Source organism: Kribbella sandramycini (genome assembly GCF_013131805.1).
GTDB lineage: Bacteria > Actinomycetota > Actinomycetes > Propionibacteriales > Kribbellaceae > Kribbella > Kribbella sandramycini.
On the sequence record NZ_JABJRC010000008.1, the window covers coordinates 220,978 to 275,887 of the forward strand.

At 68.3% G+C, this 54,910-nt stretch carries 63 protein-coding genes and 3 tRNA genes (2 of these 66 running past the window's edge); 24 read left to right on the top strand and 42 right to left on the bottom strand.

Going from position 1 to position 54,910, the window contains the following annotated elements; genetic code table 11:
• Both HPO96_RS29095 and HPO96_RS29100 read right to left on the bottom strand, forming a co-directional pair.
• Positions 1 to 1,049: the start of a discoidin domain-containing protein gene (locus HPO96_RS29095; protein WP_202886550.1), read on the bottom strand. Its footprint begins 2,470 nt before the window's first position; the window shows 1,049 of its 3,519 coding nt (coding positions 1-1,049); it begins with the start codon at positions 1,047 to 1,049; the stop codon falls past the left edge of the window.
• A gap of 89 nt (positions 1,050 to 1,138) precedes the next feature.
• A complete protein-coding gene (locus HPO96_RS29100) occupies positions 1,139 to 2,110 on the bottom strand; it encodes a LuxR C-terminal-related transcriptional regulator (protein ID WP_171677562.1) in 972 nt (323 codons plus the stop codon).
• Positions 2,111 to 2,316: 206 nt separating this feature from the next.
• Between HPO96_RS29100 and HPO96_RS29105 the strand changes: the two genes are divergently transcribed.
• Positions 2,317 to 2,883, top strand: a complete 567-nt coding sequence (locus HPO96_RS29105; protein WP_171677563.1) for a hypothetical protein — start codon at positions 2,317 to 2,319, stop codon at positions 2,881 to 2,883.
• Positions 2,880 to 3,785 carry a hypothetical protein gene (locus HPO96_RS29110; protein ID WP_171677564.1) on the top strand — a complete coding sequence of 302 codons (906 nt, stop codon included), beginning with the start codon at positions 2,880 to 2,882 and terminating at the stop codon, positions 3,783 to 3,785. Before HPO96_RS29105 ends, HPO96_RS29110 begins: the two co-directional genes overlap by 4 nt.
• Before the next feature lie 323 nt (positions 3,786 to 4,108).
• Here the strand turns inward: HPO96_RS29110 and HPO96_RS29115 are convergent, their stop codons facing one another.
• The 4 genes from HPO96_RS29115 to HPO96_RS29130 all read right to left on the bottom strand — a co-directional run bounded on the left by HPO96_RS29115 (position 4,109) and on the right by HPO96_RS29130 (position 8,779).
• Positions 4,109 to 5,545 (bottom strand): GuaB1 family IMP dehydrogenase-related protein, encoded by a 1,437-nt coding sequence (locus tag HPO96_RS29115; RefSeq protein WP_171677565.1) that lies wholly within the window; start codon positions 5,543 to 5,545, stop codon positions 4,109 to 4,111.
• Between the two features lie 117 nt (positions 5,546 to 5,662).
• Positions 5,663 to 7,909, bottom strand: a complete 2,247-nt coding sequence (katG, locus tag HPO96_RS29120) for a catalase/peroxidase HPI (RefSeq protein ID WP_171677566.1) — start codon at positions 7,907 to 7,909, stop codon at positions 5,663 to 5,665.
• 36 nt (positions 7,910 to 7,945) lie between these two features.
• Positions 7,946 to 8,362, bottom strand: a complete 417-nt coding sequence (locus tag HPO96_RS29125) for a transcriptional repressor (protein ID WP_171677567.1) — start codon at positions 8,360 to 8,362, stop codon at positions 7,946 to 7,948.
• A 27-nt stretch (positions 8,363 to 8,389) separates the two neighbouring features.
• Positions 8,390 to 8,779: a winged helix-turn-helix transcriptional regulator gene (locus HPO96_RS29130; protein ID WP_202886551.1), complete on the bottom strand. Its 390-nt coding sequence runs from the start codon at positions 8,777 to 8,779 to the stop codon at positions 8,390 to 8,392.
• A gap of 61 nt (positions 8,780 to 8,840) precedes the next feature.
• On the opposite strand from HPO96_RS29130, the gene HPO96_RS29135 reads away from it, so the two are divergent.
• Positions 8,841 to 9,227 (top strand): nuclear transport factor 2 family protein, encoded by a 387-nt coding sequence (locus HPO96_RS29135; RefSeq protein ID WP_171677568.1) that lies wholly within the window; start codon positions 8,841 to 8,843, stop codon positions 9,225 to 9,227.
• Between the two features lie 39 nt (positions 9,228 to 9,266).
• Here HPO96_RS29135 and HPO96_RS29140 read toward each other — a convergent pair whose 3' ends face one another.
• The 9 genes from HPO96_RS29140 to HPO96_RS29180 all read right to left on the bottom strand — a co-directional run bounded on the left by HPO96_RS29140 (position 9,267) and on the right by HPO96_RS29180 (position 15,633).
• On the bottom strand, positions 9,267 to 9,674 hold the full coding sequence (locus tag HPO96_RS29140) for a fascin domain-containing protein (RefSeq protein WP_171677569.1): 408 nt from the start codon (positions 9,672 to 9,674) through the stop codon (positions 9,267 to 9,269).
• Positions 9,675 to 9,918: 244 nt separating this feature from the next.
• Positions 9,919 to 9,991: transfer RNA gene (locus HPO96_RS29145), tRNA-Ala, on the bottom strand.
• Positions 9,992 to 10,067: 76 nt separating this feature from the next.
• Positions 10,068 to 10,865, bottom strand: a complete 798-nt coding sequence (gene sepX, locus HPO96_RS29150; protein ID WP_171677570.1) for a divisome protein SepX/GlpR — start codon at positions 10,863 to 10,865, stop codon at positions 10,068 to 10,070.
• 97 nt (positions 10,866 to 10,962) lie between these two features.
• Positions 10,963 to 11,580, bottom strand: coding sequence for a GNAT family N-acetyltransferase (locus tag HPO96_RS29155; protein ID WP_171677571.1), 618 nt, complete (start codon positions 11,578 to 11,580; stop codon positions 10,963 to 10,965).
• On the bottom strand, positions 11,580 to 12,068 hold the full coding sequence (locus HPO96_RS29160) for a molybdenum cofactor synthesis domain-containing protein (protein ID WP_171677756.1): 489 nt from the start codon (positions 12,066 to 12,068) through the stop codon (positions 11,580 to 11,582). Before HPO96_RS29160 ends, HPO96_RS29155 begins: the two co-directional genes overlap by 1 nt.
• On the bottom strand, positions 12,065 to 12,544 hold the full coding sequence (gene moaC / locus HPO96_RS29165; protein ID WP_171677572.1) for a cyclic pyranopterin monophosphate synthase MoaC: 480 nt from the start codon (positions 12,542 to 12,544) through the stop codon (positions 12,065 to 12,067). The genes HPO96_RS29160 and moaC overlap by 4 nt, the downstream gene beginning before the upstream one ends.
• Positions 12,541 to 13,761, bottom strand: coding sequence for a molybdotransferase-like divisome protein Glp (gene glp, locus HPO96_RS29170; protein ID WP_171677573.1), 1,221 nt, complete (start codon positions 13,759 to 13,761; stop codon positions 12,541 to 12,543). Before glp ends, moaC begins: the two co-directional genes overlap by 4 nt.
• Before the next feature lie 10 nt (positions 13,762 to 13,771).
• Positions 13,772 to 14,245 (bottom strand): GNAT family N-acetyltransferase, encoded by a 474-nt coding sequence (locus HPO96_RS29175; protein WP_171677574.1) that lies wholly within the window; start codon positions 14,243 to 14,245, stop codon positions 13,772 to 13,774.
• Entirely contained in the window at positions 14,245 to 15,633 is a 1,389-nt protein-coding gene (locus tag HPO96_RS29180) for a UTP--glucose-1-phosphate uridylyltransferase (protein ID WP_171677575.1), read from the bottom strand. The genes HPO96_RS29175 and HPO96_RS29180 overlap by 1 nt, the downstream gene beginning before the upstream one ends.
• A gap of 146 nt (positions 15,634 to 15,779) precedes the next feature.
• On the opposite strand from HPO96_RS29180, the gene HPO96_RS29185 reads away from it, so the two are divergent.
• Positions 15,780 to 16,328 carry a 5-formyltetrahydrofolate cyclo-ligase gene (locus tag HPO96_RS29185; protein ID WP_171677576.1) on the top strand — a complete coding sequence of 183 codons (549 nt, stop codon included), beginning with the start codon at positions 15,780 to 15,782 and terminating at the stop codon, positions 16,326 to 16,328.
• 12 nt (positions 16,329 to 16,340) lie between these two features.
• Here HPO96_RS29185 and HPO96_RS29190 read toward each other — a convergent pair whose 3' ends face one another.
• The gene (locus HPO96_RS29190) at positions 16,341 to 18,902 is read right to left on the bottom strand and encodes a penicillin acylase family protein (RefSeq protein ID WP_171677577.1); all 2,562 of its coding nucleotides are present in this window, start codon (positions 18,900 to 18,902) and stop codon (positions 16,341 to 16,343) included.
• Between the two features lie 193 nt (positions 18,903 to 19,095).
• On the opposite strand from HPO96_RS29190, the gene HPO96_RS29195 reads away from it, so the two are divergent.
• From HPO96_RS29195 to mscL, 3 genes are all read left to right on the top strand, one after another.
• Positions 19,096 to 19,449: an FmdB family zinc ribbon protein gene (locus HPO96_RS29195; RefSeq protein WP_171677578.1), complete on the top strand. Its 354-nt coding sequence runs from the start codon at positions 19,096 to 19,098 to the stop codon at positions 19,447 to 19,449.
• A gap of 55 nt (positions 19,450 to 19,504) precedes the next feature.
• Positions 19,505 to 20,110: a CpaB family protein gene (locus HPO96_RS29200; protein WP_171677579.1), complete on the top strand. Its 606-nt coding sequence runs from the start codon at positions 19,505 to 19,507 to the stop codon at positions 20,108 to 20,110.
• A 143-nt stretch (positions 20,111 to 20,253) separates the two neighbouring features.
• Positions 20,254 to 20,619: a large conductance mechanosensitive channel protein MscL gene (gene mscL, locus HPO96_RS29205; protein ID WP_238355630.1), complete on the top strand. Its 366-nt coding sequence runs from the start codon at positions 20,254 to 20,256 to the stop codon at positions 20,617 to 20,619.
• Between the two features lie 75 nt (positions 20,620 to 20,694).
• Here mscL and HPO96_RS29210 read toward each other — a convergent pair whose 3' ends face one another.
• Entirely contained in the window at positions 20,695 to 20,835 is a 141-nt protein-coding gene (locus tag HPO96_RS29210; protein WP_171677581.1) for a hypothetical protein, read from the bottom strand.
• Positions 20,836 to 20,852: 17 nt separating this feature from the next.
• Positions 20,853 to 21,536: a hypothetical protein gene (locus HPO96_RS29215; protein WP_171677582.1), complete on the bottom strand. Its 684-nt coding sequence runs from the start codon at positions 21,534 to 21,536 to the stop codon at positions 20,853 to 20,855.
• Between the two features lie 176 nt (positions 21,537 to 21,712).
• Between HPO96_RS29215 and HPO96_RS29220 the strand changes: the two genes are divergently transcribed.
• From HPO96_RS29220 to HPO96_RS39750, 5 genes are all read left to right on the top strand, one after another.
• Entirely contained in the window at positions 21,713 to 22,306 is a 594-nt protein-coding gene (locus HPO96_RS29220; RefSeq protein ID WP_337796858.1) for a hypothetical protein, read from the top strand.
• Between the two features lie 193 nt (positions 22,307 to 22,499).
• Complete coding sequence (locus tag HPO96_RS29225; RefSeq protein ID WP_171677583.1) at positions 22,500 to 22,994, top strand: SigE family RNA polymerase sigma factor; 495 nt, start codon at positions 22,500 to 22,502, stop codon at positions 22,992 to 22,994.
• On the top strand, positions 22,991 to 23,608 hold the full coding sequence (locus HPO96_RS29230) for an META domain-containing protein (protein WP_171677584.1): 618 nt from the start codon (positions 22,991 to 22,993) through the stop codon (positions 23,606 to 23,608). The genes HPO96_RS29225 and HPO96_RS29230 overlap by 4 nt, the downstream gene beginning before the upstream one ends.
• A 92-nt stretch (positions 23,609 to 23,700) precedes the next feature.
• Positions 23,701 to 25,014, top strand: coding sequence for a S1 family peptidase (locus HPO96_RS29235; RefSeq protein WP_337796859.1), 1,314 nt, complete (start codon positions 23,701 to 23,703; stop codon positions 25,012 to 25,014).
• 194 nt (positions 25,015 to 25,208) lie between these two features.
• Positions 25,209 to 26,660 carry a tyrosine-type recombinase/integrase gene (locus HPO96_RS39750; RefSeq protein ID WP_171677585.1) on the top strand — a complete coding sequence of 484 codons (1,452 nt, stop codon included), beginning with the start codon at positions 25,209 to 25,211 and terminating at the stop codon, positions 26,658 to 26,660.
• Positions 26,661 to 26,670: 10 nt separating this feature from the next.
• Here the strand turns inward: HPO96_RS39750 and HPO96_RS29245 are convergent.
• Positions 26,671 to 26,743, bottom strand: a tRNA-Arg gene (locus tag HPO96_RS29245).
• 678 nt (positions 26,744 to 27,421) lie between these two features.
• Here HPO96_RS29245 and HPO96_RS29250 point away from each other — a divergent pair.
• From HPO96_RS29250 to HPO96_RS29270, 5 genes are all read left to right on the top strand, one after another.
• Positions 27,422 to 27,952, top strand: a complete 531-nt coding sequence (locus tag HPO96_RS29250) for a hypothetical protein (protein ID WP_171677586.1) — start codon at positions 27,422 to 27,424, stop codon at positions 27,950 to 27,952.
• A 90-nt stretch (positions 27,953 to 28,042) separates the two neighbouring features.
• The gene (locus tag HPO96_RS29255) at positions 28,043 to 28,441 is read left to right on the top strand and encodes a DUF6941 family protein (RefSeq protein ID WP_171677587.1); all 399 of its coding nucleotides are present in this window, start codon (positions 28,043 to 28,045) and stop codon (positions 28,439 to 28,441) included.
• 26 nt (positions 28,442 to 28,467) lie between these two features.
• Positions 28,468 to 28,680 (top strand): hypothetical protein, encoded by a 213-nt coding sequence (locus HPO96_RS39930; RefSeq protein ID WP_420371476.1) that lies wholly within the window; start codon positions 28,468 to 28,470, stop codon positions 28,678 to 28,680.
• A 1-nt stretch (position 28,681) separates the two neighbouring features.
• Complete coding sequence (locus HPO96_RS29265; RefSeq protein ID WP_171677589.1) at positions 28,682 to 29,017, top strand: DUF2283 domain-containing protein; 336 nt, start codon at positions 28,682 to 28,684, stop codon at positions 29,015 to 29,017.
• A 354-nt stretch (positions 29,018 to 29,371) separates the two neighbouring features.
• Positions 29,372 to 29,779: a hypothetical protein gene (locus HPO96_RS29270; protein WP_171677590.1), complete on the top strand. Its 408-nt coding sequence runs from the start codon at positions 29,372 to 29,374 to the stop codon at positions 29,777 to 29,779.
• Between the two features lie 55 nt (positions 29,780 to 29,834).
• On the opposite strand, the gene HPO96_RS29275 is transcribed toward HPO96_RS29270, so the two are convergent.
• The 18 genes from HPO96_RS29275 to HPO96_RS29360 all read right to left on the bottom strand — a co-directional run bounded on the left by HPO96_RS29275 (position 29,835) and on the right by HPO96_RS29360 (position 46,801).
• Positions 29,835 to 30,710, bottom strand: a complete 876-nt coding sequence (locus HPO96_RS29275) for a bifunctional DNA primase/polymerase (protein ID WP_171677591.1) — start codon at positions 30,708 to 30,710, stop codon at positions 29,835 to 29,837.
• Positions 30,707 to 31,411: a SpoIIE family protein phosphatase gene (locus HPO96_RS29280; RefSeq protein ID WP_202886553.1), complete on the bottom strand. Its 705-nt coding sequence runs from the start codon at positions 31,409 to 31,411 to the stop codon at positions 30,707 to 30,709. The genes HPO96_RS29275 and HPO96_RS29280 overlap by 4 nt, the downstream gene beginning before the upstream one ends.
• Positions 31,408 to 31,617, bottom strand: a complete 210-nt coding sequence (locus HPO96_RS29285; protein ID WP_171677348.1) for a hypothetical protein — start codon at positions 31,615 to 31,617, stop codon at positions 31,408 to 31,410. Before HPO96_RS29285 ends, HPO96_RS29280 begins: the two co-directional genes overlap by 4 nt.
• On the bottom strand, positions 31,614 to 31,904 hold the full coding sequence (locus HPO96_RS29290; RefSeq protein WP_171677592.1) for a hypothetical protein: 291 nt from the start codon (positions 31,902 to 31,904) through the stop codon (positions 31,614 to 31,616). The genes HPO96_RS29285 and HPO96_RS29290 overlap by 4 nt, the downstream gene beginning before the upstream one ends.
• A gap of 312 nt (positions 31,905 to 32,216) precedes the next feature.
• On the bottom strand, positions 32,217 to 32,678 hold the full coding sequence (locus tag HPO96_RS29295; protein ID WP_171677593.1) for a hypothetical protein: 462 nt from the start codon (positions 32,676 to 32,678) through the stop codon (positions 32,217 to 32,219).
• 63 nt (positions 32,679 to 32,741) lie between these two features.
• Entirely contained in the window at positions 32,742 to 34,202 is a 1,461-nt protein-coding gene (locus tag HPO96_RS29300) for a DNA cytosine methyltransferase (protein WP_171677594.1), read from the bottom strand.
• Positions 34,199 to 34,369, bottom strand: coding sequence for a hypothetical protein (locus tag HPO96_RS29305; RefSeq protein WP_171677595.1), 171 nt, complete (start codon positions 34,367 to 34,369; stop codon positions 34,199 to 34,201). The genes HPO96_RS29300 and HPO96_RS29305 overlap by 4 nt, the downstream gene beginning before the upstream one ends.
• Positions 34,370 to 34,670: 301 nt before the next feature.
• A complete protein-coding gene (locus HPO96_RS29310; protein ID WP_171677596.1) occupies positions 34,671 to 34,874 on the bottom strand; it encodes a hypothetical protein in 204 nt (67 codons plus the stop codon).
• A gap of 171 nt (positions 34,875 to 35,045) precedes the next feature.
• A complete protein-coding gene (gene mobF, locus HPO96_RS29315; RefSeq protein WP_202886554.1) occupies positions 35,046 to 39,695 on the bottom strand; it encodes a MobF family relaxase in 4,650 nt (1,549 codons plus the stop codon).
• Positions 39,696 to 39,915: 220 nt separating this feature from the next.
• Positions 39,916 to 41,520 carry a DUF2637 domain-containing protein gene (locus HPO96_RS29320; RefSeq protein WP_171677598.1) on the bottom strand — a complete coding sequence of 535 codons (1,605 nt, stop codon included), beginning with the start codon at positions 41,518 to 41,520 and terminating at the stop codon, positions 39,916 to 39,918.
• Complete coding sequence (locus HPO96_RS29325) at positions 41,520 to 42,224, bottom strand: hypothetical protein (protein WP_171677599.1); 705 nt, start codon at positions 42,222 to 42,224, stop codon at positions 41,520 to 41,522. The genes HPO96_RS29320 and HPO96_RS29325 overlap by 1 nt, the downstream gene beginning before the upstream one ends.
• Positions 42,224 to 42,487: a hypothetical protein gene (locus HPO96_RS29330; protein ID WP_171677600.1), complete on the bottom strand. Its 264-nt coding sequence runs from the start codon at positions 42,485 to 42,487 to the stop codon at positions 42,224 to 42,226. The genes HPO96_RS29325 and HPO96_RS29330 overlap by 1 nt, the downstream gene beginning before the upstream one ends.
• A complete protein-coding gene (locus HPO96_RS29335; protein ID WP_202886555.1) occupies positions 42,484 to 42,888 on the bottom strand; it encodes a hypothetical protein in 405 nt (134 codons plus the stop codon). The genes HPO96_RS29330 and HPO96_RS29335 overlap by 4 nt, the downstream gene beginning before the upstream one ends.
• The gene (locus HPO96_RS29340) at positions 42,885 to 45,281 is read right to left on the bottom strand and encodes a type IV secretory system conjugative DNA transfer family protein (protein WP_171677601.1); all 2,397 of its coding nucleotides are present in this window, start codon (positions 45,279 to 45,281) and stop codon (positions 42,885 to 42,887) included. The genes HPO96_RS29335 and HPO96_RS29340 overlap by 4 nt, the downstream gene beginning before the upstream one ends.
• Entirely contained in the window at positions 45,278 to 45,598 is a 321-nt protein-coding gene (locus HPO96_RS29345) for a hypothetical protein (protein ID WP_171677602.1), read from the bottom strand. Before HPO96_RS29345 ends, HPO96_RS29340 begins: the two co-directional genes overlap by 4 nt.
• Positions 45,598 to 46,110: a Pycsar system effector family protein gene (locus HPO96_RS29350; protein ID WP_171677603.1), complete on the bottom strand. Its 513-nt coding sequence runs from the start codon at positions 46,108 to 46,110 to the stop codon at positions 45,598 to 45,600. Before HPO96_RS29350 ends, HPO96_RS29345 begins: the two co-directional genes overlap by 1 nt.
• On the bottom strand, positions 46,107 to 46,448 hold the full coding sequence (locus tag HPO96_RS29355) for a hypothetical protein (RefSeq protein WP_171677604.1): 342 nt from the start codon (positions 46,446 to 46,448) through the stop codon (positions 46,107 to 46,109). Before HPO96_RS29355 ends, HPO96_RS29350 begins: the two co-directional genes overlap by 4 nt.
• 122 nt (positions 46,449 to 46,570) lie before the next feature.
• The gene (locus tag HPO96_RS29360) at positions 46,571 to 46,801 is read right to left on the bottom strand and encodes a helix-turn-helix domain-containing protein (protein WP_202886556.1); all 231 of its coding nucleotides are present in this window, start codon (positions 46,799 to 46,801) and stop codon (positions 46,571 to 46,573) included.
• A gap of 115 nt (positions 46,802 to 46,916) precedes the next feature.
• Here HPO96_RS29360 and HPO96_RS29365 point away from each other — a divergent pair, with 115 nt between their 5' ends.
• From HPO96_RS29365 to HPO96_RS29375, 3 genes are all read left to right on the top strand, one after another.
• Positions 46,917 to 47,261, top strand: a complete 345-nt coding sequence (locus HPO96_RS29365; protein WP_171677605.1) for a GntR family transcriptional regulator — start codon at positions 46,917 to 46,919, stop codon at positions 47,259 to 47,261.
• Positions 47,262 to 47,380: 119 nt separating this feature from the next.
• Entirely contained in the window at positions 47,381 to 48,601 is a 1,221-nt protein-coding gene (locus tag HPO96_RS29370) for a helix-turn-helix domain-containing protein (protein ID WP_171677606.1), read from the top strand.
• On the top strand, positions 48,598 to 49,158 hold the full coding sequence (locus HPO96_RS29375) for a flavoprotein (protein WP_171677607.1): 561 nt from the start codon (positions 48,598 to 48,600) through the stop codon (positions 49,156 to 49,158). The genes HPO96_RS29370 and HPO96_RS29375 overlap by 4 nt, the downstream gene beginning before the upstream one ends.
• A 49-nt stretch (positions 49,159 to 49,207) precedes the next feature.
• Here the strand turns inward: HPO96_RS29375 and HPO96_RS29380 are convergent, their stop codons facing one another.
• Positions 49,208 to 49,915 carry a hypothetical protein gene (locus HPO96_RS29380; protein ID WP_171677608.1) on the bottom strand — a complete coding sequence of 236 codons (708 nt, stop codon included), beginning with the start codon at positions 49,913 to 49,915 and terminating at the stop codon, positions 49,208 to 49,210.
• 340 nt (positions 49,916 to 50,255) lie between these two features.
• On the opposite strand from HPO96_RS29380, the gene HPO96_RS29385 reads away from it, so the two are divergent.
• The gene (locus HPO96_RS29385) at positions 50,256 to 51,209 is read left to right on the top strand and encodes a hypothetical protein (RefSeq protein WP_171677609.1); all 954 of its coding nucleotides are present in this window, start codon (positions 50,256 to 50,258) and stop codon (positions 51,207 to 51,209) included.
• A gap of 142 nt (positions 51,210 to 51,351) precedes the next feature.
• On the opposite strand, the gene HPO96_RS29390 is transcribed toward HPO96_RS29385, so the two are convergent.
• A complete protein-coding gene (locus HPO96_RS29390) occupies positions 51,352 to 52,107 on the bottom strand; it encodes a hypothetical protein (protein ID WP_171677610.1) in 756 nt (251 codons plus the stop codon).
• A 338-nt stretch (positions 52,108 to 52,445) separates the two neighbouring features.
• Here HPO96_RS29390 and HPO96_RS29395 point away from each other — a divergent pair.
• Positions 52,446 to 52,515, top strand: a tRNA-OTHER gene (locus HPO96_RS29395).
• A 53-nt stretch (positions 52,516 to 52,568) separates the two neighbouring features.
• On the opposite strand, the gene HPO96_RS29400 is transcribed toward HPO96_RS29395, so the two are convergent.
• Positions 52,569 to 52,868: a hypothetical protein gene (locus tag HPO96_RS29400; protein ID WP_171677611.1), complete on the bottom strand. Its 300-nt coding sequence runs from the start codon at positions 52,866 to 52,868 to the stop codon at positions 52,569 to 52,571.
• 177 nt (positions 52,869 to 53,045) lie between these two features.
• The gene (locus tag HPO96_RS29405; RefSeq protein ID WP_171677612.1) at positions 53,046 to 53,372 is read right to left on the bottom strand and encodes a hypothetical protein; all 327 of its coding nucleotides are present in this window, start codon (positions 53,370 to 53,372) and stop codon (positions 53,046 to 53,048) included.
• 100 nt (positions 53,373 to 53,472) lie between these two features.
• On the opposite strand from HPO96_RS29405, the gene smpB reads away from it, so the two are divergent.
• A complete protein-coding gene (smpB, locus tag HPO96_RS29410; protein WP_171677613.1) occupies positions 53,473 to 53,952 on the top strand; it encodes an SsrA-binding protein SmpB in 480 nt (159 codons plus the stop codon).
• Here smpB and HPO96_RS29415 read toward each other — a convergent pair.
• Positions 53,933 to 54,379, bottom strand: a complete 447-nt coding sequence (locus HPO96_RS29415; RefSeq protein WP_171677614.1) for a hypothetical protein — start codon at positions 54,377 to 54,379, stop codon at positions 53,933 to 53,935. The two genes, smpB and HPO96_RS29415, sit on opposite strands and share 20 nt — an antisense overlap.
• A gap of 109 nt (positions 54,380 to 54,488) precedes the next feature.
• On the opposite strand from HPO96_RS29415, the gene HPO96_RS29420 reads away from it, so the two are divergent.
• Positions 54,489 to 54,910: the start of a serine hydrolase domain-containing protein gene (locus HPO96_RS29420; protein ID WP_171677615.1), read on the top strand. The gene runs 625 nt beyond the window's last position; 422 of the gene's 1,047 nt are visible here — the first part of the coding sequence; its start codon is at positions 54,489 to 54,491; the stop codon falls past the right edge of the window.

Consider the following 54,910-nt stretch of genomic DNA (forward strand, 5'->3'; position numbering starts at 1 on the left):
AGCGCCGACCGGGCGAACGGGTGCTTGACCGTGCCGATCGAGACGCCGTTCAGCCAGACGTCGGCCTGGTGGTTGATCCCGTCGAACTCCAGCCAGACGCGCGATCCGGAGCCGGTCGGGCGGTCGAACTTCCGGTGGTACCACCACACGTGCCGGCTGAGCGCCTCCGGGATCTCGAGGTTGTTCATCCCCTCGACCGGATCCGGGAACTGGCCCTGTTCCACCAGCGCGCCGAGCACGGTGCCCGGCACGACCGCGGGCAGCCAGGTCGAGGTGTCCTTACCGGGCTGGGCGAGCGCGGCGCCGTCCGACGTGCCGACGAAGTCGTCCATCGTCAGCGTCCAGCCGGACTCGATCGGGAACGTGCCGTCCGCCGCCTTGGTCAGCGCCGGCGGCTTGTCGCTGTGCTTGCCGAAGTCGGTCCAGCCGGTGACGGCCGGGCGGCTGCCTGCGGTTCCATAGACCTGGAATCCGTTCAGGCCAAGGGCATTGGTGTTGGCCTGGCGGCTCGCGGTGAGTCGCACGTACTGCGCGGTGACCGGGCTGTCGAGCGTGACGTCGACAGTGCCACCAGCGCTGTCGGTCGCCTGGTGCACGGTCCGCCAGGACGAGCCGTCGGTCGAGATGTCGACGCGGAAGTCCAGCGGTGAGCTGGAGAGCAGCTCCTGACCGGTCGTGTTGCCGTACGGGTTCCACGGGGTGAAGTCGAACGGCGGATCCTGCGCGGTCGCCTCGAAGGTGAGCCGCACGGACTCGACGCGGCACTTCCCCTGCAGATCGACCACGATCCACTGGGGATCCTTACCGGCGGCGCGCCAGCCCGAGCCGCGGACGCCGGGCACGGCCAGCCCGTCGACGGCGAACTCCGGCGGCGTCGCGGCGTACGCCGTCGAGGACGCGCTGACCGGACGGTACTTCGCGAGATCGGTGGCAGCAGTCTTGGCCGCCGGAGCCTGAGCCGCTCCGGCGGTTGCGGTGGGCAAGGTGACGCCGGCCAGCAAACCACCACTTGCGGCCAGGAACGTACGGCGGGACAGCGGATCGGACACGACAGAGCCTCCCAGGGCGGCGGGAAAATTCATGAAATACGACAGCCACCCGGAAGTTACTTCAACTAATCAAGTATGTCGAGAGCCGATCAGCGGGCCAGGTATTTCCGAACGTCATCGGCAACCTGCGCCCGGTGCGCCATCTCGTATTTGCGCAAAATCGCACTGAGATGTGTTTTTACGGTATTGAGGCTGATCCCCAGTTCGGCCGCGAGCTGGTCGTTGTCGAGCCCGTCGGCGAGCAGGACGGCGATCCCCTGCTGGGCCTTGGTCAGCCCGCCGAACCGGCGCTCGGGCCCCTCGTCGGTCTCCATCAGCATCTCGATCAGCTCGGACTGAATGTGCTCGGTGGTCTCCACGATCCGGCTCAGATGACCGTGCACCTCGGTCTCGCCCATCGCCTCGACCGCGATCTCCCGGATCGCCGCGATCCGGTGCACCAGGTACTCCATGACATGGTCCGACGTCAGCAGATTCGGCCCGATGTCACCGGCCGGCAACCGCCGCAGGGCCTCCCGATCCTCCCCCTCACGAGTCAGCACCCGCTCGACGACCCCGCCCAGCCACTCGAACGCCCGGACCGCGTTGTCGTCGTAACTGCGCGGCTCGTAACTCTGCATCGACAACATCCCGAACAACTGATCCGGACCGTCCTTCGCCGGCCGGAAGATCGGCACCGTCACCACATCCTCCGACCGCCGCCCAACCGCCCCGATCGGCACGCCGGCATGCAACGCCGAGCCGTTGTCGTACGCGTACCGATACGTCTGCCGATGTTTCAGCAACCACGCCGTCTGCCCATTCGGCCCGTAGCTGTGCGTATCCGGAGCGACATAACGCCCATCGTCGTACCCGTACGGATACCGCACCCGATTCGCCCCGTGCAGAAAGCCCACGAAGAACGTGTCGACCCGCGCAACTTTGGCCACCACGACCCGCACATAGTCGTACAGCCCGTAGTGATCGGCGCGGAACAGCGCCTCGATCTTGTGATAAGCCTCGCGCAGGACGATCGCAGTCTCGGCGTCCACCCTGAGCGGAGCCGCACCCGCCTCCGGCACGACACACCCCTGCTCTATCGATCAACTCCCAATCCTGCCCAACCCCCGCCCCAATGCCAAGCAGTCAGCCAACCCGACGCCTTACCGCGAACCGACCGACTCGGCGCCGGCCGTTGCACGTTCCTGCAACTCGCAGCGACCGGCGCGAGACCATCCGTCACCTAGAATCACCCGTTCGAACCACCTTTTTCTCGGGGAGGCAGTACGTGATCAGGCTCGGCACGACCGTGACAACAGGGCTCCTGCTGCTCACCCTCACCGCCTGCGGCAGCAACTCCGAGCCCACCACGGCACCCACCCGAACACCCTTGTTTCCGACAACCACCCCCACGCCGACGCCCACCGCGGACCCCACCGCGAAGGCCAAGACCCAGATCCTGGCGAACTACTCGACCTTCATCGTCACGCTCGACACGGGCTTCCGCGACGGCGGTCCCGACGTCTCCTACGCCAGATTCATGACCGGCGACGCCCTGGAATCCCTCAAGCACTCCACGACGTTCAACAAAGGTTTCCACCGAGCCAAGGTGACCGGCTACTTACGCTTGCTCGAGTCGCGCGTCTCCGCACCCGATCTGAAGGCGAAGGTGCCTACCGCCACCATCACCGCGTGCGTGATCGACAACATGTCCGCGGTCAGCGCCCGCAACGGCAAGCAGCTGATCAAGCCGGCGGGCAAGATCACCCGGCTCGACAAGGTTCAGCTGGTGAAAGGCAAATGGCTCATCTTCTCCACCGACACCAGGGTGGCCTCGTTCGGCTGCAGCAAATGAGGATTCTCACCGCCCTCGCGATCACGGCCGCGTTGCTGACAGCGAGTGCGCCGGCCGAGGCCCGGCCGACCTGCGCCCCGACCGGTGGCCTCTCGGGTAACGGCAAGAGCGTCACGGGTGAGCTCGGCTGCAGCGGTAGCGAAAGGACCGGCGGGAAGAAGGACAAGACGAAGTGGACCAAGGGCGGTCAGCCGCCGCTCTGCGTCTGGGTTCCGCAGCCCGGCTACGTCCCCCCGCACACCGAACCCACCACTGAGAAGGGCATGTGGTACGCCCGCTTCTGCAAGTTCGGCGACTTCCAGACCCTCGAGCAGTTCGAGGCCGAGATGGCGTCCTGGGGCGACTTCGACAGCATCCGCCGCAACGAGATGATGCGCCGCGCCGGCATCGACTACCGCTTCTTCGTGACCCCGCCGCCGACCCGCCCCACCGCCCGCCAGGTGATGGAGTACATCGCCGCCGAGACGGTCTACCCCCAGACCTACCTCGCCGTGAACCCCAAGGCCGGCGACAACGTCATCGACGTTCCTACCTGGATCTGGCTCACCGACGCCAAGGGCGCCTACCAGCCCGCCGGCTACGACGCCCAGGAAAAGAACCTTGTCCGCTTCGGCTACAGCCTCCGCTGGCGCATCGTCCCCAAGCTCGCCGTCGACACCGGCGCCGGCGACATCTCTCCCGCTTGTACCGGCATCGGCGTCCCCTGGTCCGCCACCGCCGACCCCGCCGACGCGTGCACCGTCACCTACGGCAAATCCGGCACCTACACGCTCGCCGCCACCATGAGCTGGACCGTCGAATGGTGGCTGGACGGCGAGGCCCAGGACTCTCTCGCAGGCCCCGACAACACGGCCTCCACGACCGTCACCGTCAAGGAGATCCAGACCGTCGTCGGCCGCTGACCAGCCGGCTGAGTCGCAATGCTTCGGCAGGGGCGGCCGTTGCAGCTCCGTGCAATCGGTGTCACGCACAGGTAGTCGCGGGTGGGGTTCGGAGTCTCCGAGTCGCCCTCCCAAGCCTCGGCTGTACTCCCGTCCGCCACCCGCGACCACGTCCGGAACGCCGGTTGCCCGCGACTCTCGACCCCACCTGAGATCGAAAGGCCCCCCGCGGTTGTCCGGGGTTCCCTCCCCCCTGCTGATTACAGCGTGCCACCGGATTCCGGGGGTTGCCTATCGCTCGCCGGGTTAGCTGGTTGTGCTCTCAACCTCACCCCGGGAGTGAGTCACCAGCTGGTGTCGAGGGGTTTGCCTTCGGCGTAGCCGGCGGCGGTTTGGAGGCCGACGACGGCTTTCTCGTGGAACTCGGCGAGGTTGGCGGCGCCGACGTACGTGCAGGAGCTGCGGATACCGGAGACGATCGCGTCGAGGACGTCCTCGACGCTGGGGGTCTTGGGGTCGAGGTACATCCGGGCCGACGAGATGCCCTCCTCGAAGATGCTCTTGCGGGCTCGCTGGAACGGGGTGTCGTCGACCGTGCGCAGCCGGACGGCGCGCGCCGACGCCATGCCGAAGCTCTCCTTGTAGATGCGGCCGTCGCTGTCGCGGTGCGCGTCTCCGGGTGACTCGTACGTGCCGGCGAACCACGAGCCGATCATCACGCTCGATGCCCCGGCCGCCAGGGCCAGCGCGACGTCCCGGGGGTAGCGGACGCCGCCGTCCGCCCAGACGTGCTTACCCAGCTCGCGAGCCCGGGCCGCGCACTCCAGCACCGCCGAGAACTGCGGCCGCCCGACCGCGGTCTGCATCCGCGTCGTACACATCGCGCCCGGCCCGACGCCGACCTTCACGATATCCGCGCCGGCCGCGACGAGATCGCTGACACCCTCCGCGGTGACGACGTTCCCCGCGACGACCGGAACCTCGGGACCGAGGCTCTTCACGATCTTCAGGACGTCGAGCATCCGCTCCTGATGACCGTGGGCGGTGTCGATCACCAGTACGTCGATGCCTGTGTCCAGCAAGGCTTTCGCGCGCTGCTCGACGTCCCCGTTGATCCCGATCGCCGCCGCCACCCGCAGTCGCTGCTGCGCATCCAGCGCCGGCTCGTACAGGGTTGCCCGGAGCGCCCGCTGCCGGGTCAGGATCCCGACGATCGTCCCCGCCGCATCCACCACCGGCGCCAACCGGTGCCGCCCGTCGTGCAACTGAACGAACGCCGCCTCCGGATCGATCCCGGCCGGCACCGTCAGCAACTCCCGCGACATCACCGCATCCAGCTGCGTGAACCGATCCGCCCCCGCACAGTCCGCCTCGGTCACCACCCCGACCGGCCGGCCTCCGTCAACCACCACCACCGCCCCGTGCCCCCGCTTCGGCAACAGGTTCAGCGCCTCCCCCACCGTCCCCGACGGCGGCAACACCAAAGCCGTGTCATGTACCGGATCCCGCTCCTTGACCCAGGCAACAACCTCCCCCACCACCCCGACCGGAATGTCCTGCGGAATCACCGCCAGCCCGCCACACCGAGCCATCGTCTCCGCCATCCGCCGCCCCGACACCGCCGTCATATTCGCGGCCACCACCGGAATCGAGGCCCCACTCCCGTCCCCCGTCGAAAGATCCACATCCAGCCGCGAAGCCACCCGCGACCGCCCCGGCACCAAAAACACATCACTGAACGTCAAATCCCCCGCAGGCACCCGCTCCAAGTGAAACCGCACAACCCCTCCTCCGCCGCCGACCCCACCACCCTCCCATCCACCCCCACCCCCGACAAGCAACTCCGTGAACGCACGAACCGGCCCTCACCGTGTGGGCGAGGGCCGGTTCGTGGTGGGTCAGCGGTGGAGGTCGAAGCGGTCGAGCTCCATGACCTTGTGCCAGGCGGCGACGAAGTCGGTGACGAACTTGGACTTGGCGTCGTCGGAGGCGTAGACCTCGGCGACGGCGCGGAGTTCGGAGTTCGAGCCGAAGACGAGGTCGGCGCGGGTGCCGGTCCACTTGACGGCGCCGTCGACGCGGCCCTCGAAGAGCTCCTGGCTGCTGTCGGTGGACTTCCACTCGATGCTCAGGTCGAGCAGGTTCGCGAAGAAGTCGTTGGTCAGCGTGCCGGGGTTGTCGGTGAGGACGCCGTACGCCGAGCCGTCGTAGTTCGCGCCGAGGACGCGCAGGCCGCCGACGAGGACGGTCAGCTCGGGGGCGCTCAGCGTGAGCAGGTTGGCCTTGTCGAGCAGCAGGTACTCGGCCGGGTAGCGGTTGCCCTTGCCGTTGTAGTTGCGGAACCCGTCGGCGGTCGGCTCGAGCGCGGCGAACGAGTCGACATCCGTCTGCTCCAGCGTCGCGTCGGTGCGGCCCGGGGTGAACGGGACGTCGATGTCGTGACCCGCGTTCTTCGCGGCGACCTCGACGCCGACGCCGCCGGCGAGCACGATCAGGTCGGCCAGGGAGATCTTCGTGCCGCTGGCGTTGAAGTTCTCCTGGATGCTCTCGAGCGTGCGCAGCACCTGGGCGAGCTGGTCGGGGTTGTTGACCTCCCAGCCGGCCTGCGGCTGCAGGCGGATGCGGGCGCCGTTCGCGCCACCGCGCTTGTCGCTCCCGCGGAAGCTGGACGCCGACGCCCACGCGGTCGAGACCAGCTGCGACACCGACAGCCCGGAGGCCGCGATCTGCGCCTTCAGCGCGGTCACGTCGTCCGCGGAGACGAGGTCGCCCTCGACGGCCGGGACCGGGTCCTGCCAGATCAGCACCTCGGACGGGACCTCGGAGCCGAGGTAGCGCACGATCGGGCCCATGTCGCGGTGGGTCAGCTTGAACCAGGCCCGCGCGAACGCGTCGGCGAACTGGTCCGGGTTGTCCTTGAACCGGCGCGAGATCGGCTCGTAGATCGGGTCGAAGCGCAGCGCCAGGTCGGTGGTCAGCATCGTCGGCTTCTTCTTCGGACCGTCGTACGCGTCCGGGATGATCGCCTCGGCGTCCTTCGCGACCCACTGGTTCGCGCCGGACGGCGACTTCGTCAGCTCCCACTCGTAGCCGAACAGGATCTCGAAGAAGTCGTTACCCCACTTCGCCGGCGTCGTCGTCCAGGTGACCTCGAGGCCGCTGGTGATCGCGTCCTTGCCCTTGCCGGAGTTGAACGTGCTCTTCCAGCCGAGGCCCTGGTGCTCGAGGTCGGCGCCCTCGGGCTCGACGCCGACGTGCTCCTCGGCGTTCCCGGCGCCGTGCGTCTTGCCGAAGGTGTGACCGCCGGCGATCAGCGCCACGGTCTCCTCGTCGTTCATCGCCATCCGGCCGAAGGTCTCGCGGATGTCGCGCGCCGAGGCGATCGGGTCCGGGTTGCCGTTCGGGCCTTCCGGGTTCACGTAGATCAGACCCATCTGGACGGCGCCGAGCGGCTGCTGCAGCTCACGGTCGCCGCTGTAGCGCTCGTCGTCCAGCCAGCCGGTCTCCGGGCCCCAGTAGACGTCCTCCTCCGGCTCCCACACGTCGGCGCGGCCGCCGGCGAAACCGAAGGTCTGGAAGCCCATCGACTCCAGCGCCACGTTGCCGGTCAGGATCATCAGGTCGGCCCAGGAGATCTTCTGGCCGTACTTCTTCTTCACCGGCCAGAGCAGGCGGCGCGCCTTGTCCAGGTTGGCGTTGTCCGGCCAGCTGTTCAGCGGCGCGAACCGCTGCTGCCCGGCGCCCGCGCCACCGCGGCCGTCGCTGATCCGGTAGGTGCCGGCGCTGTGCCACGCCATCCGGATCATCAGCGGGCCGTAGTGCCCGAAGTCGGCCGGCCACCAGTCCTGCGAGGTGGTCAGCACGTCGCGGATGTCCGCCTTCACGGCGGCCAGGTCCAGCGTCTGGAACTCCTTGGCGTAGTCGAACTCCTCGCCCAGCGGGTTCGAGACCGCGGGGTTCTTCGCCAGGATCTTCAGGTTCAGCTGGTTCGGCCACCAGCCCCGGTTCGCGTTGCCACTGGTCGGGTGCGCACCCTGACCGTGGGCCACCGGGCAGCCGCCGGCCGCCTGTGCGTCTTCGTGACCGCGGCTCTCCTCGCTGCCTTCACCCGGCAGCGGCTCGTGCGGCTCATGGTTGTCGGACATCTGGATCCTTCCAGGACTGGACGTTTGCATTGGAAGTCAAGCGCACTCGGAGCAGAGCCCCCAGTAGATGACCTCGGCCTCGTCGATGACGAACCCGTGGTCGTCCGACGCGTGCAGACAGGGCGCATGCCCGACCGCACAGTCGACGTCGGCGATGGCGCCGCAGCTGCGGCACACGACGTGATGATGGTTGTCCCCCACCCGGGACTCGTAGCGCGCCACCGAGCCGAGCGGCTGGATCCGGCGGACGAGGCCGGCTCCGGTCAGCGTGTGCAACGAGTCGTAGACCGCCTGGTGCGAGACCTCCGGCAGATCGTTGCGCACGGCACCGATCAGCGAGTCGGTATCCGCGTGCGGATGCGCATGGACGGCCTGCAGGACGGCGACCCGCGGCCGCGTCACCCGCAGCTCGGCGCCCCGCAACAACTGCTGGAGCTCCTCGACCGTCGGCACCTCCAGAGTCTTACGTGTTTTCTGGAATCAGTCAAGATTAGCTTCTGCGACACCTAGCAGGCGGTTGTCGGCAGCCTCGTCGTAGCGCTCTTGGGCCTGCTGGACGTCGTCGACGTACGACTCGGCCCAGGTCTGGAGGGCGCGGAGCGGATCGTGGAGCGTTCGGCCGAGCGGAGTGAGGCGGTAGTGGACGTCGTCCTTCTCGACCATTCCGTCGCGCTCCAGGGCGCGCAGACTGTCGACGAGGACTTTCTTGGTGATGCCGTCGACCTGCCGGTGCAGCTCGCCGAAGCGCAGCGGCTGCTCGTGGAGCAGGATGACGATCATCGCCGTCCATTTGTTCGCGATGCGGGCCAGCGACGCCCGCGACGGGCATTTCGCCGAGAACACCGTCCACTCCCGCCGCTGTTCGGTCACGTTGAAGTAACCACCCTCTCCTCCGGCACGCTGGATTCCCAGCTAACCACGGAGGTCAGACATGTCAGCCATCGATGTCGTAGGCAAGTACGGCGCCGCTGCCGCAGCCGGCGACCTGGAAGCCCTCGCCGCCACCCTGCACCCGGACGCCGTCTGGCACCAGCCCGGCGCCAACCAACTCTCCGGCGACCACACCGGCCCCGAGGCGATCGTCGCCCACCTCGGCCGTTTCTTCGCCCTCTCCAACGGCACGTTCGCCCTGGAGACCGAGTCCGCCACCGAGTCCGGCGCCCTCGTCTCCACCACCGTCCGCTTCACCGCCCAGCGCGAAGGCCGCCCCGACCTCGACCAGCGCGGCGTCGACATCTTCCGCGTCGACGGCGACAAGATCGCCGAGATCTGGCTGATCAGCGAGAACCAGCCCGAAGAAGACACCTTCTGGAACTGAACCAAGGCCGGTCCAGCTGGACCGGCCTTGTTCGTTTCGTCAGCCCTTGTACAGGCAGAACGAATAGATCGTCCGCCCCGTGGTCGTCGTGTCGCCACGCGGCTCGAACCACAGCGTGCCGTTCCCGGCCGCCTGATAGCTCAAGCTGACCGTCTTCGTCACCTTGCGCCCCGACGTCCCCAGCAACGTCGTCGACGTACTGGCCGTCCCCTGCGCCTTCCGCACCCGAATCATCTTCTTGGTGCCCACGATCGAGTACGTGACCTTCACCTTCGCATTCCCACCCGGCCAGTTCCGGTACGAGAACCCGATCCCCCGCCCCACCGAATCCGTCGCACTCGACGACCGCACACAAGTCACCGCAGCCGCTTCCCCAACCACCGGCCCCGCCACCAACCCAGCCGTCAACAACCCCAGCACCAACACCCCGCGCACAACAACTCTCACAACCCACTCCTACCTAGATCGGACCCCGCCAACCTAGGAACCACCCCCGTCACCCCGCTGCCCGTACCCAACCCGTACCACCCCCAGCAACGCACGGAGCCGGCCACCGCCGACGAGCGAAGCGAAGTCGCAGGGGGTGCGGGTGGCGAAGCCCCCGCCCGCGGCAAGCGAAGCGCGGCCGCACAACACGACGAAGGCGAGGCGGCGAGCGCTGTAAGCGCCGCACACCTCGCCTTCGACTTCGTGGAGCTGAGGGGATTCGAACCCCTGGCCTCTTCGTTGCGAACGAAGCGCGCTACCAACTGCGCCACAGCCCCAGATCGGTCGCTTCTGGTTTCCCTTGGCGACCGCGAAACTCTAACACGATGGGTGCCAGAGACTAAAACCGGATTGCTAGTCGCCGACCGCGCGCTTGACCTCGGGCTCTTCGACGGCCGGGGGTGGGGCGTCGGCGACGAAGGGCTGTTCGGCGGGGTCGGTGGTGCGGGCGCTGGAGAAGACCTCGTCGTCGGTGAGGGAGATGGTCCGGACGGTGCGGTCCGGGGCCTTCTCCTTGAGGACGTACGTCGGGAGCGTGACAGGCACGGGGTCCCAGAGGCCCTCGGCGGGGGCCGGCTTCTCGACGACCGGTGCGGGGTCGGCGGGAAGCTTGACCTCGATCGTGAGCTCGTCGTCGGGGGACGGCGCGGGCTTGCCGGCCGGGCCGCGGTCGTGCCGGGACTGCGCACGCGTCCGCCGCTCGGCGGCCAGCCGGGCCCGCTCCTGGGCCTGCCGGCGCAGCTGCACCCGGGTGAGGACGACGAAGCCCAGGATGAGGCCGCCCGGGATGGCGACCGCCCACCACAGCAGGATGCCGAGGCCGGCCAGCGCCGTGACGGACAGCAGAGAAAGGGTCAGGATCGACAGCACCCGCCGGCGGCGCATAGCGGCCACCCGGCGGGCTCTGTTCGGGACGTACCGCGCCGGCGGCGGCAGGTCCTCGGCAGTGTCAGCCGTGTCCACGGGCTCGGCAGCGCCGGCCGGACGGACGACGTACCGCGGCCGCGACGGGTCGCGGGACAGCACCCGGCCGTCGCCGGAGGTCGGCACCGAGCGGGCCCGGGCCTCGTCACTCCGCTTCAGCATCATCGGGACGAGATAGGCGGCCCACGCGGCGACGATCGCCACATAGATCAGTCCTGTCGTCCCCATGCGACGACGCTAAAGCGCCGCGAGCAGAACTTCAGGTACGTGCGACGGTGTGTCGCAAGAAGACTCGTGTGACTGATGTGAACAGTACGCAGCGTAATCAGGTCAACCGGGCGACCAGGCCCGGCCCGACCTCTTCCCGGTTGAGCGCGAAGATGCGGTGGTCGCGCCAGTCGCCGTCGATGTGCAGGAAGCGCGGACGCTCCCCCTCGTACCGGAAACCGAGCTTGTCCACCACCCGCAGGCTGGCCTTGTTCTCCGGCCGGATCGCGACCTCGATCCGGTGCAGCCCGAGCGCGAACCAGCAGTGGTCGGCCGCGAGCGCGACCGCGGTCGGCACGATGCCGCGTCCGGCGTACTGCTCGTCGACCCAGTAGCCGAGGTTGGCCCAGCGGGCCGAGCCGTAGGTGATGCCGGAGACGGTGAGCTGTCCGACGAGCGGCCACTTCGCCCGCGCGCCCGCGCCCGCGGCGCCGCCGTACGTGATGACGAAGGGCAGCATCCGGCCGTAGCGCGCCTGCCGGTTCCAGTCCCGCGCCATGGCGCGGAAGGTGCGGGCTCCGTCGTCCGCGCCGGGCGGCTGGGTCGCATCCCAGGGGCGGAGCCAACTGACGTTGCGCTGCCGGGCAGCAGCCCACTCTGCGCCGTCGCCGGCTTTCAGCGGCCGCAGCGCGACCTGGCCGTGCTGTAGCTCGACCGGCCAGTGCACGATCGCCATCAGTCGCCGTCCGTCCGCACGTGGTCGCCACCGCGCACCTGCTCGACCGCGTGCCGCAGCAACGGCTGCAGGACCGCAAGCCCGTCCTTCACTCCGCCACGCGAGCCGGGCAGGTTCACGATCACCGTCGTACCGGCGACGCCCGCAAGCCCACGCGACAGCGAAGCCGTCGGTACGCCGTTCGCGACGCCGTAGGCCCGGATTGCCTCAGCAACCCCCGGCACCACCTTGTCGAGTACAGCGGCGGTCTCCTCCGGCGTCCGGTCCGTCGGCGAGATCCCGGTGCCACCTGTCGTCAGTACGACGTCGTACGCCGATGCGACCGCAGCACGCAGCGTCTCACCCACCGGAGCGCCGTCCGGCACGATCTGCGGCCCGTCGACGTCGAAGCCCCACTCTGCGAGCCGCTCCGCGATCAATGGGCCCGTTGTGTCGGTGTACACCCCGGCAGCGGCCCGGTTGGACACGCTGACCACCAGCGCCTTCACGAGCGCTCCCACAGGCCGGTCTTACCGCCCTCTTTGCGCTCGACGCGGACGTCGGACAACACCGCGGCTGGGTCCAGCGCCTTCACCATGTCGATCACCGCGAGACCGGCCACGGCGACCGCCGTGAGGGCCTCCATCTCGACGCCGGTCCGGTCGGTCGTCTTCACGGCCGCAGTGATGAGTACGGCGTCGTCCGCGACCTCGAGGTCGACCTTGACGCCGGTGATCGCGATCGGGTGGCAGAGCGGGACCAGGTCCGGCGTCCGCTTGGCGCCCATGATGCCCGCGATCCGGGCGACCGCGAGCGCGTCGCCTTTCGGCACCCCGTCGCCGCGGAGCGCGCCGACCACCTCGGCCGAGACCAAAACCTTGCCGGAGGCAACGGCTCGCCGGGTGCTGGTCTCCTTCGCCGACACGTCCACCATCCGCGCCGCCCCCGTCTCGTCGACGTGGGTCAGCCCGCGGTCGTCCGTCATCGGTTCTCCTCGTCCAGCAGCAACAGCTCGACCTGATCTCCGGCCCGGACCGACGTCACGTCCTCCGGCACCACGATCAGCGCGTTCGCCCGGCTCAGACCGCCGAGCAGGTGCGAGCCGTGCCCGCCGACTGTACTGGCCATCCAGCCCTCGTCGCCGGACCTGGCCGCAGCGCGGACGAACTGCCGCTTCCCGGCCGGCGAGCTGAACCCGTCCAGCGACACTCCGCGCGCCAGGGCGCGCTGGTACGGCATCTGCCCCATCAGCTTGCGCAGCGCGGGCCGCACGAACACCTCGAACGACACGTACGCCGACACCGGGTTCCCGGGCAGCGTGAAGATCGGTACGTCGCCGAGCAGGCCGAAGCCCTGCGGCTTACCCGGCTGCATGGCGACCTCGGGGAAGTCCACTGTCCCGGTCTGGCTCAGCACTTCCTTGACGATGTCGTAGGCGCCCTTGCTGACCCCGCCGGTGGTGACTACGAGGTCGGCACGAGACAGCTGGTCGTTCAGCGTGTCCATGATCTTCTTCGGGTCGTCGTCGACGATGCCGACCCGGTAGACCTCAGCACCGGCGTCCCGTGCGCAGGCCGCCATCGTGTAGCTGTTGGAGTCGTAGATCTGCCCCTCACCCAGCGGACCGCCCAGCTCGCGCAACTCGGAGCCGGTCGACACCACGACCACCCGCGGCCGCGGACGCGCCTTGACTCGTGCGCGACCGACAGCGGCCAGTACGGCGACCTGCCGCGGCCCGATCAGGGTGTCCCGACTCAGCACCTGCTGGCCGGCCTGAAGGTCCTCCGCGGCTCGGCGTACCGATCCGCCCAGCGGCGGCTGCTGTGTGATCCGGACGTGTACAGTGCCGCCGTCTGTCCACTCCACCGGGACGACGCTGTCCGCGCCGCGCGGCATCGGCGCACCGGTCATGATCCGCACACAGGTCCCCGGAGTGACCACGATCGGCTCGCTGCGACCCGCCCGCTGCTCACCGACGACCGGCAGCGTGATGGCCGTCTCCGACGTCGCTCCGGCCAGATCCTCGGCCCGGACGGCGTACCCGTCCATGGCCGAGTTGTCGAAGCTCGGCAGACTCACCCCCGAGACGATGTCCTCGGCGAGCACCAGCCCGAGCGCTTCCAGCAGCGGTTGGTCGAACGCCGGCAGCGCGGTTAACCGCCCGAGCACAGCCTCCAGATGCTCATCAACACTCCGTCTCACGGAGTTGACCCTAGTCGGTACGGCGCTCCGGGTGCGCACCCCACACCATCCGGACGTCCGGCGCCCGCTCCTCGTTGGCCGCGCCGTCGGTACGCCGTACCTCGACGAAGCCGTGGGATCGGTAGAACGCCTGGGCGCGCGTGTTGGTCTGGAAAGTCCACAGTGCGAGCCCACCGGGCCGCAGATCCTTCGCCAGGTCGACCAGGGTCGATCCGACCCCTCGGCCGGCCAGCTCCGGCTCGACGTACAGCTGGTCGAGGTCGTCGCCGTCCAGCGTCAGCACCGCAACGATCCGGCCGTCGTCCAGGCCGACCCAGGTCTGGGCGTCCGGCAGCAGCACGTCTGCGAACCAGGTGGCGACCTGCTCCGGGGTGTGGATCGCCGGGGGTAGCTGCGAGCCCTCGGCATGCCGGGAGCGCCACCACACCTGCGCGGCCTCGTCGGTGTCGTACGGCTCCAGCGGCCGGATCAGCAGGTCGTCCATCAGCCTTCGAGAACCGTGCCGTCCGCGATCAGCCGCCGCTCGCCGGCAGGAGCCTCGATCTCGACCTCACCGGTCACTGTGACGTCCTTACCGAACACCACATCGCCGCGGACCTCCAGCCGGTCCGCCCGGACCAGCGACGGCGCACCGGCCGCGAAGCGCGCGTCGAAGTCGGCCAGGATCCGGTAGTACTCCGGGTCGAGGTCGACGTACGGCTCGTCGCCCTCGTGGGTCGTGGTCAGGTCGCCCGCGTCGTCCAGCTCGTAGACATCCGAGCGCAGGACGAGCAGGTCGTTCGTGGTCTTCACCGGCTTGAAGCGGCTGCGGTCCACGATCACGGCCTGCGAACCCTCGAAGGTCTCGATCGCCGTCCCCATCCCGGTCTCCAGCTGGATGACCTTTGGCGACGTCGGGTCGGCCGGATCGACCGTCTTGCGGTTCACCAGGATCGGCAGGCCGAGGATGCCGTCGTGGCCATCCATCAGCTCGGCCAGCCGGTCCAGATCGATCCAGAGGTTGTTGGTGTTGAACGTGCGGTGCCGGGTGACGTCCTGGAAGTACTTGGTGTCCTCATCGGCGACCTGGGCGCTGTCGCGCAGGATCAGGCGGCCGTCGGACTTCCGCACTGCGACGTGCCCGCCCTTGCGGTCGGACCGCGTCCGCCGGCAGACCTCCATACCGAACGGGACATCGTGCTCGGCCATCCAGGCCGCGATCCGCGGGTCCGCGGTCGCACCGAGGTTGTCGGCGTTCGAAATGAACGCATGGCGGAAGCCGCGCTCGCGGAGCGCGCCGAGCGCGCCGGAGGCGACCAGCGCGGTGAAAAGGTCCCCGTGGCCGGGCGGGCACCACGCCAGCTCCGGGTCCGGCTCCCACTCGGCAGGGGTCAGGTCGTCGACCAGGAGCTTCGGCTCCATGTTCTGCAGGAAGTCCAGCGGGACACCGTCGACCGGAAGCCCGTCGTACTCGCCGAGGATGCGCAGCGACTCGTCGCGGGTGCGGAACGAGTTCATCAGGACCAGCGGCAGCGGTACGTCGTACTTGCGCCGGGTGCTCAGGATCTGCCGGGCGATGATGTCGAGGAAGCTGAGACCGTCCTTGACCGGCAGCGCGGACTTCGGCCCGGTGACGCCCATCGACGTACCGAGGCCGCCGTTGAGCTTGATCACCACCGTGCCGGACAGCGCGTCCCGCATGGCGTCGGTGTCGGAGTCCAGGTGGTCCAGGTGCGGCAGTTCGCCGACCGGCTCGATGTCGTCCTCGCGGATCTTCCCCTGCTGACCAGCCTCCAGCAGCCGGTAGTAGTGCGTGAACACCCGGATCGCGACATCCGCGACACCAGCGGCGCGCATCTTGTCCTGAGCCTGCTGTAACCCCGCCTCACTCATGCCTCCGCCTCGCTGGCGCTCGGCTCCGACAAGAGTGAGAACTCAGCTGTATCTTCTGTTCGTTCGCTGCGCTCACTCATGTGACAACCCTAGGGGACACGGGGTAATCGCAGTGTTAACCGCGTCACGCCGCCTACTATCAGCGCGTGTTCCCGACGAAGACCGCCGCCCGGCAGCACTTCCTCGGCGCCCGCGCGAACCGGCCCGTGGAGGACCTGCTGCCGGCCGCCCGCGTGCTGCCGGCCGTGCAGAACGCGCAGCGCGTCGCCCTGTACGTCTCCCGCACACCCGAGCCTCCGACGGGCGCACTGATCGACTGGCTGCTCGCCGACGGGCATGAGGTGCTGCTGCCGATTCTGTACGCCGACAACGACCTGGGCTGGGGTGTCGCACCCGGAGCGGCCGATCTGGTTCCGGGGCGGCTCGGGATGTCCGAGCCCCGGATCGACTTGGGCTCGTTCGCGATCAGCACCGCGGATCTGATCATCTGCCCGGCTGTCGCGGTCGCCCGGGACGGAGTCCGGCTGGGGCGCGGCGGCGGGTCCTACGACCGCGCACTGACCCGCGCAACCGCCGGCACGCCGATCTGGGCCGCGGTGTACGACTCCGAGGTCGTCGACACCCTGCCCGCCGACCCGCACGACCACCTCGTGCAGGCGGCTCTGACACCTGGCGGTCTGGTCCCGGTCGGCTAGCGCTCGGGTCGCCTAGCGCTCCGGGTTGGCCGTGAACGTCAGCGTGTGCTCGCGTTTGGCCTCCACCGCGCCGCGGCTGAACGCCCAGGGCAGCGTCTCGCCCTTGACCCACAGCTCCGTCTGATCGGTGTAGTTCGACGCGAACGCATGGCCGGAGACACCGGTCAGATTGATCCAGCGCGACTTGTCGAAGTCGGACAGGTCCACCACCATGCGCATCGACGGCGTCGACGTCACGGTGTAGCCGACCGATGCGTCCCAGCCGGTCGCGTCGACGATCGACGTACCGCCGCCGAGCTCGTACGGGCCGCGGTTGAACAGCTTCTCGACCACTCCGATGCCGGACGTGCCCAGCGTCTGGTTGGTCAGCGTCAGCTTGTGCAGCCGGCCCCACTGCCAGTTCGAGGGCTCCCGGGCCATCTTCTTGGTGATCTCGGTACGCGCGTCGATCATCGACTGCCGGAGGATGTCGTCCCGGCTCTCGACCTGCGGCGTCCGGGTGTCGTCCCAGAAGGCGCTGTTGGGCTGGCCGAGCAGCGTGTGCAGGACCTCCACCCACCGGGAGCCGCCGTCCGGCCAGGTGTCCTTCGGCAGCTGGTCGTGGAACGTCTGGGAGAGCAGGTTGCGCCAGACGACGTTGAAGTACGCCGCGGGGGCGGAGTCGGCCGGCTGCGTGAAGTCCCAGCCCTTCAGGGTGTCCTGGCCCTGCCGCTCGAAGGCGTCGTTGATCCCGATCTTCAGCAGGTACGGGACGAGCATCTCGGCGGCGCGGTTCTTGGTGTCGAGCTGGATCGACGCCATCTCGTTCGGGTCCAGCTTCCCGGCGGCCTTGATCCGGTCCAGGATCTGCTGCGAGCGATAGCCGTAGTCCCAGTTGTCGCTCAGGAAGTACGGGTAGGACTTCGGGACGACGGCCTGGTTCGCGGTGACGATGATGCCGTCGTCGGGGTCGTACTCGGTCGGCAGCGCGTCGAACGGGATGTAGCCGTTCCAGTCGTTCCGCGGGTCCCAGCCGGCGACCGGCCACTTACCGCTGGCGACGCGCCGGATCGGCACCAGGCCGGGCGCCTGGTAGCCGATGTGCCCGTCCTTGTCGGCGTACACGAGGTTCTGCGCAGGGACCTCGAAGAGCTTGGCCGCGTCGCGGAACTGATTCCAGTTCTGGGCGCGGTTGATCGCGAACACGGCGTCCATGGTGCGGCCCGGTTTCAGCGCCGTCCACTGCAGGGCGACGCCGTACCCCTGGGGGGATTTCTCCCGGCCCGCATCCCGCTCACGCCCAGCAGCCAGCTCGCCGACCCGGCGCTCGTCGTCCGCGACGTCGGACAGCAGCGGACCGTGCCGGGACTCGCGCACGGTGATCTTGACCGGCTCGTCCTGACCGGCGACCTGGAAGGTTTCCTCGCGCTTGGTCAGCGGCTTCCAGCGGTTGTTGTAGAGGACGTTGTCGCCGTCGAGCTTCTCCAGGTACAGGTCCTGGACGTCGGGATCGAGGTTGGTGAAACCCCAGGAGATCGAGTTGTTGTGCCCGATCACGACGCCGGGCAGACCGGAGAAGCTGAACCCGGAGACGTCGTACGGGCAGGCGCGGTTGACCGACTTGCAGTGCAGACCGACCTGCGACCAGATGCCCGGCATGGTGGCGCCCAGATGCGGGTCGTTGGCCAGCAGGGGTTTACCGGTGTCGGTGTGCTCACCGGACACGACCCACGAGTTCGAACCGATGCCGTCGCCCTGGCCGAGCAGCTGCGGCAGGCCCTTGACCACCTTGTCGACCGAATCCAGCGACTTGAGCAGCTCCTTGGTCAGCATCCCGCGGCGTACCTCGCCGGTGGCCGGCGCCGTGCTGAACTTGCCGTCCGCCGAGACCGAGGCACTGGCGACGATCGGCTCGTTGCGGTCGTACGGGTACGGCGGGTAGAGCACGTCGACGCTCTTCGACGGCATCGCCGCCAGCAGCTTGGTGCGGGTGATCTCCTCGCCCAGATTGCCGCCGAGATCCCAGGCCATCGCCTTCAGCCAGGCCAGCGAGTCGGTCGCGTTCCACGGCTCCGGGCGGTAGTCGCGGCGGCCGTTCGGGTCGAGGCCGATCACGGCGTACTCGAGACTGAGACCGGAGCCGCTGTGCTTGTCGAGGTAGGCGTTCACACCGCGGGCGTAGTCGTCCAGGTACTGCCGGGTGGCCGGGCTGAGCAGTTTGAGCTCCCGCTCCGCGACCCGGCGCCAGCCGAGCGTCCGGACGAACTTGTCCGTCTCGAGCGCGGTCTTGCCGAACAGCTCGCTGAGCCGGCCGGCCGTCACGTGGCGGCGGAAGTCCATCTCGAAGAACCGGTCCTGCGCGTGGACGTAGCCTTGCGCGGCGAACAGGTCGGACGGGCTCTGGGCGTAGATCTGGGGGATGCCGTTCGCATCCCGGACGACCTCGACGTCGGCGTCCAGCCCCGCGAGCTCGACGTTGCCGTCGTACGTCGGGAACGAGTGACGGACGACGAAAACAGCGGTACCGGCGATGACCACGAGGACCGTGGCGAAGGCGATACCGCAGATGATGACGGCTCGAAGCAGGCGACGCACGGACCCAACCGTAGAGAATCCGGCCCAAGGCCCCAAATGGGGACCACGGAACTTTGCGTTGCTCTGCGTTCCGGCGGCGCTGCGGAGCGGTGTTCAGGCGGGCGCGACGGGCAGAGTTGGAATACTTCGGGTCGCTGACGCATTATTAGCAGTCGAGTAGTAGGAGTGCCAGCGGCCTGAAGGGAACCCAACCGTGCCCACGTACCAGTACCAGTGCACCGACTGCGGTGAGGCGCTCGAGGTGCGGCAGAGCTTCACCGACGACGCGCTGACCGTCTGCCCCGCGTGCCAGGGCTCGCTGCGGAAGGTCTTCAACGCGGTGGGCGTGGTCTTCAAGGGCTCGGGTTTCTACCGCACGGACAGCCGCTCCTCGGGCAAGGGCTCGATCCCGGCCAAGCCGGAGTCCTCGGCGTCCGGCTCGTCGTCGTCTTCCTCCTCGTCGTCGGAGTCGAAGCCGAAGTCGTCCTCGTCGGAGTCGAAGTCCTCGGGTTCCTCCTCCTCGTCGGGCTCGTCCGGCGGCTCTTCCTCGAGCACCAGCGCGGCCTGATTTTCCCCTGTGGACAACTGAAATCGGGGTGCCGGAGACCCATATGTTCTCCGGCATGACAATCCCTTCGTTCCTTCGTGACCTGTCCCGCGTCCTCCGCCGGCGCCGTCGGCTGCTGGCCGGCCTCGCCGCCGCGGCCGCCGTCTATCTCGGTCTGACCAGCCTCGCGCCCGCTCCCCCGCCGACCGTCCCCGTCCTCGCCGCCGACCGCGATCTACCAGGCGGCGTCGTGCCCGACGCGCTGCGAACAATCCGGCTCCCCGTCGACGCCGTGCCCAGCGGCGCGCTGACACCTGGCGCAGATCTGTCGAAACGCGTGCTGAGTGGGCCGATTCGAGCCGGTGAGCCGCTCACCGACGTCCGCTTCCTCGGCCCGCCGCTGGTTCCGGCCGGCCTGGTGGCCTACCCGTTCCGAATCGACGACTCCGATATCGGCGCGCTGCTGCGCGTGGGCGATCGCCTCGACCTCTACACCGGCACGAGTACGGCGACCGATTCGGCCGGCCTCGCGGCGTCCAGTGTCCGCGTGATCGCGCTGCCGAAGTCGATGTCCACCGGCGCCCTGATCGTGGTCGGCGTCCCGCGCTCGATCGCCGCCAGACTGGCCCAGGCCACAACGAACTCCAGAATCTCGGTCGCCCTGACACCGGACACGAGTTGATCACGGGGCGAACATTCGACGACACGATGGGTAGTTGTGCGGCGCGGTCTCTCGCGTGACCAGCAGCGCGGTCCTACGTTGACTCGGGTACATCACCCGTTCGTGGAGGCACCGCAATGCTCAAGGGCTTCAAAGAATTCATCATGCGTGGGAACGTCGTCGACCTCGCCGTCGCCGTCGTCATCGGCGCCGCTTTCGGCAAGATCATCACCGCCGTCGTCGACGGCCTGATCAACCCGTTGGTCGCCGCCATCTTCGGAAAGCCGAGCCTCTCCGAGGCGATGGTGTTCTACGTCAATGACGCCAAGTTCTCGATCGGCCTGATCGCGCAGGAGGCGCTCAACTTCCTGTTCGTCGCCGCCGCGGTCTACTTCTTCATCGTGTACCCGCTGAACAAGCTGGCCGAGCGTCGTCGGCGCGGCCAGGAGCCGGAGCCCGCGGACGATCCGCTGACCACCGACCAGCAGCTGCTGACCGAGATCCGCGACGCCCTGCGCGCCCGCCCCTGATCGAACTCGCGACTCCCGGGGAGCTCATCCCTCCCCGGGTCCGCTAGCAGCTCACTGGCACTTCGTCCGGCCGGGTCAGCCGTGGTGCGGCGGGACCTCGCGCAGGATGCGTTCGTCGTCGTCGCTGCTGAAGTCGTTGTCACCCCAGGTCCGCGGGTCGTCGTCGCGGGTTCCTTCGGGCAGCAGCGGCTCGTCGTCCTCGTACGGGCTCGTCATGGGTCCAGATTACCGAGTCAGCGGGGGTCGCCGGGGCCTAGTTCACGCGGTTGCTCGGCGACGATCTGCCCCTGGACGGCACCGGGGTCGAGATGTGATCCGGACGCCGCGGCGGCCTGGAGCAGCGGCTGGATCCCCGGCTCGCCGACCCAGCGGTCGCCGAGCACGCACCAGGCGGTCAGCACCGACAGCGTCGGCGCGGTCAGGCCGGCGATCCGCAGCGGCTCGGCTTCCATGAAACCGAAGTTGATCATCCAGTTCGCCGGATCGGGATAGAACTCCTGGACGGAGTTGTAGTAGAAGCTCAGCCAGCCACGGCCGGGCAGCTGGGTCAGGATCCGGTAGTTCGTCGCGACCGTCGGCACTTCCTGCAGGTCGCGCCACATCAGTTCGGTGTTGCGTTTGGCCACGGCCTTGCGGTTCATGTTCACGGCAGCATTCGCGGCCAGCGCGCCCATGACCAAAGCGGGGTGGCCGATGAAGAAACCACCACTGTGCGTGTAGCGACCGCTGCCGCGGTACAACCGCGAGTAGTGGGTCTGCGTGTGCACGTAGGGCACCTCGCCCGGCTCCAGCACCAGGCCGTAGATCGTCAGCGGCTGTGGCTGGTTCCCGGCCAGGAGCCAGCGCGCCCAGTCGATACCGAGCTGCCATTCCTCGCGCTGGCGCTGTTCGAGTGCGCCTTTCTGGTTCCGGGCCACGGCACAGCATCGTAGTCGGGAAACGGCGTACAGTGCCTGCGCGTTACAGAACCGGCTCGGTTGCCCCACGATCCCGGGGCGTGACCGGAACGACGCGCCGCCGTGATCGTTTGGCACGCGCTATGAGACTCCGTTCAACCATCATGGGTGGCCTTGCCAACCGGAAGGACCCAGTCGTGAGCGCATTACGGACACGGGGCCTGATCGGTGCGACGCTCGTCGTGGCAGTTCTCGGGATGACCGCCGCCTGCGGCTCCGAGAACGCCTCGTCTCCGCCCGCCGCCCAGCCCACCGAAACCCCGACCAGCACGCCGCCGCCGAGCGCGACGCCGACCCCCAGTACGGACTGCCCCGACACGATCAAGTCGGTCCAGGACGCGACGAACAAGGTGCCGTGGGGCACCGGAGCCGCGAAGTCGCTGTTCCAACCCGTCTCCGTGGCGATCTGCCAGTACGACGCCGGCGCGACCGGACCGACGTACGCGAATGTGACCACCAAACGCAGCGGCGCCCAGGCGACCGGCCTGTTCGCCCTGGTGAACGCGGCGAAGCCGGTCGCGAAGAAGCCGGAGTTCTGCACCAAGGAGCTGGGCCCGACCTGGGTGCTGCGGTTCACCGACAACGACCGCGGCGTCCTGTCCTACACGGTCGAGGCGTTCGGCTGCCGTCACCTGGTCGCGACCGGTCTGGAGGGCCAGGGCAAACCCGGCGTCCTGCCGGCGCCGCGCCAGGCCACCCCCGAGCTGATCAAGTCGCTCGGCCTGCGCTGACCCTGCGCCGGACGCGCCCCCCGAAGCCGTCCGGACCGGGGTCACACCGCGGTCCAGACCGGGAGACCGGTCTGGACCGCCCGGTGAGCTGAACCTGGTGAGACGCAACTGTGCGGCGAACCATGCAGCACTCTGAACACCTCGATGCATCTAATAGTTGTGAGGTGTTGCACGCCCAGCCCGGGAGTCACGAGTGGAGTTCGAGGAGTACGTGTCCGCGCGCGGACAGGACCTGGTCCGGCTCGGTTTCACCGTCTCCGGCGACTACCAGCGCGCCGAGGATCTGGCCCAGACCGCGCTGATGCAAGCGTTCCGGTCCTGGCGCAAGGTGCGCGGGGCGGACGATCCGCACCACTACGTCCGGCGGATCCTCGTCAACGAGTACCTGGCGATGACGCGTCGCCGCTCGTTCACCGAGGCGCCGACGGCAGACGTCGAACCGCACCGCACGGTGCCCGACCCGGCCACCGACATCGTGAACTCCGACGACCTGTGGCACGCGCTGCAGGAGCTGTCGGGCCGGGAGCGGGTCGTGCTGGTCCTGCGCTACTACCAGGACCTCGACGACCACACGATCGCCGACCTGCTCGGCATCAAACCGTCCTCCGTCCGCTCGACGGCCAGCCGTGCGCTGGCCACGTTGCGGAGGACCAGGCAGTCCCACCGTGTTGATGAGAGGTTGTCGTGAGTAACACCGAGCTCGAGGATGACCTGCGCGGGACATTGGGCCGCGCTGCTGCTTCCGTGCCGATGGCCACCGGCCTGTCCGACCGGGCGACGTCCGGCGTCCGTCAGGCCAGGCGCCGCGCCTGGATGGTCTCCGGCATCGCCGCGGCCGCCGTCGTCGCCGTGACGGCCGCGGGCTTCGGCCTGGCCGGCCGGGGCGCGACGACCGAGCCGCCGGTCGCCGTCGGAGGGGCGACGTCCCAGCCGCCCCAGCCGACCGAGCAAGCGCCGTCCGCCAAGACCGTCACCGGCACCTGGAACGTGCTGCAGATCGCCGGCCAGAAGTCGTTGAAGGCTCCCCGGCCGGACAACCCGGTCCTGCGATTCCGCACCGACGGGACGTGGAGCGGCTCGGACGGCTGCAACGGGATCCAGGGCACCTACACGATCGGCCAGCGCGGCGAGTTCAGCGCGAAGGCCGGCCCGCAACGACTGATCGGCTGCAACAACGTTCCGCACAGTGACGTCCTGCAGTCCGCCAAGCGGATCGCCATCAGCGCCGGGAAGGACTCGGACACCCTGGCTTTCTACGCTGCGAATGGGCACGAGCTTGCGAGATACGCTCGCGCACGGTAGTCAAATTTGCTTGCGGACCGTGATCGCCTATTGACTGAGCGGAGTCTCTCACCGGACGATTGACCGAGGTCGTCCACTGATAGGGGAGCTCTGTGCGACTCTCAGCCACCGTCCCACTGCTGGCCCTTGGCTCAGTCTCACTCTTCGCAGTCGGTCTCACGGCCACCGCGTCGACACGTTCACCGGCCACCGCGCCGACCGGAGCGACGGCTGCCGACGCCTGTTCGCACGGGCAGCCGTCGATCAGCGCGAGCTCGGCGAAGCGGCTCTCCCAGCCGACCTCGCCGAAGGACCCGCGCCCGCTCGGCGAGACCCTCGGCGAAGGCGTCAGCACCGCGCTCCGCTCACTGGAGCCGCTGGACGCGACCGGCCGGCCGAAGTCGGGCCTGCCGTACGGGCTGAGCCAGGGCATCGTCGGCGTGATCGGCTCGGCCACGACCGGATACAAGGTCGTCGTCGACGCCAAGGTGCTGAACCAGAAGCGCTACCAGGCCGCGATGGCGAAGAACGTGCCGCCCGCGGGTAAGCAGCTGGTCGGCCTCGAGCGCAGCTGCCGCTCGGCGAAGTCGATCGGCGACAGCTGGAAGGCCGTCGGCGCCCGCGCCTGGTCCGAGGACGCGCAGCGGACGACGTTCGCCGCGGATCTCGACCCGAGCAGCGAAAAGGTCCTGGTCGAGTACGACAAGGCGACCACCTCCCCCGAATCGCTGGCCGGGCTGCGTGGCCTCTCCGGCGTACAACTCGTCGAAGGTGCCCTCGGGCGCACGTCGCGGCTCAGCGACACCCCGAAGGGCGGCCACTGGGGCGGCGCGCGGATCACCTCGGCCAGCAAGAACTGCTCGGCCGGCTTCTCCGTCGTCCGCCGCTCCGACGGCAAGCGCGGCTCCGTCACCGCGGGCCACTGCGGCGGCGTCGGCACCGAGTGGAAGTCCGGCCCGAACTACTACGGCACGACAACCGTACGGACGAAGTACCCCGACTACGATCAGTCCCTGCTCACCGGCAGCAGCTACGGCACCAAGATCTGGACCGACGGCCCCGGCGACTCCGCCAACACCCGCACCGTCACCGGCGGCGGCGACCCCGGCGTCGGCACCTCCGTCTGCCAGTCCGGCAGCTTCAGCACCTCACTCTGCGGCCTCACCGTCCGCTCCACCAACGCCCGCTACTGCGACACCGACGGCTGCACCACCTACGTCATCCGCGCCACCCGCGGCGGCCAGGTAGCCATCGTCGGCGGCGACTCCGGCGGCCCCCTCTACAGCCGCCCCGGCTCAGCCACCGCCACCATCCGCGGCATCACCTTCGCCGGCGCCGGCTGCACCTCCTCCCGCTGCACCACCCTCTACGCCGAACGCTACGCCTCCATCACCGGCCACCTAGGCGTCCGCGCCCTCACCAACTAACCCTCCGCTAAGCTGTCCCCGCATCGTGCGCCCCCGTAGCTCAGGGGATAGAGCGTCGGTTTCCTAAACCGTGCGTCGCAAGATCGATCTACAGGCATCAATCCTTCTCTGACCTGCGCATACGCGGTTCCCGCGTGACTCTGAACTCGCACGTGGGAACACTTTTGGGAACAGCGTCGCAGTATTCTGCCGCTGTGGCAGCACCTCAAGGACACGTCGAGCAGCACAAGAACGGACGGTTTCGCGCCGTCGTGTCGAACGGCCGCGACCCGGTCACCGGCAAACGCCGGTTCCTCAAGTCACCGTGGACCGCCGAGGAGCCCGACGCTGAGATCGCGAGGCTCCAGCTACTGCTCCAGGTCCAGCAAGGCAAAGCGACCAAGGGCAACCTCACCGTCATGGAGGTGCTCGATAAGTACCGCGCGGTCGTCAATCCCAACCACAAGCGGCGGACGATCGTTCGCCGTGACCAACTGATTCGCGACTACGTCATGCCACGGTTTGGCAAGGACTTCAAGGCAGCAAAGATAGACGCCGAGATGCTGGAGAACTACTACGCAATGCTCCAGTCTTGCAAGGACAACGCTCAGCTCCGCATGAATCACAGGGCCAAGGAGCACACCTGCGAGCCGCTGGCGAGCAGCTCAGTGCGCCAGATCCACTTCATCCTCACCGGCGCCTTCAAGCGGGCGGTCAAATGGGGCTATCTGGACGTCAACCAACCGGCTCTGGCGGAGCCGCCGGCGCTCGAACTGAATCTGCCCGACCCGCCAACACCGGAGGAGCTAGCTCCCGTACTCAATGAAGCCTGGCGTGACCTGAACTGGGGGATGTTCCTCTGGATGACCATGATCACCGCGAGCCGGCGCGGCGAGATCTGCGTCGCGCGGTGGACGGACGTCAAGTGGAAACAGGCGAAGATCATGGTCGCGCGCGCCGGAGACCAGTACGCCGGCAAGGTCGAGGAGATCACAACCAAACGCAAGCTACAGAAGCTGCAGTCTCTCGACCCGCTCACGATGGAGCTGCTCCAGATGTACCGCGAGTACTGCGAGCGGCAGTGCAAACGGCTCGGAGTCGAGCTAGCCCGCGATGCATTCCTGTTCTCGACAGAGCCGGATTTCAGCGCGGCTCTGAAACCAAACACGGCGACGCAGCGATACCGCCGGCTCGCGACTCGAAACAAGCTGCGAAGCACCCGACTCCACTCGATTCGCCACTATGGCGCCACGGAGCTGTTGAGCGCCGGCGTCGACCTCCGGACCGTGCAGGGGCGGCTCGGACACGCTCAAGGCTCGACCACACTCAGGTTCTACACCGCCTGGTCGGAGCGATCTGACGCTGCCGCCTCTGCGATCCTTGCGCAGACGGTTCCGCGCCCGGACTTCGCCGACCGGACCCCACGCCACGCCTGGGAGATCCTCACCGCCTCACTGCGCCACAGCATTGAGAACGGGACCTATCCCGTGGGCTCAGAACTGCCGCTCGCACGTGAGCTCGCAGCCGAACACAACGTCTCGGTCGGGACCGTCAGCAGAGCGACTGCTGCTCTACGAGACCTCGGCCTAGTCGAAGCTAAGCAGTACCGGCGAGCGAAGGTGATGCGCCAGTTCCGGCCACCGACGATCGTCGAAGAAGCTGGCTGATTCGGATGGGTGCCCCCGGCAGGATTCGAACCTGCGGCACATGGTTTAGGAAACCACTGCTCTATCCCCTGAGCTACGGGGGCAACGCGCGGAGCATAGCCTACAGTGCCCACGGATTCGGCAGCTGCGACAGCGCAAGCAACTCACAGCGCGAGTCGTTGCGGGAGGCGCAGGGCGATTGCGACCTGCGGTTTGGGTAGGCCCCGTGCGACTCGATCCCGCCCACCCGCGGATTAAAAGGGGGTGTGATGGCGTTTTCAGCTCAGGAGCCCTTCTCACTTTTCAGCTCAGGAGCCCTTCTCACTTAGCCTCGGAGTCACTCTGGTTCGGTCCGATTGACAGGGTTTCGCACCACGATTGATCCCACGGACTCCGCACGAGTTGCGCCCAGAGCGTCACCCGAACATGTCGACCATATCTCCGCGCCTGCCCCTGATAGCCGCCGGATTCACAAGACAGTCGGGTTCAGGCGCGGGGTTGAGCTGCGTTCAATCCCCCGGTAGGGGACGCGCGGTCAGGAGACGATCCGCCTCGCCCGCTAGCCCCTGATGCCACGCCATGAAGCATGCGCCATGAGCTTCCCGGAACCACACTGAATGTAGCCGCGTCGCAGCTATACGTGACAACTGTCCAGGTGGTGCCCTTCAGGAGGATTAGCCATGTCCCACGGTCGAGTGTGCTCGGAATCGACGTTAGCGCCGTGCAGTTGTTCGTGTGGAGGCAGTTTGCACGGCGGGGTCGCCGCGCCATTGTTCCGGTCGATGCTGAGCAGTTACACGGAGTCCAAGGAGTTCGAGCTCGTCGGGCAGCCAGCGCGGGTCGCAGTCGACGTACTGGCTGAGGCGATCCAGCGGTCGCCGGCGGATGCGGCGCAGCTGTATGAGACGGTCCAGGAGATCGTCGCGGACGAGTGGTGGGAACGTTTGTGGGAGAGGCAGCCACGCCGGCGCAAAGCCGGACGTCGTCACTGGCTGTGCCAGATCTTGTCCGAGGTTGCGGACATGCTAGATGAGCTCGGCGACGTCGGCGGAATGGTCGCAGATGACGTATACGCCGGGTGTGTCGATGCTGGGTGGGGCCCGTTGCGTAGCAAGGCTGCCTCGATGATTGCAGGCCATCTAGCCGCAGTGACCTTGGGGCCGGCGCTGGCACCGTTGGCGACAGTATCGCTCAAGGTCCGGCTCGTAGCGGTGATGTTCTGTCCCGATACCGGTAAGCATCCTGCGCTCGAGAACGGATGCGCACGGCAAGTCCTGGAGGCGCTCGGCCTTCCTGGCACCGTCGCGGCCTGACCCTCGCCTGGGTATCAAAGGAGCCCGAGCACCCGGGCCAGTTGCACCGGCAAGACTCGACTTTGGCTCAGCGGGCTCTAGACTATGCCAGTGGCTGAACTGGACTACGCTTTCGTCGCCGACTACGCGAAGGTCGAGCGTAGCGGGACTCTGACCGTCGTTGGGGCAAGTTACACGCAAGTCACCGTGTCTCGGCTTCCCGCCGCTCACCTGATGTCCATCGCTGGTCGTGTTCGGTCACGTGTCGACGCTGGCCCCGTGAGTCTGACCGTCACAATTAAGCCGCCGCTTACCGACCAGTTCGTCGTCGTTTTCACCATGGATCTCACGCCCGAGCCGGACGCCCGCCCGTACGGTGACGGCCGCCTCGGCCTGCTCTTCGCGATCACGACAGGGCTACCTCTTGACCACGAGGGGGTCTACACGATCGACCTTGAGCTAGAGGGCTCTCACGCTAGAACCCTCATGTTCGAGGTCATTAAGTCGTAGCGATGGCGTACCACTACACGGCTCACATGAGGCAGCGAATGAAGCAGCGCGGTGTGACCCGCGCCGATGTAGAGCATGCCCTGACTCATCTCGACGCTCCGCCAGAGTCGACGCCGGAGAACAGTGTCAAGTACATTGGTAGGTCCGTGGACGGTCGTCTGCTCAAGATTTGGATCGTTGAGCCTGGCGTGACCGCTCTGCGACCTATACTTAAATCCACCGCTTGGAAGGGAGCGTGACATGGCTACGATCGAGCTTCAGATCGACCCCGTTGCCGCAGCTGCCTACATCTTGCTGAGTGAAGCTGAGTGTACTCGCACCGAGCAGGTAAACGACGAAGTGTTGGTGGACCTGGATGAGTTCGACGTGGTCGTCGGTATCGAGGTACTCCGACTGTCTGCTCAGATCCCGTTTCAGCAGCTAGTCGACCGGTACCACGTCCACCAGGACGTAATTGAGCTCCTTCGCCGTATTCAGCCCAACGTATCCAGCTTCGTGATGCTGACCCAAGGCTCCGACGGTGCCGCCAATGTTCAGCCGCACGCCGAGCGTGTCAAGCAGGACAACGCCAGCTGATCTCGCCGTAGCTCGGGCACTGATAGCCACCCACCGGCCGAACGCCGATGACCTTCGGCCTAACTCGTCATGACTTGACACGGTCGTTATCCTTGATCCGGATCGGCGAGCCGACCCAGAGGGCCCAAAGGGTCCGGATCAAGGATAACGACCGTCGCTCGATCGGCCGTTCCCTGCTCGATGCCCGTTCAGGGGCCGTTAGCAATCGCTGGCCTGATAGCTGACGGAAGAAGTCGGTACGGCGTCCAGGGTCTCGGGCGCCGTCCTTCGATCGGCTGGATCTTCCACCAGGAGGACCCTGCCGCCTTCCGGGGCCATAGAAATTGTCGGTGGGGTCTGGGATCGTGCTGTGGTGTGAAGCTGACGGCGAAGGATCTTGGCGGTGTACGGCCAGAGCATCTGCGCGGCGTGACGGTCACGGAGTTCGCCAAGGTCTGGCAGGCGATCGAAGATCGAGCCGACGAGCTGAGCGAGACGCAGAGCACCAACGACTTCGTGGCCGGGGTGCTCCAGACGTGCCGGTGGATCGCGGAGTCCGGGTGGTGGGCCGGCGAGGTCGTTCCGTCCCCTGTCACTGGGCAGTCGGTGCCGGCGAGCCCTGACCTGATTGAGGCTGAGGTCCGCGCCGCCGAGCGAGCCATCCGAACCCCCGCTGAGGTGCGGCGGCCTGACTACGTCGGTGGTGTGTGGGCCACCCTCATGTGGACATGGCGGGGTTCCGGCGTACCGCCCTTGCGCTCGCCGCGGTCGCAGGCTTCCTGATCGGCGAAAGGGCCTCAGCCGCCGTGAATGGCGAGCTGAGGCCCTCTTCGCGTTGTCAGCTGACCTGGCGGTGGGGTTTGCGGATTCCGGCAGTCATCCCGTTGCTGATGGTGCGCTCGGCTTCACGCCGGGCCAGTCCGATGCGCATCGCCGCGGACAGCAGTTCGTCTCGTACGACCGCCGGCATGAGCGCGCCGATCGCTACGACCTGGCCGAGCGAGTAGGCCGCGAAGTTCAGGTCGTCGTTGCGGCGGCCCTCGGTGGAAGCGAGGAGCTTGTCGAGGTGCCTGGTCAGCGCGGCCAGGCCGTAGGCCTCGTTGCTCCGGGCGTTCAGCGAGATGGGTTCGGGCACAGGTGCCGGCGGCGGCGTGAGGGCTTCGGTGAGCCATTCGGGCAGTGGAGCTGGCCGGCGGATGACCGTTGCGCGGTAGCGGCGTCCGCCGACCATTGAGCCCGCCGCGACGACGTACCCGCCTTGACCTCGGGTGTCGACCTTCCAGCCCAGCCGCCCTGCAGAGTTGCCCAGCGGCGTCCGGGCGGGCTGCCGGAAGTACAGGTGCTGGCCGCCAGAGGGTGTGGCCACCGTCCAGGTCTTCGGCAGCCGTTGCCCTACGTCGAACGCGAGCGCGTCGAGAACGTCACGCCCACTGGTCACACCCCGGGAGGCCCACTGCTCCGGCACGGCCTTCTCGGCGGTCCTCGGCTTGTCCAGATCGAGCACGATCAGCCCGGCGGCGCCGGTCGCCAGCCCGATGTTGTAGGGCACTTCGCTCCACCACCCGGTGATCACGGCCCGGTCCGTGGTGGCGAGCTGCTGCCAGTCCTCGTCTTTGAACACAGGAACTTTCGTGCCGGGTCTGAGCGGGAAGACCGCGAGGCCTCTCTCCGCGTGCCACAGCGCCGACCGCCCGAGCCGTCCCAGGCCGCTCATGATCGGCTCGCCTCGGCGTTCGGCGCGAGCACGACGGCGGTCGCGTCGTCGCGGTAGTCCCCGGAAGGCCGAGCGGCGGCCACCAGCGCCTCAGCGAGCGTCTGCGGATCGCCGGCGTGCTCGGCGACAGCCGCAGCGAGTTCGCCGTGCAGGAGGCCGTCCAGGCCGTCGGACAGCAGGATCAGCAGCTCGTGCGCGGGTGCTTCTGCGAGTGCGACGGTGGTCGGGGAGGCGATGGTGAGCGACATTCGGGTCCAGTTGTCGTGGCGAACCGCGAGCTGCTCGCTCTCTCCGTTGAGTCGCAGGTACTCCCCCATCGTGTGCGGGGTGGTTCGGCGCGCCAGCCGGACGCCGTCCCAGCTGTAGATATGGCTGTCGCCGACCCACGCGAGTTCTACTTCGTAGCCAGGGCGGCTGACCGCCAGCACCATCACGGCGTCCGGGCCGTAGTCGTCGGTGCCGGGATCTGCATCGATGAGCGCCGCTGCGGTCAGTACGCCGGCGAGGGCTCCTCGGGACGCCGCGATCCGCGCAGCCGCCGTGCAGATCAGCTGCATCAGCTCGCTGCCGTCCGGGTCGTTCCCGATGCCGTCGACGACGGCAACGGCCACGTCGCCGGTCACGGCCTCGAAGGCTGCGGCGGCGTCCATGTTGTGTGCGCGGGTGCCGCGCCTGCTCGCGATCCCTACTCGGCTGTTCACGGCTCGATCTCCTTCCGCTGTGGGTGGATGCGCTCGGGGCGGACGCCGTCCGCGGGGTGCCGGACTTCGAGGTAGGCGCGGACGCCGAAGCTCCCGCGGTTGGGGTAGTGCCGCTCGCCGCCGGCGACGTCGAACCGGCCGCTCAGGAAGGTGATCAGCTGCTCGATCTCGGCGGGATCACCCGACAGCCGCACCTTGACCGTCATGCGCTCACCTCGACGCCGGTCTGGCTCGTCCACTGGTCGTCGCGGTTGCGGCCGTTGTAGACGACGCGCAGCGGGCCGCGGTCGAGGAGCCCGTCGAACCCGGTGGCGGCGGGGATCTCGTCGTCGGGGCACTCGGCGGTCACGGCCCAGTCGTCTCCGTCTTCGTTCGCGAACACGATCCACGGGTGTCCTTCGCGATCGACGACGACGGGCGGATTGACCGAATCGATCAGCTCGTCCAGGGCTTCGCGGGTGGTGATCAGGGTTCCGTTGGGGATGAGGGTCATGGTCTGTTCCTTCTCGGTTGGTGTCGGTTGGGCGGGGCGAGCTGCCGGGTGTCTGGTCCTTCACCGGCAGCCCTCCCCGGGTCTTTGTGGTGACCGTTGGTGGGCGGCAGCCCCTGTGGGGCCTGCCCGCTCCTGCCGCTCTCAGGTCCGCCAGAGGCTCCGGGCTCAAGCCGTATCTCTGTTGCTGGACAAGGAATTCAGTGAGCGCAGCGAGCGCCGCCGTCCCGCAGCTGAGATACGGCTTGAACTTGGAGGGGGCGGGCCGTACCAGGTCACCGGCCGCCGCCAGGCGGCCTGCAGTGGGTGGCTTCATCAGAACAAGGTGTCTTGGATCGTGACGGGCTCGTTGGGCGCTTCGAGGCCGTGATCGGCGGCGTACTCCGCTCGGGCCGCGGCGTAGGCCTCGTGCTGCCAGGCCGGGGCGATCGGGTCGCCGGCGTCCGGGTAGCGGTGGGAGTCGCGCCAGACGACGCGGCCGGTCGCCAGCTCGACGACCTGCATCGCGGGAATCCCGACCCCGTGGATAGCGCCGGTCCACATCGCGGCCTGCTCGACGGCTTCCCGGCCGGTGTTCTTGGGCCGCCAGTGCCGCGCAGCGGCTCCGCTCTCCATCGGCGTCCACGCGCGGTCCGCGCTCGGGTACGGGCAGCCCGACTTGTGCGGCTCGGGGTCGGCGGTGCGCCCGACGCCGCAGGTGCACGGTGCCGCGCAGGTCCACGACTGCATCTGATAGCCGGTCGCGGCCGGGTTCTCGACGTCCAACGTGTCGGTCATCGTGTGCTCCTGGTGTCGGGGGGGGAGGGACGCTGTCCGCGTCCCTCCACCGGCTGGGGTTGGTTAGGCGGCGTTGATGCTGGTGAGGTCGTGGCCGAGGGCTTCGGCTACGGCGGCGATCAGGTCGCGGGCGGCGGGCGGGGTGACGGCGTTGCCGAGCTGGCGGACCTTCTCGCGTTTGTTGCCGAGCACGAGGTAGCCGGGCGTGAACGCCATCCCGGCGGCGACCTCGTGGGGCTCCAGCATCCGGAACAGGCAGTCCTCGACAGCGACGCTCATCGGCTCCAGCAGGGACTGGTGCCCGGCCGTGGTCAGCGTTCGCAGGGTCTCGGTGACCGGTGTGACCATTTCCGCGCCGCTGTAGCGGGAGCCGTTGTTCCGCATCACGAGGGCGTGGTGGTTGCCGTTGGCGGCGAAGGTGTCGAACGGGTCGGCGGCGGTCTTTGTGGTGTTGTTGTTGCGCAGCGGGACGACCAGGGCCTCACTCTCGCGGGTGGTGCGGGTCTGCATGACCTGGTTCAGGGGGGTCGCGGTCTCGTTCCAGGTCCCGCCTGCCGGGACCAGCAGGCCGGTCTCGTTGCGGGTGGTCATGGTGCGCATCGCGTCCCAGACCGAGGCGGCGGTCTTGCCGTCGCGGCCTTCGACCGGCACGAGCAGCTCGGGCTGCGTGTAGCGCTCCAGACCGGCCCGAATCCGCTGCATGGTCTTGTCGGCCAGCGGCCGGGTGCGGTCGCCGATCCGCTCGCCGGTCAGGCTCCAGTCGATCGCGGCAGCGGCGGGCAGCCAGCCCGGCTCGACGACCTGGTTGCGGCAGGCAACGTTCGGGCAGCGCCACACGTACTGCGCGCGGTACCGGCCCCAGGTCCGCTCGGGCTTCTTCCACGCCTGCATCGCCCGCACCCGCGCGTCACAGCCCTCGCAGTAGGCGGTCGGCCGGGTCCACCGGTTCAGGTCCGGGCATGTGGTCTTGCGCAGGTGCGCCACGACGTAGAGCCGGTCGCGTGACTGCGGCGCCGGGAGTCCACTGGCCTGGGCGTGCATCGAGTTCAGGTACACGCTGTGCAGGCAGTAGCCAAGGGCATCGAGCCCGGATCGCCAAGCGGGCCACAGGACCCACAGCGCGACGTCCACGACGTTCTCGACCACGATCGCTGAGTACCGGTGATACTCGGCGAACCGGACGACGTCCCACATCGTCGCCCGGGACCGCTCGGCCGCCTCGTCGGGCAGGGTGTCGCCGAACAGGTCGGGCATCGCGTCGGCGTTACGTTTGCGGCCCTTGGCCTGGGAGTGGTTCGTGCACTCCGGCGAAGCCCACAAGATGTCGGTGCGGGGGTAGCGGCTCGGCTCCACCTGCGACAGGTCAGCGCAGTCGTGATCGGTGTCGGGGTGGTTGGCGTTGTGGGTTTCGACGGCCAGGTTCCAGTGGTTCGCGGCCAGCCGAACCGTCACGCCGGGAACCTGGACGGCTCCCGTGCTCGATCCCCCGGCGCCACAGAACAGGTCAGTAATCGTGAGGCTCATCGGGCATCGCCCTTGCGGCCGGTCTTGAGCTGGCCATCGGCGGTGTAGCGGTGGGGGCAGCAGATCATCGACCCGCAGTGCGAGTGCTTCGTGATGCTGCAGTTCGCGGTGCAGACGGTGTAACCCGGCTGCGGCGCGGTGGCCGGGGTCTTCTTGGTGTTCTTCACGGTGGTCTCCTTGCGACTGGTCCGTGCCCGCTGGTGGGCTTGTGTAGCGGCAGCCCCGTTCTTGGGGGCCTGCCGGCTACTGCCGCTGACCAGAGCGGTTAGAGGCTCCGCGCGATTTGGTTTCGGTCGTTGTCAGCTGGTGGACGCTCTTTGTCCTCCAGGTGAGAACTGCCGGAACCGAATCGGGTGGAGGGGGCCGGTCTGGTAGCCGCCCGCCATACCCAGCCACCGACTTCTTTGTCCGGCCCTTGGGCCGGAGTCCCCGCCCCGAAGGGCGGGGCACACACGGCCGGAGGTTCGTTCAGAAGGGAACGTCAGGGTCTGCGGTGAAGTGCTGGTGCTGCTCGGTCTGCTGGGTAGCGGTGTCGTCGGCACTCCACCGCGCGAGCTGCTCGTCGCGGTCGGCGGTGTTCGCGGCGCGCACGGCGGTGGTCGTGTTGTCGACGGTGACCGAAGCACGGCTTACGGCGGTGCTGCAGGCTGAGCGTTCGACGGCGGATTTCACCTCGGCCGCCTTTTTGGGTGCCGCGTGGTCATCCTCGCCGGGTGTGCTTTCGCGTAGTCGTCCGCGACGACACGCTCAGCTGTCGGCGCTGCGTCGCTGACGTGGTCGTCGGCGTAGCTGGGATGGCGGTGCTCGTTGGCGTTCATCGTGTCTGTCCTTTCTGTTGGTCGTTCAGTGGAGGTCGAGAGCGTCGGCCTGCGGCTGGGCGGTCTCGTGGTGGAGGTCTTCGTGGTGCCAGCGGGCGAGTTCGTCTTCGCGGTGGAGGGCGTCTTCGTCGGCGCGTGCGGCGTCGGCCTGGTCGCGGTAGCGGACCTCGATGAGGGCGCGCTGGGCGCGGCGGACGGCTTCGGCGGCTTCGTCGGCGGTCGGTACGTGGAGCTGGTCGGCTTCGAGCACTCTGCGCTCGCTGGCGGTCGCTTCGCGCAGGTCGAAGGTGTCCGGGTCAGCCGTCGACGCGGTGTCGTCTTCGCCGGCGGCGTTATCGGTGGTGTCCGGTTCGTGGGTGTCGACGATCTCGGCGTCCGCGATGTCGTCGGTGTCGATCGTGGCGGCGACCTCGTCAGGGGTGGGGAGCTGGTCGTGGATCAGCTCGGCTTCGACGAACTCGTCGCCGCGCTGGGCGGTGGCGTAGTCACGTTCGCGGGCCTGGGCCACGTCGAGGAAGTCGTGTTCGTCGCGGACGGTCCAGTCGTCGTGCTGGCGCTGCTCGGCGAGCCATTCGGCGGCGGTCTGGCCGTCGCTGTCCCCGGCGGCGATGTCGACGCCGCGGTCCTTCAGTTCCTGGACGGCCCGGTTGGCGGCGTCCTTGGTGGCGGCTGTGTGCGCGAGCCATTTGCTGCGGGCCTCGTCGACCTGCTCCAGGTGCTCCAGAACAGCTTTGTGGCTGTCGTGGAGGGCCCAGAACTGCCTGGCCTCCGCGGCGGCCCGTTCCAGCGTGTCCTCGTCGCGCGCGCTGATCATCTCGGCTTCGAGCAGCGTGGCGCGCCGTCCCGCTTCCTCGGCGGCCTGACGGGTCGCGGCGAGTTCTTCGCCGACGTAGGCCGGGGCCCAGTTCTGCTCGCGCCGGTAGGCCGCGACCCGGACCCGGAGCTGCCCGACGCTCATCTCGGCTTCGGCGCGCTGCTCGTCGGGAGCACCGATCGCGGTCCAGGCGGCACGCCACGCGGCGTAGGCCTCGGTCTGGCCCGCGCCCGGCGCCGGGCCGATCGCCTGGTCGTCGGAGGTGTAGTCGGCCAGGTCGCGGTATCCGGCGACCGCAGCGGCCCGGGTGATCCACTGCTCGCGGGCGTCGGGCTCCTCGACGCTGGGGCAGGTGCCGATCCGGTGGACCAGCCAATCGGGCTGCTGCTCGGCCAGCTCGAACGCGAGATCGCGCGCCGAGTTGTCGGCCTCGATCGCGAGCCGTTCGAGGTAGGCGGCCCATACGGGGTCGTCCAGCACGGGCAGGCGTTCGCTGTAGGTGGCGCCGATCGGGTCGAGGCGGGTGGTCTTGGTGATCCGGTCGTGGATCACGTTGGACAGTTCGCGGGCGTTGCCGAGGTCACGTCGGCTGATCGCGTCGGTCAGGACTTCCTCCGGGTCGAGGCCTGCCAGCTCGACGCGGCGCAGCAGCGCGGTCAGCGTCGCGGCGCCCGCTTCGGCGGCGAGCTTGGTCCGCTGCGCCGGCGTGAGCAGGCCGTTGATGGTTGCGTTGTCGAGCCATTGCGCGGCCCGGCCGCCGGTGGCCAGGCCGATCGCGTCCGCGAGCAGCTCGGCGGGTGTGCGGTGCCGGGTCGCTTCGGCCGTGTACTCGTCGCGGGCCTGGGTGGCTGAGCGCTGCTGGCGCTCGTCGGAGCTGTCGAACAGGTCCCCGAGCACGGCGCGTGCCGAGCGGCGCAGCGCACGGTTCGTGTCGCCGGTCTCGGCGTCGGCCGCAGCGGCCTGGGTCACCACGAACATCGTGTTCGTGGCCCGGCCTCGGCTGGCCTGGACGTAGAGCGCGTTCAGGGAGGTCGCAGAGGTGACGACGCCGTACGAGGTGTCGACGGTCAGCCCCTGGGCGGCGTGGACGGTCGAGGCGTAGCCGAGGGTCACGTGTTCGGCGACGTAGGCGGCGGGCAGGATCATCGTTCCCCGCTCTTGGTCGTACCAAGGTTCCTCGGTCGGGTCGTCGAGCCCGATCGGGCTGTGCCACAAGACGTCGTCGTCCTTGATCGGGGCGACGCGCAGCGCACCGTCGGGCAGGACTTCGACGACCTGGTACTGGGCCCGGTTGATCGCGGCCTGCTGGTTGCCGAGGTACCCGTTCAGCGACCAGTCGTTCTTGCGGGCCTGGATGATGTCGCCGGCGCCCGCGCGGGTGCCCTGCATCCCGAGGCGAACGGTGGTCTCGTCGTCGACGTAGCCGAGACCGACGAGCCGGGCGCGCAGCTGCGCGGACACCCGGGCGGCCTGTTCGTTGGTGTCGACCATGAGCAGCGAGTTCAGGCCGTTGATCCGGTCGGCCAGCCACGCGTCCGACGCGAGCGTCTCGGCGCGCTCGATGTTGCCGCCGTCGATGATCCGGCCCCGGCGGTGGTACTCGCCAAGGACGCTGGCGTCGCCTTCGCGCAGGCGCAGCGACGCCGGGCCTTCCCACTCCTCGGTGAACCGGCGGGTCTCGGTCAGCTCGTGCACCAGCGCGCCGCCGGCGACCAGGTCGAAGCCGCCCGCGGCGCCGACGGCCGACAGCTGCCGCTGGTCGCCGACCAGGACAAGTTTCGCGTCGTGCCGGTCGCAGTAGGCCACGATGGCGGCCAGGTCGTTGGTGTTGGTCATGCTCGACTCGTCGACCACCACAAGGTCGCCCCCGCGCAGCTTGCGGCCGAGGTCTTCGAGAGTGCCGGTCCCGGCTTCGAGACGGCGCTGCGTGGCCAGCCAGCGCGACACATTCATGGCCGGGACGCCGTCCGCGGCCAAGACGTCGGTGGCGATCTGGGACGCGGCCAGGCCGATCACGCGGCGCTGCTCGCCGCCCGCCCACAGCGACTGATCGGTCCAGGCCGAGGCCAGCGCGCCGACCACCCGGGACTTGCCGGTGCCGGCGGGCCCGATCAGCACCTCGGTCTTCGCGCCGGAGCACAAGATCCCCTGGACGGCGGCGGCCTGGTCCTCGCCCAGCTCCAGGCCGAGACCGGCCAGAACCCGCACGAAGTACTTCGCGTGGCCGTGCAGCATCGCCGGAGCGCCGCCGGTGTAGCCCGCGCGCGCGAGTTTCCGTTCGGCGTTCAGGTGACCGCCGGTCGCGTACGTCGTCCGCCCGGGAGCCTCGTACGACGACTGGCCGTTGGCCAGCCGCAGCTCCGCGGGCAGCTGGTCCGCGCCGGGCTTCGCGATCCCGAGCCGAACGGCCCGGTCCAGGCCCTTGCGGGTAAGCCGTTCGAGCTGCTCGGTGATGTCGTCCGCGTCCAGCCCGCCGAGCGCGTCGGGCAGCGCCAGGCTGATCGCGCGGGTCAGGTCGGCCTCGCGCCACTCGGACTGCTTTTCCTGCACCATCGCCAAGGCCGTCTCGAGGACGGCGTCCTCATCGAAACGCGCGGCCCGTTCCTGGCGCTGATGCTGCGACAAGACGCGCGACGCGACCGTCGCGAGACCGCCGGCGACCTCGGCGCGAAGCTCGCGGTCCCACCGGTCCAGGCGCGCGGCGGCGGTCTCACCGTCGTGCGACTTCGCGCGACGGGTGGCCTTCGTAGCGCGCTCCTGCAGCCGCTCCAGCTCCAGCGCGTTCGGCTCGCGGCCGTAGCGCTGACGGAACTCCGCGACGATCGCGGCGGTCTTCTTGGTGATCGCGACCCGGCGCGAGCTGAACAGGTCCATCACGGCCTGGTCGACGCCCACAACTTCGCGGGCCTCGCCGTCGGGCCGCAGCTTGAACTGCACGCCGAGCGACCGGGTCAGGTGCTGTTCCATCACGCGCTCGCCGACCGCGCCGGCGGCGGCCTTGTACTTGTACAGGCCCTGCCCGTCGATCGTGCGCCACTTCCCGTCAGGGCCCTGGACGCGGTTCAGGATCGCGTTGTGGATGTGCAGCTGCGGGTCGTGGTCGCGGCTGTCGTGCTGGAAGAACGACGCCACGGTCCAGTCGTGCGCATCGGCGTACCGGCCGGACGCGCCGCCGTGATGGCCGATCCGGACGTATCCGGACTTGTCGGCCAGGTACTCCAGGGCCGCGTTGTTCCCGGCCCAGATCGCGGCCTCGACCGCTTCGCGGTGCGCCGTCCAGGTCGCGGCCTCGGTCTCCGCGCGGTGCACCGCCTGCACCAGTGCACGCCGCCGCAACGGGTTCCAGGTGCTCCGGCCAGCTGCACCGAGTGCAACTCGCGCGTCGTTCAGCTGCTTGAGGGCGCGCACCTCCTGGGCCTCGAACGAGGTGTGGAGCACCGTCACCGACTTCTGCACCGAGAACGTCGCGTCGTGGAACGCCACGTTCTTCTGCGCCTTCTTCCCGACCTCGGTGCGCAACTCCTCGCGCCGCTCCGCATCTGCACCGGGCTCCGCAGCCAGTGCAGCCGCGTACAGCTCGGCCTCGGTCTTGTACACCCGCCCGGTGTGCCCGAGCGTGTCGGCCTCGTCCCACAGCGCCGGGTCGCCGAACCGCTCGTCACGCGGGTCCAGGAACCGCTCATACAGAGCCGTCATGTCCTGCGCGTCGACCTCGCCGCGCAGGCCGAGCGCCGCGGCGCCGCGCCCGTACCAGCGCCCCGGCGGCTCGCCGGCGGCCGTCGCGCCGGTGTAGTAGTTCTCGCGACCGGACGCGACAGCGCCGGTCAGATAGTCGGCGCGGTGACCCGCGTGGACGCTCATCACCATGCGGCACCACCCGCCCGAACCGCCCGCCCGGCGGCGACCGAAGCCACCGCGCAGGCCGGGTCCAGCCCAACACGACAAGCGGAGTGAGGGCTCCACTTGATCGTGATGCAATGGTGTGTATCAATGCTTTGCTTCCTCCGGGTCCCTACTTTGGGGATCGCGTGAGGAGTTATCGAGGCTGATCGGATGATCTGCTGAGGCCTGCTGATCTGGTTCATCGGTTGCTGCTCATTTCGAGTTCGTCGGTCTCATTGCTGGGGATCTCGTCGTCGTCTTCGTTGCTGTCGGCATCGGATTCGTCGGTGTCGTTGACCCCGTCGTGGTCGGCGTCGCCGCCGACACGCGGCGACGCCCAACCGGCCAGCGCCTGGAGCCGCTTCGCGCGCGGGAACCCGCAGCCCAGGAGCCGGGTGATCTCGCGCTGGCCCAGCGGCTGGCCGCCGTGCACGCGCCGCGACGCCTCGACCAGCTCCGCCACCGCCGCCTCGTCGTCGTCCTTCGGACCAACCCCCGCACCGCTTCGAGCTGACTCGGAAACAGGTGCACTGATCACCGATGCACTCCTGCTCGCGGCAGCAGCCGGAGCAGCAGCAGTCCTGGACTGCACCGGTGCACCAGTAGCGCGGTGCACCTCCGGGCGGTGCACCGGTGCAGTCGGTGCGTAGTGCGCCGGTGCGGGCGGCTGCACCGCACCGGCGCTGACCGGCTGCACCGCTGTAGCTGCACCGGCACTCGGCGGCAGCAGCGCTGCCTGGTGCAACTGCGTCTGCTGCTGCAGCGCGCCGAACACGAACCCGATCGCCCAGGCCAGCTCCACCGACTCCTCCGCGTCGTCGCTGGAGTCCTCATCGGCGAGCTGATCGGCAGGCGGGTCGATCCGGTCACCGCTGGCCGCGAGCAGCCACAGCACAGCCCAGGCCGGGAAGTCCGCCCGGGGCGCGGGCTCCGGCTCGGCGGTGGGAATGCCGAGCGCGGCGCCGTCGACGACGGCCAGCAGCTCCCCCGCCGACAGGCGGCGTCCGGTCGGCAGCAGCGCGGCGAGCGCGCCGGCGGTGAGGAGTCCGTCGCGGATCGTCTGCAGCGCCGCCGACCGGGCGGCCCTCGCGGAGTCCAGCGGCCACAGCCGCCACGACGGGCAGACCGTCGACAGCCGCGACGACATCCGCACGACCTGCTGAACCAGCGCCCGCGCCTCGATCGGGTCCGTCGTCCCCGTACGGGACAGATGGAGCCACACGCGGGTAGTGATCACCGGCGAGGTGAACCAGGTCAGCGCGGACAGCTTCGCCCGGACCGGCTGCGACAGCTTGAGGTGGAGCCGCAACATGTGCGCGAGCATCTCGACCAGCACCGCGTAGGCCAGCGGCGCGAGCGCGTGCGCGATCGCCTTGTCCAGCTGACCGTTCGCGGCGTCCACGTTCAGCACGACGGTGCCGCCGATGAACACGTACGTCGTGAGCAGCGCGCCCGGAATCCGCCACCCGCGCGTCAGCGCCGCCAGGCGCAGCGCCGTGCAGGCCACCACCATGCCGTCGGCAACCAACGGGACCAGGGCGCTGTCGAACTTGTCGGACACCGCCTGGAACGACTGCACGCCGCCGATCCCGGCGACCGCGAACGCGACCGTGACGGCCACGACGATCAGTACGCGGCGCCCGCCGGCGTTACCGCGCGCCAGCCCACGGACGCCGCGCAGCACCGCCCAGCCGAGCAGGCAGACCGTTCCGGCCGCGAGGGCGACCGCCAGCGCGAGCGCGATCCAGCCCCGCGTCGACGAGGCTTCGCCCGTGACGGCGTCGAACAGATTCGAGAAGTTCATCAGTAGCTCCCGTCTCGTGCCGGAACCGCCGTCAGGCCGTTACGGCGGCCAGCGCGGATCTGGTCCTCGGTCGGGGCCGGGCCGTGGCCCGCCCGGTCGGTGGACCACCAGGTGACGAACTGGTCGAGGTGGTCGACCAGCGGCACAGCCTTCGGGGCGGCGTCCGCCCGCTCTTTGTGAATGGTCAGGTCGCAATTGGAGGAGTAGAGGCCGACGCGGCGCATCACGCCCGGGCGCTGGCGGTCGTGCCAGTCGCCGACCAGCCGGATCGAGGCCTCCGGGCCGTAAAAAGCAGCCGTCCACGCGTCCATGAGCCACACCAGCTCTTCGACGATCTCGGGGTGCCACAGCCAGCACGGCGGCAGCGTCTCGGCCGCGTCGTGGTAACGCAGGTAGGTGTCCTGCATCCACGGCACGAGCTCGCTCAGCACCGCCTTGACGGCGTCCGCGTCATCCTCGGCCAGCCGAAGCCACGACCGCACGGCCACCGGTTCGGTCCCGGCCTTGTGGGTCATCGACATGACCGTCTCGCTGAGGGCGGTGACGATCTCCGCGAGATCGGTCACGGACTGCTTCGAGGCGGTCGTGCGCATCCCGCCCTTGAGGGCCTGCAGGCCTCGGTCGAGCTTCTCGACCTCGCGCGCAACCGCCGCGACGGCCTTCAACGCCGTCGTTTCGGGGTCTTCGTGGTCGGTGTGCTTCATCAGAAGCCCTCCTCTCGGGGTCGGTCGGCGAAGGCGTAGACGGCCTGCCGGAGCGCCTCCGGGTCGACCGCGACCCACCCGGTGATCGCGCCCATGGCGTCGTGCGCAGGGACGGCGTCGACTCCGAGGAACTCCGACAGCTCGTCACAGCTCCAGCGGGCGCGGACCTCGTTGGCGGCATCCGCCGGATTCAGCCGGGCGGGCCGCTCGTCGCCGGTGTGGGTCAGTACGTGGCAGCGGCACTGGCAGGTGGCCGTGATCATGCGCGGGTCTCCTTGACGGTCTGAGGGCTGTGCGAGGAGTCGCGCTGCGGAGCGCCGACGGCCGGGCGAGGGCCGCCGGTGAGGTACCAGACCGGCTTGCCGGTCGAGGTGGCGTACTCGATCTCGCGGCGGGTCGACTCCCCGACGTAGTTGCCGGGGTTGACGACGTAGATCCACGCGGCCAGATCGATCTTGGTCAGGTGCAGCCGGTCCAGTCGGGCCTGGTCGTCCGCGCTGACCGGGTCGCCGTCGTGGACGAACACCCCCGGTGCGAGGACGACGTACCCGGCGAGTGTCAGCTCCCGGTTCACCCGGGCGATGTCGTCGCGGAACCGGGTCGAGCCGCAGATCGTGACCAGTCCACCCGTGGCCGTCACGTTCGTTGCCGCAGGCCACTTCATCGCTGCACCTCCTGCTGGTTCGTGTTCTGGGCAGAGCGTGCGGCGATCGCGACGCGGGCCTTGCGGGCAGCGCGCTTGAGCCGCAGCCACGCCACGGCCTCGCGGACCGGGTCGGCGGCCTCCAGCCGGGCCAGCAGCCCTGCCGTCCGGCGTCCGCCGGGCACCGGCGTCTCGGTGTCGACGACGTGGCCGCCGGCGGCGACGTGGGCGTCACCGGACAGCGGAGCGAGCATCCAGCCGAACCGGCCGACCATCCACTCACCGGTCCGCTCGACCACGGCGGAGATGCCCCGCGCCGCCGCCGCGACGGCCGGACGCCGAGCGAGCCACCGCAGCGCCTGCGCGGCCTGCGTACGGCGGGCGTCGATCCGGCGAGCGAGCTTGGCTCGGCGGACGTCCCACCGCTTGTAGTACATCGGCGCCTTCACGATCGCGGGCGGCATGCCGTTGCAGGTAACCAGCATCTGACCCGCGGTGAGCTGGGCCACCTGGCTCGGCGTGAAGACCTGCGTGCGGCGGGTCGTCTCCGACCGCGATCCGGTCGAGCGGTCCCGGGTGATCGCGGGTTCCTCGCGCTCGCCGGCCAGCGTGGACCAGTACTGCAGGTCCTCGGCGTCACCCGTGCCGCCGAACACGATCTTCGTCGAGGTGTTCGTCAGCAGCGCTCCGGTCGCCGCCGCGTCGAACCGGTCGACCAGCTGGGCGCGCGACTGCGCGGCGATGTGCATGCAGATCCCGCGAGAGCCAAAGTCACCCGACCACTGGTCGAGCGGGATCAGGCAGATCAGCGCCGCCTCGTCCAGCACCATCGACAGGTACGGGTCCAACCGGCCCCCGGGCATCGCGGCCGAGATCGTCCGGGCGTGCCGGGCGATCTGCGCCGTCAGCGCGGTCACCAGCGGCGACGTCTTCTTGTCCTCCGCGCCGATCAGGTACACCGTGCCGGTCTCGGCGAGCAGCTGCGCGACGTCGAACTGCTGCCCGCCCGGCGCCGCCGCAGCAGCGGCCGAAGGGACCGACAGCCACGACAGAGCGGGCATGATCGTCGTCGAGATCGACGACTGGGTGTTCGGGTTGTTCTCGAAGAACTGCGTAGCTTCCTGTGTCATGCCCGCGGCCTGCGGCCCGGCGTTGCGCAGCTCGTACAGCACGTCGCGCTTGGCCTGGTCGGTCGGGTTCGCGACCCACTGCTGGACGTCGTACATCGTGTAGCCGCCCAAGGAGGCCGCGTGCAGCAGCGACTGCAGGGTCTGCTTCGCGAACCCGTCCCACCGCTCGCCTTGGCCGTCGCCCTTCGAGCGGCCGATGCCGTCGATCAGGTCGGCGGCGCGGTCCATCGCCACGGCGGCCTTCTCGCAGCCGACGAGCGGGTTGAAGCGGACATAGGTGACGCCGTCGGCGTCGAGCTGCTCGGCGATCTTCGAGCCCGGCTGCACGATCCCGGACGGGTCGAACACCCACACCGGGCCGCGCTCCTGCCGCCGGCGGTAGGTCAGCGACAGCACGTCGAGCTTGGTCGACGTCGTGATCACCGCGCCTGGCGCGTCGACGACCCAGTTGAGGAGCAGCTGCGTCTTGCCCTTACGCGGTCCGCCGAAGGTCAGCGTGTGGTCCTGCGCCGAACTCCACACACCCATCAGACCGACTCGAGCGACCTTCACGCCGAGCTGCGACTTCGCGACCGTGCGGCGCTTCCACGCCGACACCTCGGCCAGACTCGGCCGCAGCTGCGCGGCCTTACGGCGAAGCACCCGCGCGGACGCCGCCCGGTACACGTCCCACATCGACGCCAGACCATCGGTGTCGCGGCCAGCGCGGCCCAGGCGACGCAGCAGCCCCCGCGAACTCGACCGAGCCATGAAGACCCGGGCCAGTGTCCCGGCCAGGACCAGCACGCCGGCGGCGATCGTCTGCCACCGGTAGCCGTGCGCCGCCACGTCGTTCGGCAGCGCACGCAGCAGGAACCCGGCGAACAGCAGCCAGCCGCCGGTCACGATCCCGGCGCCGAGCGCCGCGTTGATCTGGACCAGCGCGATCGACAGAGCCGTTAGGGCTCCCGCCGCGAACAGCCAAAGCCCGGTACCTCCGGGCGCATCGAGGCGCTGCGCGACCACGCCAGCGAACCCGAGCCACAGCGGCAGCGCGAACAACAGCCCCGGACCGACCCTCCAAAACAGCAGCGCGGACGTCGCCGACGTCAAGGCACCGGCCGCGAGCATCCACGGGCCAGCGACCGCCGCCGGAGCGAACGCGAGCATCCACGGCTTGGCGTCCGGCGCGGACAGCTGGCCGCCCAGAGTCGTCAGCAGGAATCCGCCGACCAGCAGGCCAACCGCGGCCAGCGTGAACTTCGGCATTACGACGCCCTCGCGGGCGTTCGGACGGCGATTCATTCGCCCTCTCCCTTCGGCTCGTCGACCTCGCGCTGGCGGACGCGATCGGTGCTCATCTCGTTGTAGAACCGGCCTCCGTGGCCCAACCGCTGATCGACCTGGCCGACCGTCAATTCGCCGGAGTAGTTCTCCTGCGCGAGGTCGGTCAGCGACTGACCCCGGGCGTCCATCTCGGCGAGCAGCTCGTCGTAGAAGCGCGCGCCGCGGCCCCAATAGCCCAGTCGAATGAGGAGCTCCCGGGCGTCCGTGTAACTGATCCCGTCGCGAGCAGCGAACCTCCGCGACGCCCGGCGGCTCTTCTTGTCCCAGTCGCCCATCAGGAAGCACCCCCGCCCAGCACGGCGACCGTGGTCAGCAGTGCGCCGGCGGCAGCCGCCTGCAGCGACCACCGGGCATACCGGTGCTTCGTCCACGCGATCCCCGCCAACTGCTTGGCCTGATAGATCACGGCGTCCGTCGGCCTCGCGATCAGACCGCCATGCACCGACGGATCGATGTGCTTGCGGATCTGCGTCGTCGACCGCACCCGAACCGCACCGAAGTACAAGAACTCCCCCGGCACCAACGTCAACCCCGGAGCTTTCATACGCGGCGTCACCACGAGCATCGCCGCAACCAGCGCCACCCCGAACGAGACCAGCGCCAGCCCCAACAACACCCGCACCACTACCGGCGCACCATGCGCCTGCGACAGCAACGTCAAAACCACTGCTGCAGCCGCCGTTTCCAGCGTCGCCGCGAACCCGGCCTTCGTGTCCGCCCGGTCGACCGCAGCAGCCGCCGAGTCGTACATCCGCCACGCGAGATCGATGACACTGTGCTCGCTCATCGGACCACCCCCGCCGCAACCACCACGGGCCGGACAAGGCACTTCACCTGCACCGCACGGCCAAACCGCCGCTGCGCCACGCACGCACCGTCCGGAGTGGTAGCAGGGGTCACGCCGAGCACCCGGGCAACCTCGCCCACAACGCCGATCTCCCGCTGCAGACCCAGCGCCGGCGGCACCATCACCGCCGAAACGAACGGCAACGGCAGCCCCGGGTGATCCGCAACGAACGCTGCCAGCTCGAACAACCCCCGAATCACCGCCGCCCGCTCCGGCGACACCTCCAACATCCCAATCCGCGGCACCCACTCGGTGCCAGACCGCACCACGTCCGTCATGCTGTAGACCTCTCGAACTCGTACCTGAGTGACGGGAGAACCGGCCCTGTTCTGGTTGGCGCCTGTGCAGGGCCGGTCCTGACTTGCTGATTGATTGATCGAGCGCTGCTCGACGCCCGGCGTCATGACGCCTGACCACTGATCTCGGCGGCCGAGACTTCACGCCCCGTCGAGATCGCCAGCTCCGCCATCCGCTCAAGCACTCGCGCGGGGACCAGCAATCGCCGGCCGATGCGGACCGCGGGAAACTCCCCCGCGGCGATAGCCCGATAGAGCGTCATCTCCGACATGCCCATCGATCGGGCAACGTCGGCCACCGACAGCCAGTCCGACTTGGACTCGTTGTGCTCCACAACTCCACTCTCCTTCACTTAGCTAGTCTTCACTAGACTAGACTAGTTAACTAGACTCTACAACAGTTCGCCGGCCGACCTGGCTAGCTGATCTAGCTCGGACTACCGTTCAGCTATGAAGTTGGATCACACGTCACCGAACGCGCCCTACGTCCAGGTCGCGGACGCCATCCGCGCCGCTATCGCGAGCGGCGAACTGAAACCCGGGGACAAGCTCCCGTCCGGCCCGAAGCTGGCGAAGGATCTGGACGTCGCAACCATGACCGCGCGGCGCGCCATCGATCTCCTTCGCCGTGAAGGCCTTCTCCGAAGCACCCAAGGTGTCGGCGTATTCGTCACAGCCACCAGTAACAACGTTTCTGTCGAGCAGACTTTGCAAGCGCAACTCGATGACCTTCGCGCCCGCGTTGAGCAACTGGAACAGCTCGCCGGCCGCCCCAGCCTCACGCAACCCGAGTGAGTCGGTTGAACTGCGGCGGTCTAGTGGGGTCATGTGAACCAGTTGACACTGGAGTTGGAAGAAGGACCCGGACAAACTGTCCGGGTGGTCTCAGCCGACTGCTGACCTATCGTTGAGGTATGCGCGGCGTCGGCGATCACCTCAGCATCGGAGAACGCATTGCGTTCTACCGGCAGCGTCGTGGTCTCACGCAGTCGGTACTAGCCAGCCTCGTCGGCCGATCGGAAGACTGGCTGAGCAAGATCGAGCGCGGCGAGCGCGACATCCGCCGGCTCGACCTCCTCGAAGAACTGGCATCGGCACTCCGCATCACACTGGGCGACCTGGTCGGCCAACCAGTACTCCTGGAGGACGAGCACCAACAGGATGACGTCCCGGCCGTGCGCGACGCGCTCATGGCGCCGCAGCGCCTCTCGCGGCGGCTCTTTACAGGGGCTGGCGCTGACTGGCATCCGGACCGGGCCCAGATCGCCAGCCGGACGGAAGGCGCTTGGGACCAGTATCAGCAGGGGCGCATCGGACCTGCGATCACCAAGCTTCCTGACCTCATCCGGGCCGCGCAGGCGCTCGAAGCAAACGACGCCCGCGCCGGCGCCGCGGTGTCGGCTCGAGTCCACCACCTGGCCGCCACGACGCTCACCAAGATCGGCGAGGCTGACCTCGCCTGGATCGCTGCAGAGCGCGCTATGAACGCTGCGGACAGCTCCGACGACCCGCTGGTGCTCGCATCGGCAGCCAGAGCAGGAACACACGCTCTACTTGCCGTTGGTCGGTACGACGACGCGATCCAACTCGGCCAGACCGCCCGCACGTGGTTCACGGACAACGTCCGAGACCTCGACCCGGCCGCACTAAGCCTGCTCGGCATGCTCGACCTCCGCATGGCAACTGCCGCGGCAAGGCGAAATGACCGCTCTACGGCCACCGAACTGCTGGACTCCGCCGAGCGCGCAGCCGACCAGCTCGGCGCCGACGCGAACCACTGGCAGACCTCCTTCGGACCGACGAACGTCAAACTCCACCGGTTGTCTGCCGCCCTTGACCTTGGCGACATCGCGTTCGTCACCGAGCGGGCGCCGCAAGTCGACACCTCGCCGCTGCCAACGGTCCGCCAAGTTGCACACCAGATCGACCTTGCCCGCGCCCTCGCCTACTCGGCGCAAGACGACGCGGCGATCACCGCGCTGCTGACTGCGGAGCAGAAGTCGCCAGCTCTGGTGCGACATAATCCTGCCGTGCGTGAAATCGTCAGGCAGATCCAGAGACGCTCGCCAGTCACGAGCGGCCAGCGTCACTCCGAGATCCTCGCTCTCGCCGAACGCTGCCGGGCGATCCGTTGACCCGCCGCGTCCTCGGCCTGGTCTGCGCCGCCGCCGGCGGAGTCGAAGAGATCCGCGAACGGCTCATCGAACCGATGATCAGCGACGGCTGGACCATCGCGGTCACCCTCACACCGACCGCAGCTACCTGGCTCGAAGCAATTGGCGAAGTCGACAAGATCGCCGCCGTCACCGGATTGCCGGTTCGAAGCACTCCAAGACTCCCGGGCGAGCGCAGCCCGCACCCAGAGGTCGACTGCTACGCAGTCATCCCCGCGACAGCGAACACAGTCGCCAAGCTCGCACTCGGCCTAGCCGACAACCAGGCCCTGACAGCAGTCTGCGAAGCGATCGGCAGACGGCAGCCCCCGGTCGTCGTCTTTCCCCGAATCAACGCAGCACACGCCGGCCAACCAAACTGGCACTCCCACATCCAGGCGCTCTCGGCCGCCGGCGTGCATCTGATCTACGGCGACGACGTATGGCCGCTGCACACCCCCCGCGGCGCACCAGGCCGACAGCTGCCTTGGCCAGCCATCCGAACACGAATTCAGGACGCCGTACCAGCCGGGATGTAAGTCATACTCGCCGGCACGGTGCTGGTCATCCGCCGAGACCGGGGCGCGGTCAGTTGACCTTCGGGACTTGCCCGCGAGGAACGAATCCTTCGAGCAAGTAGCTTTCCGGGCCGAGGAGCTCGACCCATTCGTCGCGTCGGCCGCGCATAGGATGACGCACGATCGGAATCGATTCAATGACGTCACGCAGGTCGACCGCAGAGGCCTGGGGGCTACAGGTGATCCAGTCTGTCGCATCACCCCAGCCCTCGACATCCAGCAGCCGCTGCGTATCACCTATCGCTGGCCCTGTCAGCGCCCAGGCCAACGGGCGAAAGAAGACCTCGGCCAGAGGAAAATGGTCTACTCGTTTCGTCAGAACTCGGTGCATAGCAAATCCGCTTGAGATGCGGCAGAAGTCGTCGGTAGTTGAAGCGATCCGAAGCTCCAGGCCTTCGGGGAGCCGCAGCTCCGGCAGGTCCTCCTGCAGCGCAGCGACGAACGTGGGATGGATCCTACGAAACGACGGCGCGAGGGCGACCATGGCATGTAAGACCGAGCGCGCTACGCGTCCGGGCACGACCTTTACGGACGGCACACCATTCCGCTTCGGGAGAACGAGCCCACCGGGCATCTGTCGCTTATGGATCTCCTCCGCGAAGGAGCCGTAGTCATTGTCGTAGCGGCCGGCCAGTCCGTTGCACGCTGCACAGACAGTCCGGAACCATAACCCACCTTCCAGGGATCGGCTGTGCTTCATGATCTGGTTCTCGATCACGACTCGCGCCCGACGCACGGGGTGACCATTGCCAGCGCATTGAGGCGGCACGTGAGCGCGGGTTAACGGCGCAGATAGGCCGCACACGTGACATGTCGCATCCCGAGGGACCTCGGCTCCAACGAACGTCCTATCCACCACACAACAAGGGTATCCCCCGCCCGTAGATGCCGTCGGCGATCGAGTCCAAGGGGTGGCACGGACCTAGGAACTCTCGTCGGAACAGACCACGGTCGATCCATGTGAACGGCGACTGATACTGCCCCGCTGCGAGTGGGGAGCGCGCCGTTGATACGAGTCTCGCCATTCAGCTCGGTGACTCGGGGGCTATCGTGCCGCCATGAGTTCTGGCGTTCTGTTCAGCGAGGTAGGCGAGAGGACAGCTAGGCGGTTGCGCGTCGCGCGACAGATGCACCGCGCGGCTGAGTCTCTGGCGACGGCCGGCTCGTCCGGCGCAGATCGAGTGTCGGCCGTCGTGCAGTTCGACTTCACCCTTGAGACCGTGGTTCGGGCGTTTTTGTTCGATGCTGGGCGACTGCTCGGCGCGAAGACAGATCCGAAGATTCCAGGCTTCCGCCCCATGCTGGAGAGTGCGGCCGACACACTGAGGAATGCGAGCTTGGCGAACGACGTTCCGGGCCGGTCAGGTTTGGAGCATGTGCGCAGTCTGCGCAACGCCGCACAGCACGAGGCGCGTATCCCCACGGAGGTGGAGGTTCTTGAGTGCCTCGTCTACTCACGGGACGCGGCTGTCGGAATCGCGCGCATCGCGTGGGACGTCGACTTTCTCGCCTACGAGATGGACGCGCTCCGCTCGCCTATCGTGCGACGGTATCTGAGTAGAGCTGCCGAGGCCGAGAGGAACAGCGACCTCATCAGTGCGATGGGGTGGCTTCGTGCCGCGTTCGAACACGCATTCAGCCACGGTGGGGAGAACCTCGTGGGTCCGCCGATCAGGACCGACGTACTCGCGCTCGCTGAGCCGAAGCGGGTCGATGCAAGGAGCGTAAGGGCCGACTTGGAGACCTCATTCCGTAGGTTACAGACGCTTGGCCGCCTCACGGCGTTCGGGATCGATGTGCCGCTGTTCCTCCTCTGGCAACGCCGATTCATCAGAGCGAGCCCACTCAATATCAGCGGCGAACTCATGCGACGCGACGGAGACAGCGACTGGACCGAGAGCGACATCCGTCAGGCGACTGCCTATGTGATCGACTCGGTGCTCAGGATGGAACGGGTCGTCGATGATGTCGATCCGGGCGGCTTCCGCCACGGGGGCTACGACAAGCTATGAGCTAGTCCGCGGCGCTCAGCGAACGGCGACCCGGATACCTGCCAGGTGGCATTCGCCAGGCGCCAGCCTGTCGCTACGTGCCATGGATTCGTGCCATGAACACAGGTCAAAGAGAGAGGATAGAGGCGGTCAGAGAAGCCCATCACCGGTGCAGGTCGAACGCTTCGCCGAGTGCATGGTCGAAATCGCCCTCGAACCCCTTGCGCGCTAGCGCAACCCAGATGGTCCCATCCGAGGTCCGATCGGTTCGTTGCTCGTTGCCTTGCAAAGCCGGCGCGATGATCAGGACCCCAACGAACGTCTCATTCTGAGCTTTGATCCTTGTCAGCAGCTGCCGCGTGACTCCGACTTGCCAAGACTTGAGGCGACGCCCTATTGCAATCACCCACAGCTTGCGTCCGATGTCGTCGGTGACGATTGCGTCAGGCCGTGCACCGTTCACTCGGATCCCCGGCTCGAGGGCAATCTCGAGGCCTAGTCGTTCGACAGAGCTGGCAAGCCGGGAGAGTAGAACGTACTCTCCCGCGCTAGCTTGGCGGACAACCTGCGCGACCTCCGGCGCGAAGCTGTACAGCTCCTGGAGCGCGTGCTCTACCTGCACGCGCGCCTCAGGCCGCACGGCCTCTACTACTGTCTCGATGGCCTCGCCGACCACTTCGATCCATTCCGCCTCGCCCTCGCCAACTTTGAGTCGTGTAGGCAAGACACCCGCGATGCCGATTAGCACGAACAGCGAACCGCTGACGATAAGAGCGACAGGCCCAGCCTCAACGTCTTGGGTAAATGTGGCTGTCCCCCCGGCGGAGAGCATTACGGCACCGACTAGTCCAGTGAGCCATCGAGGCAGTGGATCAAGCTTGACTGCCCGGCGCCTCGGAGACGGCTGTTCCTCACCCATCGGGCCACCAATCCTCGTAGAGGCGTGCCAGGCTATCGCCCAAGCTGTCGCTTCGCGCCATCCACCGCTGTGGCCGCGCGTCCATTTTGGTTACCCCCGCGCAGCTGGCCCAGCATCAGGCCCGATGTCGGCCGGTTTCCAGCTCACCGGCATCCGACTAGGCGGCAAGTGCTCGAACCGGCGATTCTGGACGGAGTCGCTTACACCGTCGCACAGAAGTGTCTCGTCTAGAGGAAGGCTCGTGGCGTGGGAACACTGGTGGGAACATGCGGGTGTTGATCTGAGTCAACCAGAGTTGGAGAGAGTCGAACTGGTGGTGGCTCGATACGCCTGGAGATGCCCCTGGAGGTCGGATAGCGCGGTTTCCTAAACCGTGCGTCGCAGGTTCGAATCCTGCCGGGGGCACCATCGGCATTTGGCGCACGGGTCGCCAAATGCCGATGCACGCGGCGAGTTCCTGATCAGTTGACGTCCGCCAGGAACCACCATTGGCCGGTAACCGGGTGGCGCTCGCAGTTCCCTACCCAGCTGGCTTTGCCGCTACCGGCCAGGTACCCACGCCAGTAGCTGCAGTCGGTGAGATCCACATAAGGGCCGAACGACTTCCTGGCCTGGACGGTCACCGGGCCGGACCCGGTCGACTGGCCGGCCGGCGCGGCGAACGCGCTGCCTGCCGGGATTGCCATGGCGACCGCAGCCACCGCACCGATCAAGATCCGGCCGACGGCTCGCCGTGCATTCTTCTCGTACGTCTGACGCACTCTCTGCTCCTCCGATCCGCGACAGCGCGAGCCGCTGCCGCGGATTGGAGGTAATCAGCTGCGTCCTCCTCGTCCTACAGATTCGAGGACGGGCGAAGCAGGCTTCGAGCACCGTCGAAGATCTTGACGGCGCCCGAGCTGCTCCCGCGTCCCAGCGTGGGAGCAGCTCGATTGGGGTCAGCGGCCGGTGGCTTCGCCGAATTTGTCGGTGGCTTGGTCGGTGAGGTTTTCGGTGGGGAGGTCGATGCCGGTGGCTTCGGTGACCTGGTCGCCGAAGGCGTTGGCCTGGTCCTGGACCGCTTCGGCGTGGCCCTGGGCGGTTTCGCCGAGGCCTTCAGCGGCTTGGGTGGCCTGGTCGGCGGCGCCGGTGACGTCGACGCCGGTGGTCTCGGAGATCTTGTCGGCGGCGCCGGACAGGTCGATGCCGGTGGCCTCGGTGACCTTGTCGGTGGCGCCCGAGAGGAGCTCGGAGGCTTTGTCCTTGAGCGAGTCGAAGATACCCATGCGGGGAGAACCCTTCAGTCATCGTTGGCCAGGAGGGGATCACCCAGCGTAACAAGCAAACCCAAGAGCTTCCTGAGGGAAGCTGCGGCAGAATCGTCCCGTGAAGAAACCGCAGTCCGATCCCGTCGTCGCCCGCAACCGCAAGGCGGCTCACGACTATCACCTGGGCGAGACCTGGGAGGCCGGGATCGTGTTGCAGGGGATGGAGGTGAAGGCGCTCCGGGCCGGCCGCGCCTCGCTGATCGGCGGCTTCGCCATGGTCGAGGACCGGGAGATCTGGCTGCACGGCGTCCACATCCCGCAGTACTCGCAGGCGCGCTGGTTCAACGACGGCTCGCGCCGCAAGCGCAAGCTCCTGTTGCACCGCGCCGAGATCGACAAGATCGAGCGCAAGGTGAGCGAGGGCGGTCTGAGCATCGTCCCGGTCCTGCTCTATTTCAAGAACAGTCACGCGAAGGTCGAGATCGCGCTCGCCCGCGGCAAGAAGAACTGGGACAAACGCCAAACCCTCGCCGAACGCGAGGCCGACCGCGAAACCGAGCGCGTCCTGCAACGCCGCCTCAAGGGCCGCACCGACTGAGTCGCGGCGTCGCCGCGTAGGACTCCTGTTCCGCGACTGCTTCGGCGGGTAGAACGGCGCTGAGGGTGCCCGTGGTGAAGGCGATCAGCAGCGCGGCCGCGGCGAGCACCAACTGCCGGCGGGCGAGCCGGGGACGCCGAAGCGGCCGCGCGGGCTCGGGGAGGGCGGCAGGGGTTGGGGTGGTGAGGTTGGTGTGGGTTTTGAGGTAGGGGGTTTGTTGGGGGGCGGTGAGGCCGCAGGCGCGGAGGTAGGTGCGGAGGAGGTCTTTGCGGGGCAGGGTTTTGCGGTTGAGCATGGTGGCGGCGGTGGAGGCGGGCAGGGTGTCGCCGAGTTTGGCGGCGTTGCGTTCGAGCTGGCGGTAGCTCAGGCCGGTGTCTGCCTTCAGGCGCCTGAGGTCGGTGAGGAAGGCCGAGTCGTCGGGTGTCATCTGCGCTCCGTTCGTACGGGTTCGTACGCATTCGAACACCTGGAAGGGTTGTTCGGCGGCTGTTGCCCCGGTCAACGTGTGGATCTCCCCGATGGATCCCGGAGGTCCCATGTACCGCGTCGCCCTGGCCGTGATCGTTGCGCTCGGCGTCACTGCCTGCTCCGCACCCCGACCGAACCCGGTCGCGGCGTACCTGGCCCGCACTGTTCCCGCCGGCCCCGGCGGAACCGTGATCGCGGCCCGTGGCGACCAGCTCGTGCACTGCGCGGGTTTCGGCTTTGCCGATCGGGAGCGACGCATCCCGGCGACCTGCGACACCGTGTACGACGTCATGTCGATCACGAAGCAGTTCACCGCGGCCGCCGTCCTCGAACTCGAAACGATGGGCAAGCTCCGCATCACCGACCCGATCGCCGTCCACCTCGGCCCCGTCCCCGCTGACAAACGCGCGATCACCATTCATCACCTGCTCACCCATACGTCCGGGCTCGTCGAAGGACTGGGCGACGACTACGACGTCCTGAGCCGCGA

Coding starts and splice junctions, on each gene's coding strand:
- HPO96_RS29365 (WP_171677605.1), top strand. CDS start 46,917: ATGAAGTTGGATCACACGTCACCGAACGCGCCCTACGTCCAGGTCGCG.
- HPO96_RS29345 (WP_171677602.1), bottom strand. CDS start 45,598: ATGGGCGACTGGGACAAGAAGAGCCGCCGGGCGTCGCGGAGGTTCGCT.
- HPO96_RS29250 (WP_171677586.1), top strand. CDS start 27,422: ATGCTGAGCAGTTACACGGAGTCCAAGGAGTTCGAGCTCGTCGGGCAG.
- HPO96_RS29300 (WP_171677594.1), bottom strand. CDS start 34,202: ATGAGCCTCACGATTACTGACCTGTTCTGTGGCGCCGGGGGATCGAGC.
- HPO96_RS29285 (WP_171677348.1), bottom strand. CDS start 31,617: ATGACGGTCAAGGTGCGGCTGTCGGGTGATCCCGCCGAGATCGAGCAG.
- HPO96_RS29155 (WP_171677571.1), bottom strand. CDS start 11,580: ATGGCGATCGTGCACTGGCCGGTCGAGCTACAGCACGGCCAGGTCGCG.
- sepX (WP_171677570.1), bottom strand. CDS start 10,865: ATGGGGACGACAGGACTGATCTATGTGGCGATCGTCGCCGCGTGGGCC.
- HPO96_RS29390 (WP_171677610.1), bottom strand. CDS start 52,107: ATGGGTGAGGAACAGCCGTCTCCGAGGCGCCGGGCAGTCAAGCTTGAT.
- mobF (WP_202886554.1), bottom strand. CDS start 39,695: ATGAGCGTCCACGCGGGTCACCGCGCCGACTATCTGACCGGCGCTGTC.
- HPO96_RS29295 (WP_171677593.1), bottom strand. CDS start 32,678: ATGACCGACACGTTGGACGTCGAGAACCCGGCCGCGACCGGCTATCAG.
- katG (WP_171677566.1), bottom strand. CDS start 7,909: ATGTCCGACAACCATGAGCCGCACGAGCCGCTGCCGGGTGAAGGCAGC.
- HPO96_RS29335 (WP_202886555.1), bottom strand. CDS start 42,888: ATGAAGTGGCCTGCGGCAACGAACGTGACGGCCACGGGTGGACTGGTC.
- HPO96_RS29330 (WP_171677600.1), bottom strand. CDS start 42,487: ATGATCACGGCCACCTGCCAGTGCCGCTGCCACGTACTGACCCACACC.
- HPO96_RS29275 (WP_171677591.1), bottom strand. CDS start 30,710: ATGAGCGGCCTGGGACGGCTCGGGCGGTCGGCGCTGTGGCACGCGGAG.
- HPO96_RS29265 (WP_171677589.1), top strand. CDS start 28,682: ATGGCTACGATCGAGCTTCAGATCGACCCCGTTGCCGCAGCTGCCTAC.
- HPO96_RS29415 (WP_171677614.1), bottom strand. CDS start 54,379: ATGACACCCGACGACTCGGCCTTCCTCACCGACCTCAGGCGCCTGAAG.
- HPO96_RS29350 (WP_171677603.1), bottom strand. CDS start 46,110: ATGAGCGAGCACAGTGTCATCGATCTCGCGTGGCGGATGTACGACTCG.
- HPO96_RS29135 (WP_171677568.1), top strand. CDS start 8,841: ATGTCAGCCATCGATGTCGTAGGCAAGTACGGCGCCGCTGCCGCAGCC.
- HPO96_RS29110 (WP_171677564.1), top strand. CDS start 2,880: ATGAGGATTCTCACCGCCCTCGCGATCACGGCCGCGTTGCTGACAGCG.
- HPO96_RS29180 (WP_171677575.1), bottom strand. CDS start 15,633: ATGAGTGAGGCGGGGTTACAGCAGGCTCAGGACAAGATGCGCGCCGCT.
- HPO96_RS39930 (WP_420371476.1), top strand. CDS start 28,468: ATGAGGCAGCGAATGAAGCAGCGCGGTGTGACCCGCGCCGATGTAGAG.
- HPO96_RS29320 (WP_171677598.1), bottom strand. CDS start 41,520: ATGAACTTCTCGAATCTGTTCGACGCCGTCACGGGCGAAGCCTCGTCG.
- HPO96_RS29370 (WP_171677606.1), top strand. CDS start 47,381: ATGCGCGGCGTCGGCGATCACCTCAGCATCGGAGAACGCATTGCGTTC.
- HPO96_RS29340 (WP_171677601.1), bottom strand. CDS start 45,281: ATGAATCGCCGTCCGAACGCCCGCGAGGGCGTCGTAATGCCGAAGTTC.
- HPO96_RS29405 (WP_171677612.1), bottom strand. CDS start 53,372: ATGGGTATCTTCGACTCGCTCAAGGACAAAGCCTCCGAGCTCCTCTCG.
- HPO96_RS29200 (WP_171677579.1), top strand. CDS start 19,505: ATGACAATCCCTTCGTTCCTTCGTGACCTGTCCCGCGTCCTCCGCCGG.
- HPO96_RS29210 (WP_171677581.1), bottom strand. CDS start 20,835: ATGACGAGCCCGTACGAGGACGACGAGCCGCTGCTGCCCGAAGGAACC.
- moaC (WP_171677572.1), bottom strand. CDS start 12,544: ATGACGGACGACCGCGGGCTGACCCACGTCGACGAGACGGGGGCGGCG.
- HPO96_RS29290 (WP_171677592.1), bottom strand. CDS start 31,904: ATGACCCTCATCCCCAACGGAACCCTGATCACCACCCGCGAAGCCCTG.
- HPO96_RS29175 (WP_171677574.1), bottom strand. CDS start 14,245: ATGGACGACCTGCTGATCCGGCCGCTGGAGCCGTACGACACCGACGAG.
- HPO96_RS29325 (WP_171677599.1), bottom strand. CDS start 42,224: ATGAAGCACACCGACCACGAAGACCCCGAAACGACGGCGTTGAAGGCC.
- HPO96_RS29355 (WP_171677604.1), bottom strand. CDS start 46,448: ATGACGGACGTGGTGCGGTCTGGCACCGAGTGGGTGCCGCGGATTGGG.
- mscL (WP_238355630.1), top strand. CDS start 20,254: ATGCGTGGGAACGTCGTCGACCTCGCCGTCGCCGTCGTCATCGGCGCC.
- HPO96_RS29385 (WP_171677609.1), top strand. CDS start 50,256: ATGAGTTCTGGCGTTCTGTTCAGCGAGGTAGGCGAGAGGACAGCTAGG.